Origin of the sequence: Streptomyces sp. NPDC050560 (assembly GCF_044457285.1) — a bacterium.
GTDB lineage: Bacteria > Actinomycetota > Actinomycetes > Streptomycetales > Streptomycetaceae > Streptomyces.
The window spans coordinates 337,877-393,702 of the sequence record NZ_JBITGT010000003.1; the positions used below are offsets into that span (position 1 = coordinate 337,877).

Here is a 55,826-nt window from a genome sequence, read left to right on the forward strand (position 1 = left end):
CAGGTGCCGCCCGCGTCCCCGGGAATCCACACGGGCCGTCCGGCGCGCGCGGAGACGGCGACCACGGCCGCGCTCAGCGACGCGCCGCCCGGCCCGCCGAAGATGCGGTTGACACAGGCCGGGTAGTAGACGGCGGCGGCGCCCTGCCTCCTGGTCCTCGGCGGCCGGGGCGCGGCACCCGGCAGGGACGGCAGCCACTCCGGTACGAGGTCGGGCCGCACCGCACGCCGCGCCGCCCGGGTGGCGGCGGCGACCGGCCGCCCGCCGAGACGCCCCGCCGCGGCGACGGCCAGCCGGGCCGACCTCTCCAGCGCGGCGAAGTGCCGTGCGGCGCCGGCCGCGGCGCGCTCCTCGCGCGGGGTGTGCCGACGGTGTCTGAAGTCCTTCATCATCGCCCCGGTGTCGATCCCGACCGGGCAGGCGAGGGAGCACAGCGAGTCACCCGCGCAGGTGTCCACGGCGTCGTAGCCGTAGGCGTCGAGGAGCCCGCGCTCCACCTCCGACCCGGCGGGCTGGCGCAGCATCTCGCGGCGCAGCACGATGCGCTGGCGCGGCGAGGTCGTCAGGTCGTGGCTGGGGCAGTCCGGTTCGCAGAAGCCGCACTCGATGCAGGGGTCGGCGACGGGCTCCACCCGGGGGATGGTCTTCAGGCCGCGCAGATGGGCGCGCGGGTCCCGGTCGAGGATCACCCGGGGGGCGAGGACGCCCTCGGGGTCGACGAGGCCCTTCACCCGCCACATCAGCTCGGTGGCGCGCGGGCCCCACTCCAGTTCGAGGAAGGGGGCGATATTGCGGCCGGTGGCGTGCTCGGCCTTGAGGGAGCCGTCGAAGCGCTCCACGGTCAGCCGGCAGAAGTCGTCCATGAACGCCGCGTACCGGCGCACGTCCTGCGGCCTCGCGGCGTCGAAGGCGAGGAGGAAGTGCAGGTTCCCGTGGGCGGCGTGGCCCGCCACCGCGGCGTCGAAACCGTGCCTGGTCTGGAGTTCCAGGAGCGCCCCGCACGCGTCGGCGAGCCGCGCGGGCGGCACCGCGAAGTCCTCGGTGATCAGGGTGGTGCCCGAGGGGCGGGAGCCGCCCACCGCGGACACGAACGCCTTGCGCGCCTTCCAGTAGCCCGCGATGGTGCCCGGGTCCCGGGTGAAGGCGTTGGTGACGGACGGGACGGGGGCGACCAGGTCGAGACCGGCCAGGACCGCGGCGGCGGCCGACTCCTGCTGCGCGCGCGCCGCCTCGTCAGGGGCGCGGAACTCGACCAGCAGCGCGGCCGTTGGCCCCGGCAGCTCGCCCCAGTCGGCCGGGACCCCCGCGACGCTGACGGAGGCGCGCAGGGTGTTGCCGTCCATCACCTCGACGGCGCGGGCGCCCGCCTCGTTGAACAGCGGGACGGCGGCCGCCGCGGCGGTGAGGGAGGGGAAGAAGAGCAGCGCGGTGGAGACGTGCCGGTCCAGCGGGAGGGTGTCGAAGACGACCTCGGAGAGGAACCCGAGGGTGCCCTCGGAGCCGACCATCAGACCGCGCAGGATCTCGACGGGGGTGGCGCCGTCGAGGAAGGCGTCGAGGCGGTAGCCGTTGGTGTTCTTGATCTCGTACTTGGCGCGGATGCGCGCGACCAGGTCGGGATCGGCCTCGATCTCCGCCTTGAGCGCCAGCAGCCCCTCGCACAGCGGCTTCTCGGCGGCGGCCAGGCGGGCGTCGGCGTCGGGCGCCGCGGTGTCGACGACGGTGCCGGACGGCAGCACGACGGTGGCGGAGGCGAGGGTGCGGTAGGAGTTGCGGGTGGTGCCCGCGGTCATGCCCGAGGCGTTGTTCGCGACGACGCCGCCGACCGTGCAGGCGATGGCGCTCGCCGGGTCGGGGCCGAGCACCCGGCCGTGGCGGGAGAGCGTCGCGTTGGCCCTGGCGACCGTGGTGCCGGGGGCGATACGCGCCCGCGCCCCGCCGTCGAGCACCCGCACACCGGTCCAGTGCCTGCGCACGTCGACGAGGATGTCCTCGCCCTGCGCCTGGCCGTTCAGCGAGGTGCCCGCGGCCCGGAAGACGACCTTGCGGCCCTCGGCGCGCGCGTAGGAGAGCACGGCCGCGACGTCCCGGGTGTCCTCGGCGAGGACGACGGCCCGGGGCAGGAAGCGGTAGGGGCTCGCGTCGGACGCGTAGCGGACCAGGTCGGAGATGCCGGTGAGGACCTTGTCCGCGCCGACGGCGGCCCGCAGGTCCCGCTCAGGCTCCGCGGCCGCGGTGTCCCTGGTGATCCGGTCGGGCGCGGGGTGCGCGGCACGGGTGCGGGGGCGCAGGGCTCGCGGATCGGGCTCCAGCAGCGGCATCGGACGCACTCCTCCATGGTCGGGGCCCGGGCGGCCGTGGTGCGGGGCCGTCCGGGGGCACCCGGGCATGGTGTCACCGGGCCGCGCGGGGAGCGAGCGCGGGAGGGGGTGTCACACCGGACGCGGCGCGTAGCACTCGGGCGGCAGGCTCGCGCCGTCGACCAGCGCGGTCAGCAGGTCGCCCAACTGCTCGCGCTGGGCGCCGTCGAGCGGCGCGAGGATCTCCTCGGCGGCGCTGCGGCGGGCGCCGCGCAGCTCCTTCAGCACCCGCCTGCCGTCCTCCGTCAGCTCGATCCTGATCACCCGGCGGTTGGTGGGGTCGGGGACGCGGCGGGCCGTGCCGGCCGCCTCAAGGCCGTCCACCAGCGTGGTCACGGCGCGGGGCACCACTTCCAGGCGGCGGGCGAGGTCCGCCATGCGCGGCGGCGAACCGTACTGCGCCAGCATGCGCAGCAGCCGGGACTGGGCGGGCGTGATCCCGAGCCCGCACTGTTCGAGGTGGCGCTTCTGGATGCGGTGCACCCTGCGGGTCAGTCGCAGCAGTTGCTCCGCGAGCAGGCCGTCGGCATCTGGAATGCTCATGACCGCCACCGTATCAGGACTCAGTTCATTGTGAGTATAGGTAACAATGAGCTAAGATCTCGATGCCCGGCCCCGCCGCCGCACCGACCACCCGTAGGAGCCCATGCGCAACGACATCTCCTGGGCGCCCCCCGCCCCCGGGGAGCACCAGCCGCGCCAGACCCGGCGCATCCTCCGTCTCTTCCGTCCCTACCGCGGCCGGCTGGCGTTCGTCGGCCTGCTGGTCGCCGCGTCCTCGCTGGTCTCGGTGGCCAGCCCGTTCCTCTTGCGCGAGATCATCGACGTCGCCCTGCCGCGGGGGCGCACCGGCCTGCTCAGCCTGCTCGCGCTCGGCATGATCCTCAGCGCCGTCGTCACCAGCGTCTTCGGCGTGCTCCAGACCCTGGTGTCCACCACGGTCGGACAGCGCGTGATGCACGACCTGCGCACCGCCGTCTACGGCCGCCTCCAGCGCATGTCCCTGGCGTTCTTCACCAGGACCCGCACCGGCGAGGTCCAGTCCCGTATCGCCAACGACATCGGCGGGATGCAGGCCACGGTGACGTCCACCGCCACCTCCCTGGTCTCCAACGCCACCAGCGTCGTGGCCACGACAGTGGCGATGGTCGCCCTCGACTGGCGGCTGACCCTGGTCTCGCTGCTGCTGATGCCGGTGTTCGTCTGGATCAGCCGCAAGGTCGGCAGGGAGCGCAAGAAGATCGCCACCGAGCGGCAGCAACAGATGGCGTCCATGGCCGCCACCGTCACCGAGTCCCTGTCCGTCAGTGGCATCCTCCTCGGCCGCACCATGGGCCGCTCCGACTCGCTCACCCGCTCCTTCGCGCAGGAGTCGGAGGGCCTCGTCGACCTGGAGGTCAGGTCGAACATGGCGGGGCGCTGGCGGATGGCCGTCATCACCGTCGTCATGGCCGCCATGCCCGCCTTCATCTACTGGGCCGCGGGCGTCGCCCTCCAACTCGGCGGCCCCGGCGTCTCCATCGGCACACTGGTGGCGTTCGTCTCCCTCCAGCAGGGCCTCTTCCGTCCCGCCGTCAGCCTGCTGGCCACCGGGGTGCAGATCCAGACGTCCTTCGCGCTCTTCCAGCGGATCTTCGAGTACCTCGACCTGCCGATAGACATCGAGGAGCCGGAGCGGCCCGTACGCCTCGACCAGGTCAAGGGCGAAGTCCGCTTCGAGGACGTCCGCTTCCGCTACGAGGGCGAAAAGGCGCCCACCCTCGACGCCATCGACATCACCGTGCCCGCGGGCACCAGCCTGGCCGTCGTCGGTGCCACCGGCTCCGGCAAGTCCACGCTCAGCTCCCTGGTGCCGCGCCTGTACGACGTGACCGGCGGCCGGGTCACCATCGACGGGGTGGACGTGCGCGAGCTGGACTTCGACACCCTCGCCCGTGCCGTCGGCGTCGTCGCCCAGGAGACCTACCTCTTCCATGCGTCGGTCGCGGAGAACCTCCGCTTCGCCAAGCCCGACGCCACCGACGAGGAGATGGTCGCCGCCGCCTCGGCCGCGCAGATCCACGAGCACATCGCCGCGCTGCCGAGCGGCTACGAGACCGTCGTCGGCGAGCGGGGATACCGCTTCTCCGGCGGTGAGAAGCAGCGGCTCGCCCTCGCCCGCACCATCCTGCGCGATCCGCCGGTCCTCATCCTCGACGAGGCCACGAGCGCCCTGGACACCCGTACCGAGCACGCCGTCCAGGAGGCCATCGACGCCCTCTCCGCCAATCGCACCACCCTCACCATCGCGCACCGCCTCTCCACCGTCCGCGACGCCGACCAGATCGTGGTCCTCGACGACGGGCGCACCGCGGAGCGCGGCACTCATGAAGAACTGCTGGCCAGGGGCGGGAAATACGCCGCTCTGGTGCAACGAGACGCCCAACTGGAGTCGACGAAATGAAAATATGCCCGGTATGTCCGTCTTATTGTCGTACGTGGCTTACGGTGCCTGCATGGACACCAAGAACCCACGACAGAGCAAGGTACGGCTGACCCGCCGCGGCCGGATCGTCATCATCGCGGCCTCTGCCGTGGCGGCGGCCGGTGCCCTCGCCGCGGTGGTGCCGCTGCTGATCCCCGACGGCCAGGACCAGCGCCCCCGCGCCCTCACCATCCCCGAGGGCTGGCGGGCCCGCCAGGTGTACGACGCCGTGGACAAGGCCCTGGACGCGCCGCCCGGGACCACCAGGCAGTCGCTGCCCCACGCCGGGCTCCGGCTGCCCCAGGCGGCCAGGGGCAATCCCGAGGGCTACCTCTTCCCCGCCACCTATCCCGTCCGCGAGGACGCGACGCCCCGCACCCTGCTCGCCGCGATGGTGGACCACGGCACGAAGAAGTTCGGCGGCAACACCGTGACGGCGGGCGCCGAGAGCAACGCCATGAACGTCTACCAGGCCGTCACGGTGGCCAGCCTGGTACAGGCCGAGGCGGCCACCCCCGGGGACATGGCGAAGGTGGCCCGCGTCATCTACAACCGCCTCGACCGCGGCATGCCCCTCCAGTTGGACGCGACCCTCAACTACGCGCTGAACCGCACCACCGTGCACACCAGCAAGAAGGACATCGCCCTCGACAACCCGTACAACACCTACAACCGCATGGGCCTGCCGCCCACCCCGATCGGCAACCCGGGGGACCAGGCGCTGCGGGCCGCGCTCGATCCGGCACCGGGGGACTGGCTCTACTTCGTGACGGTCAAGCCCGGCGACACCCGCTTCGCCTCCACCTACGCGGAGCAGATGAAGAACGTCGACGCGTTCAACAAGCACCACAGCGGCAGCGCGTCCGCCCACTGACCCCGTACGAGCCGACCCCCACGCAAAAGCCCGCGGCCGAAGCGGGGACGGGGCGGCCACCGCCGCCCGGGCGGGGGCGGCGGCCGTCCGGGAAGAACCCGGGCCCCCGCATGGTTGGGTGAAACGTGAACGAACTCGGGACGGAAGCGGCAGCACGCGAGCTTGACGTGGTCGTCGTGGGCGCCGGTCAGGCGGGGCTCTCGGCCGCCTACCACCTGCGGCGCACCGGCTTCGTGCCGACGCGTGACTTCGTCGTGCTCGACCACGCGGCAGGGCCGGGCGGCGCCTGGCAGTACCGCTGGCCCTCGCTGACGTACGGCAAGGTGCACGGGATGCACTCGCTGCCCGGGATGGAGCTGACCGGCGCCGACCCCGCGCACCCCTCGTCCCAGGTCGTCTCCGGGTACTTCGCCGATTACGAGGCCGCGTTCGGCCTGCCCGTGCTGCGCCCCGTGGACGTGCGCACGGTGCGCGAGGGCCCGGAGGGGCGGCTGCTCGTCGACACCACCGGGGGCACCTGGGCGCCGCGCGCCCTGATCAACGCGACCGGTACCTGGGACCGCCCCTTCTGGCCCCGCTACAAGGGCCAGGAGACGTTCCGCGGACGGCAGTTGCACACGGCCCAGTACCGCGGGCCCGAGGAGTTCGCGGGGCAGCGGGTGATCGTGGTGGGCGGCGGCGCCTCCGGGACCCAGCATCTGATGGAGATCGCCCCGTACGCCGCCTCGACGGCCTGGGTCACACGGCGTCCGCCGGTGTTCAGGGACGGCCCGTTCGACGAGGACTGGGGGCGGGCCGCGGTCGCCCTGGTGGAGGAGCGGGTGCGCCAGGGGCTGCCGCCGAGGAGCGTGGTGTCGGTGACCGGGCTGCCCGTGAACGACGCGATACGGCGGGCGCGCGAGGAGGGCGTCCTCGACCGCCTCCCCATGTTCGACCGGATCACCCCCACCGGGGTCGCCTGGGACGACGGGCGCACCCTGGACGCCGATGTGATTCTCTGGGCCACCGGTTTCCGGGCGGCGATCGACCACCTGGCACCCCTGAAGCTGCGGGAACCCGGCGGCGGCATACGCGTCGACGGCACCAGGGCGGTGGCCGACCCCCGTATCCACCTCGTGGGCTACGGCCCCTCCGCCAGCACCATCGGCGCCAACCGCGCGGGGCGGGCCGCCGTGCACGACATCCGCCGCCTCCTCGGGCACACCGCCCCCACCGCGCAACCCACCGCCGCCTGACCACGGCCGGGTCCGGCCGCACCCTCCGACCGCCGTGGCGCTCACGCTCCGTGCACCCACCCGGGTGCACACGGACACCGTGCGCTCCGGTAGAACCCCGCCCTCCGCTCCTCTCCGCCCCCCACCCGTCGCGGTGCGCCCGGGCGGGCACGGAGTGCGAAGGGGGACGGCGGGGGCAGGATGGAGACATGTCGGATGCCTTCACCACACGTGTTGTGAACTTCACCACGGGTCACGAGGAGACCGTCCTCGACCTCACCCACACCTGCGAGACGTTCCTCAACGATGCCGCCGCCGGGAGGGACGGCCTGCTCAACGTGTTCGTTCCCCATGCCACCGCGGGCGTCGCACTCATCGAGACAGGCGCGGGCAGCGACCCCGACCTGCTCGCCGCCCTCCACACCCTGCTGCCCGCCGACGACCGCTGGCAGCACCGCCACGGCAGCCCCGGCCACGGCAGGGACCATGTGCTGCCCGCCCTGGTGGCGCCGCACGCCACCCTCCCGGTGCTGGCGGGCCGCCTGGAACTGGGCACCTGGCAGTCGGTCTGCCTGGTGGACACCAACGGGGACAACACCGACCGGCAGGTGCGGCTGAGCTTCCTGGGCTGAGCACAGCGGACGCGGCCGACGACAGGGCCCACGGCACGGCCGCGCCGTGCGCCGCGGTGGTCACGGCGGCCACTTGCGGGGCACATCAAGGGGGTTCGCCCGGCGGGGCGGGCCCGCAACCCATCCTCACGGGGAGGGCTCACCAGGGCCCTCCCCCCGGCGCCCGCGGGCGCGTTACCGCGTGCCCCCGCCGTCCTGCGCACGCGAGACGGCGTCGCGCAGCCGACGGCGGGCCCGGCGCGGGGGAGCGGCCCGCACCAGGTGGTGGACGTCGGAGCAGTGAGGGCCGGGGCAGTGGTCGCGCACGGCGGCCGGGGTGGCGACCACACGCAGGGTCCTGTCGAGCCGGCAGGCACGGAAGACCCGGCGCACCATGGGCTGCCGCGCCACCACCCACAGCACGCGCCCACGCTCCAGCAGCAGCGCCCGCAGCCGCAGCAGGACCCGCAGGCCGTTGGAGGTCATCAGGGAGGAGTGCACATCCACGACCACCACGGGCGCGGTGCTGCCGACGACCCGGCGGAACAGGGCTGCGGCAATGGCCGACTCGTTGTCGAGATCGATGATGTCGTGCAACTCGCAGACCAACCGGCCGACGGGCTGGACACCTTCACGCATGGCCGACATGGCACACCCTCCGGGAAGCAGCACTCAGTGCCGAGCCACTTCCTGACTCGCCAGGATTCTTCCCCATGGCGGCCCACTCATGCCACCGCGGCGCACCGGGCACGCCCCCGCGCACCGCAGACACCGCCCTGACCTGCCCTTGTGCGAGTGGCAGTTGGCGGTGCCCCAGGGGCCGGGACGCATCCGGTCGCCGATGGCGGGTGCGCTGTCGTGAGGACGGTGCGCACCGACGTGCGGTGTGTGGGGGGCCCGGGAAAGGCGCCCGCGGGCCCCCGCCGCTAGCCCGCCTGTGCGGTCCCCGGCGCCAACAGCTCCTCGTGCAGGAACGCCTCCCCGCGGGCGAACCGGCCGATCTCGTCGACGACATGGGCGCCCATACGCTTGAGCTCGTTGCCGACGGAGCCCGCCATGTGCGGGGTGAGCAGCACGTTCTCCAGCGTGTAGAAGGGGTGTGAGGCGGGCAGCACCTCCGGATCCGTGACGTCGATGACCGCCCGCAGCCTCCCGGCGCGCAGTTCGGCGAGGAGCGCGTCCTGGTCGACGACGGCGCCGCGCGAGGTGTTGACGAGGGTGGCGCCGTCCGGGACGAGCGCCAGCAGTTCGGCGCTGATCAGGCCCCGGGTCTCGGCGTTGAGCGGGGGGTGCAGCGAGATCACGTCGCAGCGGGCCATCAGCTCGGGCAGGGGCACGAGCCCGGCCCCGAGCAGGTCGGCCCCGGCCGGTGTCAGATACGGGTCGGCGACGAGGACGTTCAGGTCGGATATCTTCCGCAGGCCCTCGACCACCAGGCGGCCGATCCGGGACGCGCCGACGATCCCGACGGTCCTGCGGTAGTTCCCCGCCAGCGGGAACGCGTCCTCGCGGTTGAGGTACGCGCGGCGCTCACGGTAGAGCTGCGCCGAGCGGAACACGCTCTTACCGGCCAGCAGGATCATCGCGATGCTGTACTCGGCGACCGGAACCGCGTTGGCGAGACCGGCGTTGGAGACGCGTAGCCGCTCCGCGGCGCCAGTCGCCGTCAGCAGCGGGGCCGCGGCGCCGGTGGCGCTGACCACCGCGGCGAGCCGGGGCGCCGCCGCGAGCGCGTCGTCGTCGAGCGGGGGGCAGCCCCAGCCGGTCAGGAGGACGTCGGTGTCCGCGAGCGCCTTGAGCGCGGTGGGGGAGGTGAACTCGGTGAGGACGCCCGGGGTGATGTCGGCATGGGCGGCGAGCCGGTTCCACACCGGGTCGGGCAGCAGCAGGCGGGCGAGGTCCGGCGGAGACATGGCGAGGGTGCAGCGCGGGCGCCGGTGACCTGGGGCGGACGAAGAGTTCATGTGCGGCGTTTTCTGCTCGATGGTCTGGGCGGTGCCGGAGGCGGAGTCAGGGGAGGGCGCGGGCGGTGCGCACGGCGCTGGGGCACCCCGGCGGTGGACGGGCAGGGCCGTGGCGCCCTGCGCGGCCTTTCGGCGGGGCGGGGGCTCAACTCCTCGGCCCGGCAGCGGACATGTCCTCGGCGGCGTACCGCTGGGCGCGGGGCGCCGAAGCAAGACTCTCTCCTCACCGGACAGGGGCGGCCGGGCTGGTGCCGCGCGGGAAGGGCTCGGGGTGGGCCGTGGGGGCCGCTGTGGGGATACGTATGAGGAAAACGTTTACCGATGACCAGGCGACCGTAAGACGCCGAAGGTGGCGTGCGCAAGGCCGGGGGGAGATCTTCCGGGTGATGGCCGTGGTCCCAGGGTGGGGCGGTCCGCCTTGGTCGGGTGTTCGTCTAGTAATCGCTTTCCGACCGTCATCACCGATGCGCCTCTCGCCTCCCCGCCCTCGCCCCCCACACCTGCGGCCGCGCGAGGCACACCCGCCCGCCTGCGTCCGCGTCCTCCGCTCCCGCCGGGCGGGACCGCGCCCTCGACGGGCCGCCGTGCCCTGCTGCTACCGTCGGCCGCGACGATCAACGGGCTCGCCCGCGTCGGCGCCGGTGAACCGGGTGGAACGGGGTAGGAGCCGACCGGAGACGGCGGCTGACGGGTCGTCGGCGAACCGGCTGGACGGCCGGCCTTCGAGGAGCAGTCGGCGGAGAGCGGGGCAGCAGTGGCACAGGGCGGCAGCCGGGCCTACATCGGATCGTTCACCGCGGCCGGGGGCCGCGGCATCCTCACCGCGGCGCGGGACACGGAGACCGGGGCGCTCGGCGTGCTCGGCGCGACCGGGGACAAGCTCCCCGACCCGTCGTTCCTCGCCGCCGGGCCCGGCGGCGACCTGGTGTACGCGGTCAGCGAGACCGCCGACGGCGCCGTCGCGGCGTTCCGCGCGGGGCCCGACGGGCTCAGGCCCCAGGGCGAGCCGGTGGCCGTCGGGGGCTCGGGCCCGACGCACCTGTGTGTGTTCGCCCGGCACCTGCTGACCGCCAACTACGGCTCGGGAAGCGTCTCCGCGGTGTCGCTGCGCCCCGACGGCACCCCGTTCGCGCGCGCTTCCGTGCTGCTGCACGAGGGCGCCGGACCCCACCCGCAGCGCCAGCAGGGCCCGCACGCACACCAGGTGGTCGCGGCCCCGGGCGGCCGGTTCGCCGTGAGCGTGGACCTCGGCACCGACTCGGTACGGGTCTGCACCCTCGGCCCCTCGGGGGAGTTGAAGCTGCACCGCGAGGTGGCGCTGCGGCCCGGTTCCGGGCCCCGGCACCTCGTGTTCCACCCGACGGGCTCGCACGCGTACGTCCTCAACGAGTTGGCGCCGACGCTGACCGTGTGCCGCTGGGACCGGGAGACGGGCGCGCTCCAGCCGGACCTCGAAGTGCCGGTGCTGCCGGGCGTCCCGGACGGGGAGGCAGCGGCCTCGGGGATCGTCGTCTCGCCCGACGGGCGCTTCCTGTGGACGGCGACGCGTGGCGAGGACGTGGTGTCGGTGTTCGCGCTCGACCCCGCGGGTGCCGCGCCCGCACTGGTGGGGGCGGTGGCGTGCGGTGGGCGCTGGCCGCGGGACCTCGCGCTCGCGCCGGGCGGCAGGCACCTCTATGTGGCGAACGAGCGCTCGGGCGATGTCACCTGGTTCACCCTCGACGCCGACACCGGGGTGCCGCGCCACGAGGGGGCGGTGAGCGCACCAGCGGCCTCATGTGTGATCTTCGTATGACGTGCTGGTGGGGCGCCGGGCGGTCGCCGGACCGGGGGTGTCCCGGCCCGGGTCACTGCGCGGGCGGGCCGGGCTGGAGGGAGATCCCGAGAGCGGACGCGTACTGCGCGAGCGCGAGCTTCCCGATCGCCGGGTAGGCGCCCAGCGGTTCGGCCGCCGCGCACCCGGCCACCTTGGTGGCGGACTCCAGGCGGGCGCCGTCGATCTCGGGGCCGATCAGGTACGGGGCCAGGGCGAGCTGGGTCGAGCCCGAGGCGCGCAACTCCTCCGCGGTGGCCGCGATGGCCCCTTCCTCGTCGAGCGCGGCGGCCATCACGGGCACCGCGAGCCTGGCCGCGAGCAGCATGCCCGTGATCCCGGCGGCCTGCACGGCGTCGGGGCCGCCCACCGAGGCGAGGATGATGCCGTCGGCTGCGGTCGCCACCGTGAACAGCCGGGCGCGGTCGGCCCTGGCGAGCCCCGCCTCCGAGAGCCGTACGTGCAGGGCCTCCGCGAGCAGCGGGTGCGGGCCGAGGACGTCGGAGACCTCGGCGGGCGCGCCGGAACGCGCCACGGCCTGGCTGACGCGGCTCTGTAGCGCCTCGTCGGGACCGGCGAGCAGCGGCACCACGACGGCCACGGGGCCCGTGGGCTCCGGCGCCTCGGAACCGGCCGCGACCGCCTGCTCGTAACGCGCGGTGCGCTCTTCGAGCGCCCGGCCGAGGACGGTGTCGAGCGTCGGGTACTCGTCGTCACCGCCTTCGAGGAAGGCGAGCCGCCCGTCCACGCCCGGCAGCTCGGAGCGGGCGATGCTGAGGATCTCCTCGGCGAGCGAGCGCGCGGACGCGCCGGGCGCTCCCGGGACGGCGAGCACAAGCGCGGGCGCACCCTCGGGGGCCGCCACGGGCTCGGGGCGGCGGTGCCGTCCGGACTGACGGGGACGCGGCATTCGTACGGGCAGGCCGGATGCGGGCCCAGAGGGGGTGCTCATGGCGCCGCATGCTACTTGTTTCTGCCGTGCGGCTGCTGGGGGAGGGGCGAGTGAGTGCCGTCCGTCCGTTTTTGTCCGATGAGTCCAGGTGAAGGCATTCCGCCCATGCCGGGGCGAGTCGGGCGAGGTGGGAAACAGCGGGCATGCCCGCCTTCGTCCCTTCGGCTTCCGGGCTCTGGACTCCTCGGTCCTCCCCACGGCCGTCGTGCGCCGCGGGCGTCCGCCGACGCCTCAGGCGCGGGCCGTCTCCGTGTCGGGCGTGACCCAGAGCATCGTCCCGTCGACGGGCAGGGCGAGGCGGCCGTGCGCCAGGGCGGCGGCGAGGTGTACGGCGCCGTCGGCGGGGCCGCCCGCCGCGGGCACCTGGCGGGCGCCTGGCAGCCGCTTCGCGAACTCGTCGCGCAGCGGACCGAGCAACGGCTCGCCGAGCTTGAACAGGCCGCCGGTCAGCGCCAGCTCGCCGTCGGGCGGGCAGACCGCGGCCGCCGTGCGCGCGATCTCCCACGCGGCCGACCGCATGATGCCGGCGGCCACCTCGTCCCGCGCCGCCGCGACCCTGGGCGCGAACGACGCCAGCACCGCGGGCCTGTCGGTGCGGGGGTACACCTGCCCCGGCAGGCTCCGGGCGGGCCCGAACATCTCCTCGGCCGCGGCCAGCAGTTCGGCCGAGCCGCCCGCCATGCCGTCGTGGGCGCACAGCGCGGCGTCGAGCCCGGCCCGCCCGATCCAGGCGCCGCCGCCGCGGTCGCCGAGCAGATGCCCCCAGCCGTCGGCGCGGCGCCAGCCGGTCAGGTCGGTGCCCAGCGCGATCAGCCCGGTGCCGCCCGCGACCACGCCGCCTGGGCGTTCGCCGAGTGCCCCCGCGTAGGCGATGACGGCGTCGGCGGCGAGGGCGATCCTGCGCACCCCGAACTCCGCGCGCAGCGCCCCGGGCAGCCGCGCCCGCAGCCCGTCGCCGAGCGTCACCATCCCGGCGGCGCCCACCACGGCCGAGGCGAGGCGCCCGGTGCCGGCCCGCGCCATCAGACGGCGGGCCATCGGTAGCAGCAGGTCGAGCATCTGCCCGGCGTCGATGCCCTCGGGCCCGGTGCGCACCGGGGTGCGGGAGGCGAGAGCCAGGGCGGGTCCTTCGGGCGCCATGAGCACGGCGCGCAGTCCCGAGCCGCCGGAGTCGACGCCGAGCACACCCGTGTCGGCGGGCAGACCGTCGAGGACGGCGCCGTCGGGCCCGGGGACCTCGGCGATGTCCGCGTCGCCCGCGCCATGCGCCGCCGTCACGGCCGGCACCCGCCCGCGTGCGCGGCGCACGAGCGCCCGGACGGGGCATCCCGCGGGCGCGCGGCGGGAGTTCGTCCTTCGGGGCGCGGGGCGGGGTGCCCGGCGCCCGTGGGACGGGCGGGCGTGCTGATCGCTTGGCGCACCGCGCTTGCCTCCTCGCTCCCGGTCCCGGCGGCCGGGCCGACCGTGTGCCGCGCGGCGCCCGAGTGGCCCGGCGGGCCGTCGGGCGAACGCGACGAGGACGAAGAGTAGCGCCCGCGCAGCGCCCCCGTCCCGTGGGGGCTTCCGCGTGCGTACGGGAGTGTCGCGTGTCGCTAGAGTCCTGCCATGGCAGCACGACCTTTGAGTGAACTGGTGGAAGCGGGCTGGGCGAAGGCCCTGGAACCGGTGGCCGACCGCGTCGCGGCGATGGGGGACTTCCTGCGCACGGAGATCGCCGCGGGGCGTACTTACCTCCCCGCGGGCTCCCACGTTCTCCGGGCGTTTCAGCAGCCCTTCGACGACGTACGGGTGCTGATCGTCGGTCAGGACCCCTATCCGACCCCGGGGATGGCGATCGGGCTGAGCTTCGCGGTGACGCCCGAAGTGCGCAGACTGCCGGGCAGTCTCATCAACATCTTCCGTGAGATGCAGGCCGACCTCGGGGTGCCCGCGCCCGCCAACGGGGACCTGACACCGTGGGCGGGCCAGGGGGTGCTGCTGCTCAACAGGGCGCTGACGACGGCGCCCGGCAAGCCGGGGGCGCACCGCGGCAAGGGCTGGGAGGAGGTCACCGAGCAGGCGATCCGGGCGCTGGCCGCGCGGGGCCGTCCCATGGTGTCGGTGCTGTGGGGCCGCGACGCCCGCAATCTGCGCCCGCTGCTCGGCTCGTACCCGGTCGTGGAGTCGGCGCACCCCTCGCCGATGTCGGCCGACCGCGGCTTCTTCGGCTCGCGCCCCTTCAGCCGCGTCAACGACCTCCTGGTCCAGCAGGGCGCGGAACCGGTGGACTGGCGGCTGCCCGCGGCCTCCTGAGGGACCTCATGCCCCCCGCACCCGGGCCGCGACGGAGCGTACCGCCGTCGGCCCCACCCGGCAGCAGCCGCCGATGAGACGGGCGCCCGCCCGCTGCCAGCCGGTGACCTGTGCGGGGGCGAAGAGGGCGGGGCCGTACCAGGCGCGGCGCTCGGCGTCCCAGAGTTCGCCGCTGTTGGGGTAGACCACCAGGGGCTTGGAGGTGACCGAGGCCGCGACCCGCAGCGCCTCGGCCGCCTCGCCGGGGGCGCAGCAGTTCACGCCGACGGCGGCCACCTCGTCGGCCGACGCGGCGAGCGCGAACGCGTCGGCCAGCGGCTGCCCGGCCCTGGTCGTTCCGCCCGCGACGTTGTACGTCAGCCAGGCCGGGACGCCCAGGCCCGCCACCGCCGTCAGCAGCGCCTCCGCCTCGTCGGTGTCGGGCACCGTCTCCAGCGCGAACACGTCGGGGCCCGCCTCCGCGAGCGTCTCCAGGCGCGGCCGGTGGAAGCGGACCAGCTCGGCGACGCTCAGGCCGTAGCGGCCCCGGTACTCGGAGCCGTCCGCCAGCATCGCGCCGTAGGGCCCGGCGGACGCGGCCACCCAGCGCCTGCGGCCGTCCGCCGTCTCCTCGGCCGCCGCCCTGGCCAGGGCCACGCTGCGGCGCAGCAGCCCGGCGGCGGCCTCCCGGTCGAGGCCGCGCCGGGCGAAGCCCTCGAACGTGGCCTGGTAACTGGCGGTGATGGCGACATCGGCGCCCGCCTCGTAGTAGGCGCGGTGGGCGGTGGTGACCGCCTGCGGGGTGTCGGCGAGGAGCCGGGCGGACCAGAGGGCGTCGCTCAGGTCGTGGCCCTGGTCCTGCAACTGGTTGGACAGGCCGCCGTCGAGGACGAGCGCTCCCGCGGCGAGGGCGTCGGCGAACGGGCTGGTGTGCTGCACACCGTCGAACGTAGCGCCTGCGCTCCCGGTGTGTCGGCGCGCGTCAGTGGGCGCGCGCGTACTGGTCGGGCACCGCTATCCGGACGCCCAGCTCGGACGCCGCGTGCTGCGGCCAGTACGGGTCCCTCAGCAGCGCACGGCCGAGCAGGACGGCGTCGGCCTCCCTGCCCGCGATGATCTTCTCGGCCTGTCCCGGCTCGGTGATCACACCGACGGCGGCGGTCGCGAGCCCGCCCTCCCGGCGCACCCGCTCCGCGAACCGCACCTGGTAGCCGGGTCCTGCGGGGATGCGGACCCGGGGGGCGTTGCCACCCGTGCTCGTGTCGACCAGGTCCACGCCGTGCTCCTTCAGCAGCGGGGCGAGGCGCACCGTGTCGTCGTCGCTCCAGCCCACCTCGTCGAGCCAGTCGGTGGCGGAGACCCGGAAGAACAGCGGCTTGTCCTCGGGCCACACCTCCCGCACCGCGTCGACCACCTGGAGGGCGAAGCGGACCCGGTTGCCGAAGGAGCCGCCGTACTCGTCCGCGCGCTTGTTGCTGAGCGGGGAGAGGAACTGGTGGATCAGGTAGCCGTGCGCGCCGTGCACCTCCGCCACCTCGAACCCGGCGTCCAGCGCGCGCCGCGCCGCCTCCCTGAACTGCCCGGCGACGGCCCCGATCTGCTCCACGGTCAGCTCGGCGGGCAGCGCGCGCCCGTCGTCGAAGGGCACCGCGCTCGGCGCCACCGGCTCCCAGCCGCCGTCGGCCGGGGACAGGGGGCCGCCGCCGAGCCAGGGCGCCGAGGTGGACGCCTTGCGGCCCGCGTGGGCGAGCTGCACGCCCGGCACACCGCCCCGCTGCTTCACGAACGAGGCGATCGGACGCAGCGCATCGGCCTGGGTGTCGTTCCAGATGCCCAGGTCGGCAGGGGAGATACGGCCCTCGGGGCTGACCGCGGTGGCCTCGGTCATGACGAGCCCGGCGCCGCCCACCGCGCGGGCCCCGTAGTGCGCGTGGTGCCACTCGTTCGCAGCGCCCGTGAGCGGACCCGACGTGTCCGCCGAGTACTGGCACATCGGTGACATCCAGACCCGGTTGGGGAAGGTGACGGATCGCAGGGTGTACGGCTCGAACAAGGCGCTCACGGCGGAGGTCCTTTCCTCGCTGACGGTGCCGGGCGGGTCACGGGGCGGCCCGCTGCTACGATAGCCGCCGTAGTACGGCAAATGTCAAACTACGAAAGATCTCGTACCTGGACGGCGCCCGGCGGTGTCCGCCCGCCCGCTCGGACGCCCCGCGCGCCCTGGCGGGCCGGGGGCCCGTTCGCCGCCGTCGGAGACCGGGCGTGCGGCGAAGAACCGCTCCCCGGCCGCAAGCGTCCCTACCCACGCGAAGAACTCCTACCGAGGGGAGCCACCGTGACCGCCACCACCCCCGGCGCCCGTGACCTCGCCCACCCCACGCGCGGCGAGATCCGTCTCGAAGCGGTGCTGCACGCCCTGTCGGACCCCATGCGGCTGCGCCTCGTGTGCGAACTCGCGGCCACGGGGGAGGAGCTGCCCTGCTCCGCCGTCGAGCTGCCGATCACCAAGTCCACCACCACGCACCACTACCGGGTGCTGCGGGAGAGCGGCGTGGTCAGGCAGTGCTACCGCGGCACCGCCAAGATGACGAGCCTGCGCCGCGACGACCTGGAGACCCTCTTCCCCGGCCTGCTGGCGAGCGTCCTCGGCGCGGCGCACAGGCAGGAAGAGCGCGCCGGGGACGGCCGCGCGCAGCTCTGAGCGGCCGCGGCGGCCTCAGGGCGGCGGCGCACCCGTACCGCCCCGGCCCCCGCCCTCCGCGGGGCGCGGGTCGGGCAGCTCCGACGCGGGCCGCGAGTCGAAGAACTCGGACAGCTCCGCCAGGGGTGCGGCCGCCTCGCCCGCACCCGGCCGCGGCGCGCCCATCTCGGGGTCGAGCCGGTAGCGCCTGAACAGCTCGGCGCGCAGCGTCGCGATCGCCATCGGCGCGCCCGGCACCAGCATCGCGTAGACCGCGCCCATCAGCAGCGCCCTGAGCATCGGATAGTCCGCGTCCACCGAGTCCGAGCCGTAGCGCTCCACGGTGTCCCGCAGCAGCTCCTCCAGGCGCCGCTGCTCCGGGCACTGCACAAAGCCCTCGGCTTGCAGGATGCCCGCCATGTGCGTCCGCATCAGCACGGGCCGGTCCCGGGCGAGGCCCAGGATCGCGTCGATGGCGCGCGCGAGGCGCTCGCCGCCGTCGTCGGTCCGCGGCCCGCGTTCGAGACCGGCCTCCAGGCTGCGGTGCATCAGCCGGTGCACCGCGGACTGGACGAGCTGGCGCTTCCCGGGGAAGTAGTACGAGACGAGACCCCGCGCCGAGCCCGCGCGATCCGCGATGTCCGCGAGCGTCGTGGCGTCGTAACCCTGCTGGTTGACCAGCTCCACGGCGGCCTGGAGGAGCCGCTCTCTGGAACGTCGGCGCAACTCTTCATTGACCGATGCGCTTCGAGGGGACATCCTGTAACTCCTGCGTTGACTGGCCCACAGTCAATATACTCAGTGCGTCCGCGCACAAGAGTCCGCACCGGACTCTGTACGCGGCTGCCGTCCGCATGGGCGACGCGGGGGATCGTCCATGCGGACGGCCGGGCGCGAGGGCCCCGGGTGCTCAGGACCCGGGGCTCCTCCCGCCGCTGTCTTCGGCCCCTCGGCGGGCGAGGCGCCCGGGAGGTCATCTCGCGCCGCGCCCGCCGACGGGGCCGAACCACACGGCGTACGCGAACGGCCGGGACCGAAGGCGGAGAACACCTCCCCGGGGATGTTGAGGACGGGCTTCCGCTTCTCTGCCGGACACAGCACAGCACACGGCCTCCGCGCGGCGGACGCCGCCCCCCGAAGCACCGACGGCCACCGTGGCAGCTCGGGGGAACTCCTGTGCCCGCCCGGCCGTCGGCCGGCTCGCGCTCAGCGCGATCCCAGGCGCCACCTGTGCCCGACCGCCGCCGCGAGCGACACGACCAGCGCCCCCAGCAGCCAGCCGCCCACCACGTCCGACGCCCAGTGCACCCCGAGCCACACCCGGGTGAACCCGACCCCCGCGACGCTCACCGCCGCAGCCCCCACCGCCACGGCCCACACGGGCCCCCGTACGCCACGGCGCCGCAGCAGCCAGAGCAGCAGACCGCACGCCACCACGGCCGTCACCGCGTGCCCCGAGGGGAAGGCGGCGTAGCCCGCCGAGTCGACCGGGTGCCGCCACACCGGCCGGGGCCTGTCCACCGCCGCCTTCAGCCCCTGCTGCGCCAGCGCGCCGAGCCCGCCCGCGGCCGGCAGCCACAGCGCGGTGCGCGACGCCCCCCGCCACAGCAGCCACAGCGCCACCAGGACCTCGACGGCGCGCCAGGTCCACGGGTCCCAGACCCAGTCGCTGAAGATCCGGTTCACGTGGGTCGCGGCGGGGTGCGCCAGCGCCGCCCGGTGCGCGGCGCGGGCGAGGGAGCCGTCCAGGGAGAGCAGCGGCGGCCAGCGCGCCGCGACCAGCCCCAGCAGCACGCCGAGGGCCGCCGCCGAGGCCGCCGCGAGCACCCACGCCCCGCGGGACGTCCCGGGATCGGGCGGCGCGGGCTGCCGGGCGGATCGCATGCGGTGATCCTCGCCCGGAAGGAGGGCCCTGACCAGCCTGACGCGGCGCGCGGCGGCGAAGCCTTCGCCGCCGCGCCGCGGCGGTTCCGGGGGCTTCGGCGGCTTCGGGATGCGCTAGGCCGTGTCGTTTGGATCTTCGCGGGGGTGCGACGCCAGCTACGGCACCTCGCCGCGTTGTCGGACCGTCCACGTACGCCCAGTACGAGGACGATCCTCCGCCTTGCGATGCTCCCCCACAGCCCGAAGGGCGTGGGAGGTACCCCCAGCATCTGACGCCGCACCCTGGTCCACGAAGATCCAAACGACACGACCTAGCCCCACGCCCGCAGTGCCGGTACGAACGTGATGAGCAGCGGGACCACCGGGATCAGCGCCGCGGCGGCCGTCAGCCGCAGCCTGCGCACCGGGGCCAGCCGTCCTGGACCCGAGAGGAGCCGGTCGACACGCTGCGGCACATACGCGTCCGGGGCCACGGCGGGGGTGAAGACGCCCCGCTCCTCGTTCAGTTCGACGAGCGCGAGCGCCGTGGTGAGGCGGCCGAACCGCTTGGACGCCATGTCGTCGGCCGCAAGCTCCACCAGGCGGTGCATCTCGCGGCGGAACGCCTCGAACACCGGCACCCGGGGAAAGCCCGAGGCGAGCGCCCCCGAGCAGTACAGCAGCCAGTCGTGCCGTGCCTGCGCGTGGCCCTGCTCGTGCGCGAGCACCGCGTCGAGCTGGCGGCCCTTGAGGCGGCGCAGCGCCGCGGTGGTGATGACGAGGCGGGGCGCGGCGCCCGGCAGCCACCAGGCGTCGGGGCGCTCGCCCTCCAGCACCACGAGCCGGTCGCCCTTCGGCTCCTCGCCGGGCAGCAGGGGAGCCCTGACCAGCAGCTCGGCGCGGCGTCCGCGGCGGCGGGCACGGGCCCCGAAGACCTCCCGGGTCAGCATCGCCCCCGTCCACAGCCCGCCGCAGGCCAGCACCGCAGCGGTGAACGGGGCCCAGGCGCCCCCGGCGCCGAGCGCGTACGCCTCGACGACCGCGGGCGGCGCGGGCGCGAAGACGTTGCCGCGCACGGCGAGCCAGGCGGCGGAGGCGCTGAGCGCGAGGGCGAGCGCGCAGCACAACAGGACGGCGGCCACGACGCACTGCCAGACCCACAGCGCGACGATGGGCTCCCGCTCGGTCCAGTCCGCCCGCGCCAGCAGTCTCGGTGCGACGACAGCCGTCAGTGCGCCGAGCAGCAACAGCGCCACGGGGACCATCATGCGGACCAGCCTAGGGGGTGTTGCGAAAGTGGCGTCGTTCGCCCGGAGGGCGGGCCGGGCGGCGTTCGGTGCTGGGGGTACCTCCCACGCCTTTCGTGCAGTGGGGGAGATCGCAAGGCGGTGGGGGTACCCCCGGGCCCTCAGGGCCCAGGGGGAGGTCGTCCTCGTACTGGGCGTACGAGGGCGTGCCCGACAACGCGGCGAGCGTGCGTGCCGGGCGTCGCCCGGCAGACGGGACTTTCGCAACACCCCCTAGAAGCGCGGCGGTGCGCTCCGGTACGGCGTTCGACGGCAAGTGACGTACGCCACGTCCTGCGCGGCCTGCGGTTGGCCGCCCGCCGGGTTCCCCACCCGGCGCGGCCCCGTGGTCAGAGAGCGCCCAGCATCGCCACCATCCCGAGGCTCATGGTGAGCCCGCAGACCCTGGCCAGCTCGGGCCTGTCGCCCCAGGCGACGTGGACGGGCGGGCCGCCCGCCGTCGCCACCGGTATCAGCCGGGCGCCCGCGAGCAGCGCGTGCCCCGCGAAGTACAGCAGCAGCGCCCCGGTCAGCAGCGGCGGCCCGCCGCCATGGGCCATGTGCCCTGCGTGGCCCGCGGGCATGGCGGCCATCAGCGCCGCCATGTAGGCCATGGCGCCCGCGCCCACCAGGTGGTGGAGGTGACGCGGCGCGCTGTGCGGCGGCCAGAGCGTGCGCAGCGCCGCCGCCGCGAACACCGCCGCCATCGCGATCCACACCCCGCGCGGGGCCGCCAGGGCCGCGGCGGGCACCGCCATCGCGGCCATGCCGAAGGCCATCAGCGTGTCGAGGCCCGCGGCGCGCCGCTGCTCCTCGACCCCGCTGCGCAGCCGGAGCAGACAGTAGCCACCGCTCGCCGCGCACAGCGCCACGAGCAGCCACGCCACCGGCGCAGGTCCCAGCACCGCGTCCCCCTCTCCGCCGGTACTCCCCGGCCCCTCTGCCCCCGGTCTCCCCGGACCCCGGGCAGGGAGTACGGAGAGTGCCGCCCCGTCGATCCCCTGTCCAGACAGCGATGCCCGGGGCGGACGGCGCGCAACCGAGCGCACGGGTGTGCGGGAGGAGCGGACGGGGCGACCCCCGTGCCCGTCGCGGGCCCCGTCTCAGGGCCGGTAGCGGATCGGATGGTCCGCCGGGACCTCCACGAGGGCGATCCTGACCCCGTCGGGGTCCGCGATCCACATCTCGACCAGGCCCCAGGGCTCCTTGCGCGGCTCCCGCAGCACCTCCACACCGCGCGCCGCCAGCTCCTCGTGCGCCGCCCGCGCGTCGGGCACCTGCATCCAGAGCTGGAGGCCGGGCGCGGGCGGCTCGGGCGAGCTGCCCGAGACCTCCAGATAGCCGCCGCCGAGGAAGAACACGGTCCCGCGCGCGGGACCCGTGCCGAACTCGCGGTAGATCTCAAGGCCCAGCTTCTCGGCGTAGAACGCGCGCGACCGTTCGAGATCCGTCGGCCGCAGCAGGGTCCTGCCGCTCAGTACGTGCACCATGGGGGGACCTTACGGGCTTCACGGCCGCCGGGTTAGGCTCGGCCGGGCCGTTTCGCGCCCTCCCCCACGCGGGCGCACCCCACGCGCGCGGCGGCCATCGCGCGCGCCGTGGCACACGGGCACCATGCGCAGACCGACCGGAGGAACACCGTGGACACCAGGGAAGCCGCCGACGCGGGCCCCGGCGAGCTGGTCTTCAGGGACGCCGCCGCCGAGGACACGGCGGCCGTCATCGACCTGGTGCACGCCGCGTACCGGGGCACGGGGGCGCCCGGCGGCTGGACCACCGAGGCCGACATCCTCGGCGGCCAGCGCACCGACCCCCAGGAGATCCGCGACCTGCTCGCCGACACCGGCGGCAGGCTGCTGCTCGTCGAGCGCGACGGCGTCCTGACCGCCTGCTGCCGCGTCGAACACCGCGGCACCCGCGGCTACTTCGGTCTCTTCGCGGTCCGCCCCGACCTCCAGGGCGGCGGCGTCGGCAGGGCCGTGCTCGCCGAGGCCGAGCGGATAGCGGCCGGCTGGGGGGCGCGCGAGATGGAGATGACCGTCATCGTGCAGCGCGAGGACCTCATCGCCTGGTACGAGCGCCGCGGCTATCGCCGTACGGGCCGGACGATCCCCTTCCCGTACGGCGACGCGCGCTTCGGCCTTCCGCGCCGTGACGACCTGCGGTTCGCCGAGCTGGTCAAGCCGCTGGCACCGCCCTCCTGACCACGGCACCACCCCTGGACCCGGACCCGGACCACCGCGCCGTGCCCGGCCGCGGCCCCGTCCCGGGCCCCCGCCGCCCGCGCGGCGGCGCGTGTCACGCCGTGAAACGGGCGGTGCGCTTGATCTCCGGGTGGTCCGTGGTCACCGCGTCCAGTTGGAAGGCGCGGGCGAGCCGCAACTGGTCCTGGGTGTTGACCACCCAGCCGATGATCCGCAACTGCGCCGCCTTGGCGCGCTCCACGGTCTCCAGCGTCAGCCTGCGGATGTTGAGCGCCACCGTGCCCGCGCCCACGGCGGTGGCGCGGTCCACGATGTCGTTGCCGTAGCGGCTGGCGATCAGCACCGTGCGGACCCCCGGCACCAGGCGCGCGACCTCGGCGACCGCCTCGTCGTGGAAGGAGCTGACCTCCACCCGGGACACCAGGTTCCGCTCGTGCATCACGCCCGCCAGGGCGCGGGCCGCCGCCGTGTCCTTGATCTCGGCCTGGAGGGGCGTGGCCACCGCCTCCAGGACCTCCTCGAAGACCGGCACCCGCTCTCCGAGGCCGGCGTCGAGCGCGCGCAGCTCGGCCAGTGTCTTGTCCGCGATCGGGCCCCTGCCGTCGGTGGTGCGGTCCACGTCGGCATCGTGCATGACGACCAGCGAGCCGTCCTTGCTCAGATGGAGATCGAGTTCGATCAGATCGAGACCGGCGTGCTCGGCGGCGATGAAGGAGCGGAGGGTGTTCTCGGGCTCCACACCCATGATTCCGCGATGACCGATGGTGAGGAAGTTCAAGGTTCACTCGCTTCCGTCGACTGCGGCTCGGCTGCCGCGCGGTGGGGAACGTGCCCACACGGCAAGCCCGCAGCCTAACGGCCACAGAGCGTCAGGGAACCGGTGCGACGCGAGTGGCCGGAGTCGTTCGCTCCGGCCTTGACGCCGGGCCCCGCGGTACACCCGCCCGCCGGATGTCCGCGGCCCGGCGGCGAATCACCCCGGGGTGGGCGTTTCCCCCATGCCTTGACCCCGCCGGGCGCCGGGCGTGCGCCCCGGTCCCGGGAGGTGCGCCGGAGATCAACCAGAACAGGCGTTATGACCCTTTCCTTAGCTTTCCATCCGGCCGTTCCCACCCCTACTTGTGGCCGATGACCTTGCGTGGATACCGTGGAGTGACAAGAAGTTATCCCGTGGAGGAGGGGTCATGACGAAAATTCTTGCTCAGGTGGGCGCCCGTGAGCAGATTCCTCCCTCGGGTTCTCCCGTCGACACCGCCGCATGGGCGCGGTTGAAGGCGGCCGTCGAGGAGATCAGGGACTGGCAGTCCAAGGACGGCTCGGTCGACTTCGAGGCCGAGGGAGCGCCCGCCCCCGAGACGGCGCGCGCTGCCGTGGACCGCGTGGTGTCGGCCGTCGAGGAGCTGTCCCCGCTGCTGCCGCACGACGCCGCGTACCACCGCGCGGCCGTGGACGACCTGCGCCGCTGGGCCGAGGACGGCTTCGGGGTGCCCGACTTCCTCGACTCGCTGCTCGCCTTCCAGCCCGCCGCCCGGCGCGAGGACGGCCTCAGGCATCTGATCGTCTTCCCCATGTACACGCAGAACGGCAACCCCGACCGCAACCTCGAAGCGGTCGTCTTCCGCATGGTCTGGCCGGACTGGCTCGCCGCACTGGAGCGCGACCGGTACGACAACCCGCTCTTCTGCGGCATCACCTTCGAGGACTTCACCCCGGGCTACGACACCAACTCCGCCGTCCTCTTCCCCGAGACGGTCGCCGTGCGCGAGGCCCCCGAGCGCTTCGGCTGGGGCGCCATCTTCTGCGACCGCGAGGCGGCACGCTTCCGCCGCGTCACCGACGCCGCGGTACGGATACTCGGCGTACGGCTGCCCGACGACGTGCGCGCCCTCGTCGACGACCACGCGCGCTGCCAGGACGCCTTCGTGCTCTGGGACATGATCCACGACCGCACCCACAGCCACGGCGACCTGCCCTTCGACCCCTTCATGATCAAGCAGCGCCAGCCGTTCTGGATGTACGGCCTTGAGGAACTGCGCTGCGACCTCACCGCCTTCCGGGAGGCCGTACGGCTCGCGGGCGAGGGCGTCCCGCAGGCCCGCGACGTCCAGTACGCGATCCTCTTCGACCGCCTCTTCCGCTTCCCCGTCACCGGCGAGCGGGTCCGCAACTACGACGGACTCGGCGGCCAGCTCCTCTTCGCCTACCTGCACCAGAACGACGTCGTGCGCTGGACCGACAACACCCTCCACATCGACTGGGAGCGCGCGCCCGAGGTCACCGAGCGGCTCTGCGCCGAGATCGAGAAGCTCTACCGCGACGGCATCGACCGCCCCAAGGTCGTCCACTGGTTCGCCGGGTACGAACTGGTCTCCCGGCACCTCTCCCCGCACCCCGGCTCCCGCTGGGCCAAGGGCCCCGACGCCCTCGACCTGACCCTGCCCCCGCGCAAACTCGTCGACGACGTGCTTCCCGACGAGTTTCCGCTCAGCATGTTCTATGAGGCCCTGGGCAAGAAGCTCCGCAAGGTGATCGCGGCGACCCGGGGCATCACGGCCCGGGACGAGGCCCCCGAGGCCGCCTGAGCCGCCCCGGCCCGCACGGGCACGCGCGCGGCATGACGAGAACACGAGCGGGATCGCAGGAAAACGAGCGGGATCGCAGGAAGAGGGGAACCCACATGGACGGCAACGGCGGGGCACTCGACGGCGCGGTGGTGGCGGTCGCGGGCGCCGCGGGCCCCGCGGGCCGGGCGGCGCTCCTCAGGCTGGCCGAGGCGGGCGCGACGGTGGCCGCGGCCGACGCCGACCCCGGCAGGCTCGCGGAGGCGGTGGACGCGGCCCGCTACGCACACGGCGGCGCCACCGTCACGGGCGACACCGTCGACCTGCTCGACCCCGCCGCCACCCGGGAGTGGGCCGAGCGCGTCGAGAAGGACTTCGGGCACGTCGACGGCCTCGTCCACCTGGTCGGCGGCTGGCGCGGCAGCGCCTCCTTCGCGCAGACCGACCTCGCCGACTGGGACCTGCTGGAGAAGCTGCTGATCCGCACCGCCCAGAACACCTCCCTCGCCTTCCACGGCGGCCTCGGCCGCTCCCCCCGCGGCCGCTACGTGCTGGTCAGCGCCGCGGGCGCGGGCAAGCCCACCGCGGGCAACGCCGCCTACGCCGCCGCGAAGGCCGCGGCGGAGGCGTGGACGCTGGCGCTCGCCGACGACTTCCGCAAGGCGGGGGGTGAGGCAGGACCCCGCGCGGCGGCTGCGATCCTGGTGGTGAAGGCGCTCGTGCACGACGCGATGCGTGCCGAGCGCCCGAAAGCCAAGTTCGCGGGCTTCACCGACGTCCACGACCTCGCCGAGGCCATCGCGGGCGTCTGGGAGCGGCCCGCCCGGGAAGTGAACGGACACCGCCTGTGGCTGACCGAGAAGCCGTGAACCCGCCGAAGACCGACGCGCGCCGCCGCCACGACCCCGAGAGCAGGGGCTTCGCGAGCGACAACTACGCGGGCGTCCACCCCGAGGTGCTGGCCGCCCTCGCGCTCGCCAACGGCGGCCACCAGGTCTCCTACGGCGAGGACGCGTACACCGAGCACCTCCAGCAGGTGATACGCAGCCACTTCGGCGCCACCGCCGAGGCGTTCCCCGTCTTCAACGGCACCGGCGCCAACGTGGTCGCGCTCCAGGCGCTCACCGACCGCTGGGGCGCCGTCATCTGCGCCGAGAGCGCCCATATCCACACCGACGAGTGCGGCGCCCCTGAACATGTCGCGGGGCTCAAGCTCCTCACCGTCCCCACCCCCGACGGCAAGCTCACCCCCGAGCTGATCGACCGCCAGGCGTTCGGCTTCGAGGACGAGCACCGCGCGATGCCGCAGGCCGTCTCGATCACCCAGAACACCGAACTCGGCACCGTCTACAGCCCCGACGAGATACGCGCCCTGTGCGACCACGCCCACCGGCTCGGCATGAAGGTCCACCTCGACGGCGCCCGCATCGCCAACGCCGCGGCCGCCCTCGACGTCCCCATGCGCGCCTTCACCAACGCCGCCGGCGTCGACATCCTGTCCTTCGGCGGCACCAAGAACGGCGCCCTGCTCGGCGAGGCCGTCGTGGTCCTCACCCCCGACGGGGTGCCCCGCATGAAGCACCTGCGCAAGCTGTCCATGCAGCTCGCCTCGAAGATGCGCTTCGTCGCCGTCCAGCTCGAAGCCCTGCTCGCCAGGGACCTCTGGCTGCGCAACGCCCGGCACGCCAACGCCATGGCCGCCCGGCTCGCCGAGGGCGCGGCGCAGGTGCCAGGCGTCGAGATCCTCCACCCCGTCCAGGCCAACGCGGTCTTCGCGCGCCTCCCGCACGCCGCCGCCGAGCGGCTGCAACAGCGCCACCGCTTCTACTTCTGGGACGAGGCCGCGGGCGACGTGCGCTGGATGTGCGCCTTCGACACCACCGAGGGCGACGTCGACGCGTTCCTCGTCGCGCTGAAGGAAGAAATGGCCCGCTGAACGGCGTTGCCCCCGGGAAAGGCGGCGCCCCGCACACTCGGGAGCGCCGCGGCACGACCCGGAGGAGGCGGCGAGCGCGGTGACCCCAGCAGACCCGGCGAACACGGTGGCGGAGGCGGCGGAGGCGGCGGACTCCCCGCGGGGAGCGAGCACTTGGCGCCGCGCCGCCCGGCTCGGCGCGGCCGAACTCGGCCGGGAGCCGGGGGAGCGCGCCACCCTCGTCCAGTTCTCCACCGCCTTCTGCCGCCCCTGCCGCGCCACCCGCGCCGTGCTCGCGCACGCCGCGGGCCTCGTGCCGGGGGTGGCGCACGTGGAGATCGACGCAGAGGCGCACCTCGCGCTGGTCCGCGCACTCGGCGTCGAGCGCACCCCCACCGTGCTCGTCCTCGACGCCGGGGGCCACGAGGTGCGCCGCGCCGCAGGACAGCCGCGGGTCGCCGACGTCATCGCCGCCCTCGGCGAGGCCATGGCCGCCCCGCGGGGCCTTGACCCCGGCCGGGGGACCTCGCCAGGCTGAGTCCGCCGCGCTCGCCCCCGCCGCCCCGGCCGCTGACCGGACGGCGGGTACGCCCCCTCAGCACCGCAGAACGGAAGGAGCCCCATGACGGCCCCGTCGGAGGCTGGCACGTCCCCGCTCGCCCCGCCCGACCTCCTGCGCCGCGTCTTCCGCCAGCAGGCGTCCACCGTCGCCGTCATCACCCTCCCGGGACCCGTCGGTTTTACCGCCACTTCACTGACGTCTGCCTCGGCGGAGCCGCCGGTCGTCTCCTTCGGTGTCGCGGAGACCTCCTCCTGCTGGCCCGCGCTCGCCGAGGCGCCGTACGCGGGCGTGCACCTGCTCGCCGAGGACCAGCGCGAGCTGGCCGAGACCTTCGCACGTCACGGCGCCGACCGCTTCGCGCCGCCGACCCGCTGGCGGCCCGGCCCCCAGGGCGTGCCGCTGCTCGACGGGGCGCTCGCCTGGCTGGTCTGCCGGATCACCGCGAGGGTGCCCGCGGGCAACCACCGGGTCGTCCTCGCCGAACCCGTCGCGGGCGACCCCACCAGCCCCGGGCGTCCACTCCTGTACCACCAGGGCCGTTACCGGGCCCTCGACGCCTGACGCGCGGGCACCTCGCGCGACTACGCAGCGTTGCACAGGTCACAGTTACCGGCCTTGAGGAACGGGCAGGTTACGCGTGTACTGGCGAGTAATATCGAGTCGGGAGCCCGGACCGCTGACCGGTGTACGCCCCTGATGACGCCCTATGCTGCCGACAACAAGGCAGTACGCAACGACGACGCGTAGGAGACCGGCGTGAGCTTGAGGATCGTTGTCCCTGTGAAGTACGTGCCCGATGCCGCGGGCGAGCGGGGTTTCGCTGAGGATCTGACCGTGGACCGCGAGGGCGTGGACGGCCTCCTGTCGGAGCTGGACGAGTACGCGGTGGAGCAGGCGCTGCGCATGTCGGAGGCGTACGAGGGCGACGGCGACGCCGAGGTGTGCGTGCTGACCGTCGGCGGCGAGGACGCGAAGGACGCGGTGCGCAAGGCGCTGTCCATGGGCGCGGACCGCGGCGTCCACGTCGAGGACGACGCCGTGCACGGCAGTGACGCGATGGCGACCTCGCTGATCCTCGCCGAGGCCGTGAAGAAGGCCGGTTTCGACCTGGTGGTCTGCGGCATGGCGTCCACCGACGGCACCATGGGCGTGCTGCCCGCCATGCTGGCCGAACGCCTGGGCGTCGCGCAGGTGACGCTGCTGTCTGAGGTGTCGACGGCGGACGGGAAGGTCCGCGGGCGGCGCGACGGCGACGGGGCGTCCGAGGAGCTGGAGGCGGACCTGCCCGCGGTCGTGTCGGTCACCGACCAGTCGGGCGAGGCGCGTTACCCCTCCTTCAAGGGGATCATGGCCGCGAAGAAGAAGCCGGTCACCTCCTGGGACCTGTCCGACCTGGACATCGACGAGGACGCCGTCGGCCTCGCCGGCTCCTGGACGGCGGTGGACTCCGCCGCCGAGCGTCCGGCCCGCACCGCGGGCACGGTCGTCAAGGACGAGGGCGAGGGCGGCAGGCAGTTGGCCGAGTACCTGGCCGCGCAGAAGTTCATCTAGGCCGCAACCGGCCGACCGCGTCGGTTGGCGCGTTCCTCGTCGTCTTTCCCGCTGTCCGGGTGGTGGCCCGGAGTTCGTGTCTGGAGTACAGGTTCATGGCTGAAGTGCTTGTGTATGTCGATCACGCGGACGGGGCCGTCCGCAAGCCCACGCTGGAGCTGCTGACGCTGGCCAGGCGGCTCGGCGACCCGGTGGCCGTCGCCCTGGGCCCCGGCGCCGCCGACACCGCCGGAGCGCTCGCGGAGCACGGCGCGGTACGCGTGCTGACCGCGGACGCGCCGCGGTTCGGCGAGGTGCTCGTCACCCCGAAGGTGGACGCGCTGAAGGCGGCCCTCGACGCGGTCTCCCCGGTGGCCGTGCTGGTCCCGTCCTCCGCGGAGGGCAAGGAGATCGCCGCGCGGCTCGCGGTGCGTGCGGACTCCGGCGTCATCACCGACGCCGTGGACGTGACGGCGGGCGACGAGGGCCCGGTCGCGGTGCAGTCGGCGTTCGCGGCCTCGTACACCACCAAGTCCCGTATCACCCGCGGTGTTCCGGTGATCACCGTGAAGCCGAACTCGGCGCCGGTCGAGCCCGCGCCCGCCGCGGGCGCCGTGGCGGACCTGGAGGTCGCCTTCGGCGACGCGCCCGCGGCCCGGGTGGTGGAGCGCAGCGAGCGCGCCTCCTCCGGCCGCCCCGACCTGGCAGAGGCGGCCATCGTCGTCTCCGGCGGGCGCGGCGTGGGCAGCGCGGAGAACTTCTCTGTGATCGAGACCCTGGCGGACTCGCTCGGCGCCGCCGTCGGCGCCTCCCGCGCCGCCGTGGACGCGGGCTGGTACCCGCACGCCCACCAGGTCGGGCAGACCGGCACCACCGTCTCCCCGCAGCTCTACGTGGCCTCCGGGATCTCCGGCGCGATCCAGCACCGTGCGGGCATGCAGACGTCCAAGACCATCGTCGCGATCAACAAGGACGCCGAGGCGCCGATCTTCGACCTGGTCGACTACGGCGTCGTGGGCGACCTCTTCGACGTCGTGCCGCAGCTCACCGAGGAGATCAACACCCGCAAGGGCTGAGGGCGATCCGCCACGGCGGTCCGGGGCCGCGCGACACACCCGTCGCGCGGCCCCGCCGCGTCCCGGCCGCCGCCCGCGCGTCCCGGCGGTCATTGACGCGGTCCGCTCACGACGCTTAACTTCACTATACGGATAATAGATTCCGCATTACGAAACATTGGGAGTGGAGGCGGCGCATGGGGCAACAGGAGAGCGTGGCGAGGACCCTCACGGGCCCGACGGGACAGCGGGTCGCCGGGGAGATCGACACGCTGCTCGCCCCCGTCGACGCCGAACTCGCCCGCGCCTACCCGGGCGACCCGGGCACCCGCCAGCCCGTGCACACCGTGTACGTACCCGCGGGTGACCTCGCCCCCGACACCCCCCGCGCCTGGGGCGACGAAGCGCTCGCCGCGCTCGACGCCCACGCCCCCGACGCCGCCTCCTTCGCCGCCGTCCTCGGCCTCGCCCCCGGCCTCGCCGACGAGGTGCACCACCGGGTCCGCGCCAAGCTGCGCCGTGAACCGGTCGAGGACCTGCGCATCGACTTCGAGGACGGCTACGGGCCGCACACCCCCGCAGCGGAGGACCACGACGCCGCACGCGCCGCCCGCATCGTCGCCGAGGGCCACCGCTCCGGCACCGGCGCGGCCTACACGGGCGTACGCGTCAAGTGCCTTGAGGCGGGCGTGCGGGAGCGCTCCGTGCGCACCCTCGACATCTTCCTCACCGGCCTGGTGGCCGCGGGCGGGCCGCCCGCGGGTCTTGTGCTGACCCTGCCCAAGGTCACCCACCCCGCGCAGGTCACCGCCATGGTCCGGCTCCTGGACGCCTTCGAGCGCGCTCTCGGCCTGCCGCAGGGGCGCCTCGGCTTCGAGATTCAGATCGAGACCAGCCAGGCCGTCGTGGGCGCCGACGGCGCCGCCACCGTCGCCCGGCTGATCCACGCCGCCGAGGGCCGCGCCACCGGACTGCACTACGGCACCTACGACTACAGCGCCTGCCTCGGCGTCAGCGCCGCCCACCAGGCGAGCGACCACCCCGCCGCCGACCACGCCAAGGCCGTCATGCAGGTCGCCGCCGCCGGAACCGGCGTCCGGGTCTGCGACGGCTCCACCAACGTGCTCCCCGTGGGCCCCACCGAGCGCGTCCACGACGCCTGGCGGCTGCACTACCGCCTCACCAGGCGCGCCCTGGCCCGCGCCTACTACCAGGGCTGGGACATGCACCCGGGCCAGCTCCCCACGCGCTACGCCGCCGTGTTCGCCTTCTACCGCGAGAGCTTTGCCGCCACGGCCGCCCGCCTCGCCGCCTACACCGGCGCGGCAGCGGCGGGCGACGGCGCCACCATGGATGAGCCCGCCACCGCCAAGGCGCTCGCGGGACACCTGCTGCGCGGCCTCGACTGCGGCGCCCTCGACCCCGACGAGACCACGGCCGCCACCGGCCTCGCCCGCGCCGACCTGGAGGGCATCACCGCGCCCCGCCAGGCCGCCCCCGCCGGACCCGGCCGCTGACCGGTCCGTTCCTGGCGCCGCGGAAAGCCCTCTAGTCTGTAGCCACCACAGGCGTCACAGGGATGAGGCACACGTGTCTACGGGGGAGTACGGACAGCAGCCCGACGGCACCGGTCGGCTGCTCGCCGGGCGGTACCGGGTCACGGCCCGGCTCGGACGCGGCGGCATGGGGGTCGTCTGGCGGGCGTACGACGAGGTCCTGGGGCGCGAGGTCGCCGTCAAGGAGCTGCGCACCTACACCGACGCGGCCGCGCCGGAACTCGACGACCTGCGGGTGCGGATGCAGCGCGAGGCGCGCGCCGCGGCCCGGGTGCGGCACCGGGGCGTCATCGCCGTCCACGACGTCACCGAGGTCGAGGGCCGCCCCCTGATCGTCATGGAACTCGTCGACGGGCCCTCGCTCGACGACACGTTGCGCGACGAGGGCCCGCTCGACCCGCGGGCCGCCGCGGCCGTCGGCGCCGAGGTCATGGACGCGCTCGCCGCGGCGCACCGCGCGGGCGTGCTGCACCGCGACGTGAAGCCGGGCAACATCCTGCTGGAGCGCTCGGGCCGGGTCGTCCTCACCGACTTCGGCATCGCCGCCATCGACGACCCCGCCGACGGCTCCGCCACCCACCTCACCCGCAGCGGCGAACTCGTCGGCTCCCTCGACTACCTGGCCCCCGAGCGCGCCCAGGGCCGGCAGCCGGGGCCCGCGTCCGACGTGTGGGCGCTCGGCGCCACCCTCTACGCGGCCGTCGAGGGCAACTCGCCGTTCCGGCGCACCTCGACCTGGTCCACGCTCACCGCGATCGTCGTCGACCCGCTGCCCGAGCCGCGGCGCGCGGGCGCGCTCGGCGGTGTGCTCCAGCGGCTGATGGCGAAGCAGCCCGAGGACAGGCCCGACGCCGAGCGGGCCGCCGACCTGCTGCGGCAGGTCGCCGAGGCGCCGGTCACCCGCACCGGCATCACCCCGCTGCCCACCGAGGCGCCCCCGGGCGCCCGCGACACCACCGAGCGCAACGTCCCGCTCGCCCCGCCCCCCGGCTTCGGCCCCCCGCAGCAGCCCTATCCCCAGGAGCCCCACGCCCCACAGGCCCCGTACCCCCAGCAGCCCCAGCAGCCCCAGCAGCCCCAGCAGCCCCAGCAGCCCCAGCAGCCCGCGGCCGCGCAGGCGCCGGGGCCGGGCGAGGTGGAGCCGCCGGTGGCGTCGACGGCCGAGCACGGCGGCGGGAGCGGGGGCAGGCGCAGGGCGGCGCCGCGCAGGCGCGGCAAGGCGATGCTCGCCGCGGGCGCCGTGGTGGTGGTGCTCGCCGCCGCCGGGGCCGGCGTCACGCTGCTCACCGGCGGCCCCGACGACACCGACGACACCGCGCACGACGGCGCGCTCACCGCGACGCCGACCGGCCGTCCCGGCCCCCACCGCAGCAGGGGCGCCATCGACGACCCCGGCGCCGCCAAGTCCCCGCACCACAAGAAGCCGTCGTCCCCGGACAGCAAGAAGGACAAGCCCGGCCATTCCCCGGACGGCAAGCCGTCGAAGAAGGCGCCGCCGAAGCCCGGCACACCGCAGAAGCCCTCCTCGGGCGGCGGCTCCGGCGGCTCGGGGGGCTCCGGCGGGGGCGAGCAGCCGGCCCCGGCCTGCCAGGGCATCGGCGGCGGCAAGTACAACTGCGCGGTGTGGCGCACCGCGTCGTCCGTCAACGCCTCCGGCGCCCAGGTCGGCACGCTCAACTCCGGGACCAACTACTTCTACTGCCAGCAGAACCTGGGCCGCAGGGAGACCTACGGGCAGTGGACCAACGTCTGGTGGGCGAAGACGGACGACGACAGCGGCAACACGAACGTCTTCGTGAGCGACGTCTACCTCCAGGGCGGCGACAACGACCAGCCCATCCCCGGCCTCCCCGTCTGCTGACGAGGGGCACCGGCCCCGGCCGCCGACCGGGCACTGGCACCGTCGCATCGGGTCAGGCCGGTGTCACCGCGCCCCCGCCGAGGTGGCGCGCGAAGAAGCGCACCGCGCTGTCCGCCTCGAACCTGGGCAGCTCCTTGTGCCTGCCCGTGTTCGCGTGCAGCGACTTCTCGCGCGAGCCGAAGGCGTCGAACAGCGCGAGGCCCGAGGGCCGCGGGATGTGCTCGTCGTCCCACTGGATCACGAACTCGACCGGGATCGTGACGCGCCTGGCGGTCTCCGCCAGCGGATCGTGCCAGAAGAGGCCGAAGACGGCGGCGGTGATACGGGAGTCGACGGCCGCGAGGGGCACGCCGATCGCGGTGCCCATGTTCAGGCCGAGATAGCCGACCGGGCCGTCGGCGCCGATCTCGGGCAGCTCCTGGAGGGCGTCGAGGACCGCCCGCCACTCGGGCACGGCGCGCTCGGCGAGATGGGCGTTGTAGCGGACGACGATCGGGCCGACCGGCTCCCCCGCCGCCATCGCCGCCTGGAGCGCGGCGATCTCGCGCTCGTCGACGTCGGTACGCGGCCTGCCGCCGTGGCCCGGCGCGTCGATGGAGACGACGTGGAAACCGGAGTGGGCGATGATGCGCTCGGCCCTGCCCCTCATCGCCGGGGCCTTCCTGTGGGTGCCGCCGCCGTGGCCGAGCAGCACGAGCGGGGCGCGCCGCCCGCCCGTCCCGGGGGACCAGAGGACGCCGGTGACGTCCCCCACGGTGAAGTCCCGCTCCAGGATGCCGTCCGCCGTCGAACGGTCGGTGAATCGCAGTGTGTGCATGGGGTGTTGCCTTTCGGGAGTGCCTTCTCGGGCGCTCCCGGCGACACCTATGCCACTTGTCCCGCCGCGACGTTGAGGGGGAGCACCCACACAGCTACAGCCTTCACGGGTCTCACCTCCTCGCGCGATGTCACGGTGCCGAGCACGCTATCCGGGCCCCGCGGCCCGCTCAACCGCTTTAACGCCTTACCGGGCACGCGGAAAACACCCTCATCACCGGAGAACGCCCCACCCGGAAAACATCCCCGACCGGAAACGCCCACCCGGGAGAAAGCCCCCGTCCGGGACACGCACCTGCCCCCGGAGCGCCGCCCCCGGCGAAACGTCTCATCTCCATCAACGGCCCGCGGCCCGTGCGGCGTTCCCGGTTCCGCTGTGAGATTCGCGAAGCCCCGACCGTCTTCTGGACACGGGCCCGGCCTGGGCATACTGCACGCCTGCCGCGTCCCGACGGGACGGGGAGCGGGGAGCAGGCACGAGGAGTTGGGGGAGGACGATGGCATCGGAGAGGGTCTTCGCGGGGGCCGCGGGCACGTGGCGGCTCGGCGACCTCACGGTCAACCGCCTGGGCCTGGGCGCGATGCGCCTGACCGGCAGCGCCGCCTTCCACGGGGGCGTGCCCCGGGCGCGCGGCACGTCGGTCGAGGTGCTGCGGCGCGCGGTGGACCTCGGCGTCAACCACATCGACACCGCGGCGTTCTACTTCTCCTCGCTGCGCTCCGCCAACGAACTCATCAACACGGCGCTCGCGCCCTACCCGGACGACCTGGTCATCGCGACCAAGGTCGGCCCCGCGCGCGACGCGGCGGGGGAGTGGGCCCCCTCCGCCCGCCCCGACCAGCTACGCGGCCAGGTCGAGGAGAACCTGCGCCAGCTCGGCCGCGACCATCTCGACGTGGTCAATCTGCGCCTCATGGGCCGGGACTCCCTCGCCGACCACTTCGGCGCCCTCGCCGAGCTGCGCGAGGCCGGACTCGTACGCCATCTGGGCATCTCCAACGCCACCGTGGACCACCTGGCGGAGGCGGAGGCCATCGCCCCGGTGGTGTGCGTCCAGAACCGCTACGGCGTCGACGCACGCGGCGGCGAGCGGATGCTGCGCGCGTGCGCCGAGCGCGGCATCGCGTTCGTCCCGTTCTTCGCCCTCGCCGGGGACGGCCGGGAGGCGGGGGCCGTACGCACCGAGGCGGCCCCCGTCCTCGCCGTGGCCGCGGCCCACGCCGTGTCGCCCTCCCAGGTGCGCCTGGCCTGGACCCTGCACCAGGGCCCCCACACCCTGGCCATCCCCGGCACCGGCGACCCCGGCCACCTCGTGGACAACGTGGCGGCCGGGGCACTGCGGCTGACCGAGGAGGACCTGCGGCTGCTCGACATGGTGGGGGCCGGGGCGGGGTGAGCGTGCCGCCGGGGCCGGGGCGGGGCGCGCTACAGCGCGTTGTGTTCCAGCCAGTGCGCGAAGAGGGCGTGGTCGCCCTCGACCGTCGCGTCGTGCGGGGGCAGCCGGTGCATCAGTACCAGGATGAGGGTCTCGGCCGTGGCCGTCACGGTGACGTCCGCGGGGGCCGTGCCGTGCCGCCAGGAGACGCCGTCCGCCCGGCGGGTGACGACCCAGCCGTCGACCGGCCCGTCGGTGGGCCGCAGGGCGATCGTGCCCGTGCCCCGCAGCGCGGTCAGCGCGGGCCTCGATGCCACGATAGCGGGGGAGGACAGCAGCTCCAGGTTCAGGGACACCGCGTCGGCGGCCAGGTCGCGTTCGATGCCGTACGGTGCGCCGGTCATCAGGGCGGCGTCGACGGAGTGCACCGCGGTGTCGTGTGCGGCCTGCCGCAGCAAGGACGACGCGGGCCCTGGCCCGGTGGGCGTCCACACGCGCGCCTCGGCACCGGCCTCCCGTACGGTGTCGGCGAGCGCGGTGGCGCCCGCGAGCAGCCAGGCCCGCCAGTCGGGCGGCACCACCGCCGCACGCGGATCGGGCACGCCGTCGGGCGGGGCGCCGCGCACGACGCCCGCCGCCCAGTGCCGCCCCTGCCCGACATGCCCGACCAGGACCCGCAGGGGCCACCGAGGACAGGTGGGCACCCGCCTCTCCCAGTCGGCGCCCGCCACCGCGTCGGCGAACGCGGCCGTGTGCCGCAGCAGGCCGTCGGCCAGCCGCTCGATATGGAGGTGTGTCATGCCGCGTACCGTAGGAACTCCACCCGGGTGGAGGTTCAAGTGCGCGAGGACACCCTGTCCATCGGGGAACTCTCCCACCGCACCGGCGTGCCCGTGCGGACGGTCCGCTACTACTGCGACGAGGGTCTTGTCGAGGCCGTACGCAGCACCGGCGGGCACCGCCGCTTCGGCACGGACGCGGTCGAGCGGCTGACACTGCTGCGGCGGCTGCGGACCCTCGGCCTCGGCCTCGCGGCGATCCGCACGGTGCTCGCGGGGAAGTGCTCCCTCGCCGACGCCGCCGCGGCGGAACGGGCCCGCGTGGACGTCGAGTTGGCGGCGCTCGCCTGGCGCCGCGCCTCGCTGGGCGCGGTGGAGCTGGCGGCGCCCGAGGAGCGCGCCGCGCGGCTCGAACTGCTCGCCGCCGCAGCCGAGGGCGGGGCGGCACGGCGCACGCTCGAAACGTTCTGGCGCCGCCTCGCCCTGCCCGCCCTGCCCGAGGACGGCGCCGCCATGGTCGTCGCCGCCACCGTCCCCGAGCCGCCCGGCGACCCCACGCCCGAGCAGGTGGTCGCCTACGCGGCGCTCGTCGCCGTCGTCGGGGACCCGCGGCTGCGGCAGGAGCTGGGGCCGCGCCTCCGGGCGTCCGCCGAGACCGCCGCCTACCAGCACGCCCTGCTCACCGGCGGCTTCACCGAGGCGTGCGAGGACGCGCTGGCGCGGATACGGGCGGGGGAGCGGCCGGGGCCAGGACCGCGGGCCGACGCCTTCGCCGCCGTGCACGCGGCGGCCCGCGGCACCTCCGACACCCCCGCCTTCCGGCGCGCCCTGCTGCGCACCGCGCGCGCCGACCTGCATCCCGCCATGCGCCGCTACTGGTCCCTCGTCGGCGACCTCACCGGCGAGGACGTCACGGTCGGCGAGGCCCACTCCTGGCTGCTGGACTCGCTCGCCCGCTCGGTGGCGTGACCCGCGGCGCCCCTCGCCCGCGCAACCGCGCCCACGCCCTCCGGGGCCGTACACCCGATGTCCGTACGGAGGCGGGACTTGCCCGTACGAGGCGGGAACTGACGCCCGCTACCGCGCGGGCCCCAGCTCCCCCGAGCCCCGCGTGATGAGCCGGGTCGGGAGGACGATGCGCTCCGCGGGCAGCGGGGCACCGTCGAGCCGCCTGAAGAGGCGCTCCGCGGCCGTGCGGCCGAGCTGGGCCGCGTCCTGCGCCACCACCGTGACACCGGGGTCCAGCAGGTCGGCAAGCTCGAAGTCGTCGAAGCCGACCAGACCCACCCGGGCGCGGCGCTCGGCGATGACCCTGACCACCGTCACCGTCACGCGGTTGTTCCCCGCGAAGACCGCCGTGACCGCGCCGGGGCCCGACAGCATCTCCTCGGCCGCAGCGCGCACCCGCTCCGGATCGGTCACCCCCAGCGAGACCCACTCGGGGCGCTCCTCGATGCCCGCGTCCTCCAGCGCGGCCCGATAGCCCCGCAGCCGCTCCGCCGCCGTGTGGATACGCGGCTGGTCGCCGAGGAAGCCGATCCTGCGGTGCCCGTGCGCGACGAGGTGCGCGACCCCGTCGCGCGCGCCCCCGAAGCTGTCCGACATCACCACGTCCGCGTCGATACGCGCCGCCGGCCTGTCCACGAAGACCGTCGCCACGCCCGCCTTGATCTCCGGCTCCAGATAGCGGTGGTCGTCGCCCGCGGGGATCACCACCAGGCCGTCCACCCGGCGCGCGCACAGCGCGAGCGCCAGCTCCTGCTCCCGCTCCGGGTCCTCCGCGCTCGACCCGTTGATCAGCAGCGCGCCGTGCGCCCTGGCCACCTCCTCCACGGCCCGGCTCAGCGGCCCGTAGAACGGGTCGGCCAGATCCTCCAGCACCAGGCCGATACTGGCGGTACGGCCCTTGCGCAGCACTCTGGCGCTGTCGTTGCGCCGGAAGCCCAGGGCCTCGATGGCCTCCTGGACCCTGCGCTCGGTGTCGGGCGTGACCCCCGGCTCGCCGTTCACGACACGCGAGACCGTCTTCAGGCCCACGCCGGCACGTGCGGCGACGTCCTTCATGGTCGGACGGCTGCCGTAACGGTTCCCGGCCCTGCGGGCAATCTCGGCCACGGTGTTCCTGTTCTGTCGTCCAAGAGTGTATGAGGATGTGGCGTCGAGCATAGAACCTGGACAACGTTGTCAGTTGCGGGGAGACTGGGATGCCCATTCTCCGGCCTGCTCTTTCACCAGGAGACCTCACACTGATGCGAACGGACCTCGTCGCCGCGCTGGACATCGGCGGTACCAAGATCGCCGGAGCCCTGGTGGACGGAGGCGGCCGGATACTGGTGCGGGCGCAGCGTCCCACCCCAGCCCAGGAGGACGGCGACACGGTGATGGCCGCCGTGGCGGAGGTGCTGAAGGAGCTGGCCGGTTCGCCGCTGTGGCACGAGGCGGGCGTCATCGGCATCGGCAGCGCGGGCCCGGTGGACGCCTCCACCGGCACCGTCAGCCCGGTCAATGTGCCGGGGTGGCGCGAGTACCCGCTGGTTGACCGGGTACGGAAGGCGACCGGCGGGCTCCAGGTGGTGCTCGTCGGCGACGGCGTGGCGATCACCGCGGCCGAGCACTGGCAGGGCGCGGCCCGCGGCCATGACAACGCGCTGTGCATGGTCGTCTCCACCGGGGTCGGCGGCGGCCTGGTACTCGGCGGAAAGCTCTGGCCGGGGCCGACGGGCAACTCGGGGCACATCGGCCACATCAGCGTCGACCTCGACGGCGACCCCTGCCCGTGCGGCAGCCGCGGCTGTGTCGAGCGGATCGCGAGCGGCCCCAACATCGCCCGCCGCGCGGCGGCGAACGGCTGGCGCCCCGGCCCCGACAGCGACACCTCCGCCGCCGCCGTCGCCCGCGCCGCCGCCGCGGGCGACCCGGTGGCGCTGGCCTCCTTCGAGCGGGCGGGGCAGGCGCTGGCCGCCGGGATCGCCGCCACCGCCACCCTGGTGGAGGTCGACATCGCGGTGATCGGCGGCGGGGTGGCCAGGGCGGGCGAGGTGCTCTTCGAGCCGCTGCGCCGCGGCCTGCGCGACTACGCCACGCTCTCCTTCGTCCAGCGGCTCACCGTGGCCCCGGCGCTGATGGGCACCGACGCGGGCCTCGTCGGCGCCGCCGCCGCGGTGCGCCACGCCCTGCGGGACGCGCCCCCGCGGCCGCCCGCGGCAGCGCGGAGCGCGGGGGCCTGAGTCCCAGGTGTCGTGGCCGGGCACGTTGGCCGGGAAGCTCGCGGCTCCCGGTGCCGGCGGCACCTCTTCACGCCCTTCGGGCCGTGGGGGAGTACCGCAAGGCGGTGGGGGTACCCCCCGGGCTCGCAGGGCCCAGGGGGAGATCGCCCTCGTGCTGGGCGGACATGGTGATGCGACAACGCGGTGTGGGCGGGGTCCCTCCCGGCCAGAGGCCGGGGGAGCGCCGTGCCGGGCGTCGCGAGCCGGCGGCCTTTCCTGTCACAGCCCGGGGCACCACCGACCGCTCCCCGGCAGGCGGCAGCGGCACCCGGCTGCCGCCCCGCGCCGGGGACCGGTCGCGCCCGGACCGGTGCGCCAGGAGTGCGCCGGGCGCGCTGGGATGCGCTCCCCCTGCTCCCGGGTGCCGGTCCTGGCGACCTGATCAGCGTCTGGTTTCCGTGGCAGGGTTGAACGGGCAAGCCTACGGGGGCCAACAGAAGAGGGGGAACCGTGATCGTCTGGATCAACGGTGCGTCCGGCGCGGGGAAGAGGGCCGCCGCACGAGAGCTTGTCGAACTGCTCCCGCACAGCACGCTCTTCGACCCCGGGGCAGTCGGCGAGAGTCTGGCACTGCTGCTTCCGCCCCAGCGGCTCGCCGCCGTGGGCGACGTTCAGGAGCTGCCGATCTGGCGCAGACTCATGGTGGACGCCGCCGCGGCCGTCCTCGCCGAAATGGGCGGGGACCTGGTGGTTCCCATGACCCTGCTGCGCCAGGAGTACCGCGACGAGATATTCGGCGGCCTCGCGGCGCGCAGGATTCCCGTACGCCACATCGCGCTCACCCCGGCCGAAACGATCCTGCGCGCACGGATCGCCGGTCGGGGCGCACACCCCGGCGCCACCGGTATCGCCGCGAGCGCCGGGGCGCGCGCTCATGGTGAGGGCGGTGCGGGCGGGGCCACCCGGGTGCGTGGGGACGGCAGTGTCCGCACCCGGCGCGGCAGCAGGCTCCGGGTGCAGCGCGGTGGCGAGGAGCGGCACCTCGAAGCGGTGCCACGGGGGCCGATCGAGCCGTTCCGCGCCGCGCTCGCCGACTGGCTCGCCGCGGACGCGCACCTGCTCGACACCAGCGAGCTGACGCCGTACGAGACGGCGGAGCGGATCGCGGAGGCGGTGCGCACCGAGGCGGCGGCGGTCTGCGACATCGTGCAGTCGCCCGAGCCGACGGCGGAGACGCTGGCCTCGGGGGTGCTGCTCTTCGACGACGAGGACCGGGTGCTGCTGGTCGACCCGACGTACAAGGCGGGCTGGGAGTTCCCGGGGGGCGTCGTCGAGCCCGGCGAGGCCCCCGCCAGGGCGGGCATCCGCGAGGTCGCGGAGGAGACCGGCATCCGTCTCGACCGGGTGCCCAGGCTGCTCGTGGTCGACTGGGAGGCCCCTGCGCCGCCCAGCTTCGGCGGTCTGCGGCTGCTGTTCGACGGCGGCAGACTCGCGGGCCGCGCCGCCGACGAGGTCCTGCTCCCCGGCTCGGAGCTGCGTGACTGGCGCTTCGTCACGGAGCGGGAGGCGGCGGACATGCTGCCGCCGGTCCGCTACGAGCGGCTGCGGTGGGCGCTGCGCGCCAGGGAGCGCGGGGAGCCGATCTACCTGGAGGCGGGAGAGCCGGTCTAGTCCGCTCCTTCCCTCCCCACGGGCACGGACCCGTTCCCGTCCCCGGTCACGCGGAGGGCCGCCGACCGGAGGCGCGGCCGACAGTGGCGCGGTCACCGCGGAAGGACGGACCGACGACACCACCACGCCGCGGCCACGACGTGGGAACGCGCTCGCCCACATCACCCGAGACGCCTGGCCGTTGAGGTGTGTCACCGCGGCGTCCGACAACCCTCCCCGGGAGGGCGGGCGTTGGCCGACACGGGCGGGACTCCCCTGCCGCCGCCGGGGTGTTGGCGTGGCGGACGGCCGGTTCCGCGCATGGGGCGCGGCGACCTCTACCCCGGTGGCTCACAGCGGTGCTAACTTGACGCGACGTCACGCCGACGGGGGCCCGCTTCGGGGGCCGGGGGCCCGGCGTCAGCGTCCGCGGGGGAGGGGCTCGTTGGACAGCGAAGAGTGGGTCGCGCGTCAGAGACGGTACTGGGACTCCCTCTCGACCGCCTATGACCGGATGTACGACTCCGCCTGGTCGGCCAGGGAGAACGGCCTCGTGGCCGGCCGCCTGGCTCCGCTGCTGCCGCCCGGCACGGCCTGCCACGTGCTCGAACTCGGCTGCGGCACCGGGCTGGGATACGACCTGCTCGCCCGGCACACCACCGCCGGGATCAGATACACCGGCATCGACGTCTCACCGGGAATGCTGGCCGCCTTCGCACGCAAGCACCGGGCCGGGGAAGTCACCCTGGTGAACGCGCCCGTCGAGGAGGTGCCGGCCGACAGGTTCGCGGACGTCGACCTGGTCATGGCCCTCTTCACCTCGGCCTCCTACGTGCGATTACCCCTGGAGGCCCTGCTGCGGAAGATCCTCGGGTGGATGAGGCCGAAGGGCGGCCGCCTCTACCTCAGCTTCCTCAACAGGACGTCGCTGAGGCTCGCCCCGGCGTGGGGCTTCCGCCCGGAGATCCAGTACTCCTCCCGCCGCACCCGCGGCGCCGCCGCCCCCGCACTCCGGTACTCACGCGCCGACCTGCTCAGGGCGGCCCGTGCGCACGGCCTCGCGGCCCGCATCGTCTCGCTCGGGCCCCTGACGGGGATGCTCGAAATGCCGCTCGCCTGGTCCCTCAACCGCCTGCTGGCCGACTTCACACCAGGAACGCACACGATCGAGATGATCGCATGAACGGGGGGACGCGGGCATGGCCGCCGAAGTGATCCCGGAACTGCCCTTTCTGTCTCTGGTGGACGTCTCCGCGCTGCTGCCACGGGACTGGCGCGCGGACGTGGAACGCTGTGTCGAGCGGGCGTCCGTGGCGTCCGCCCTGCGCGGCGGGGAACCCGGCAGCCTCGAACCCCCCGGCACCGAGATCGCCTACCGGCTCGTGGACGGCGAGGCGGTCGCGCGCGAACTGCCCTGGCTCCGCGCGCGCTACGACGACACCTTCCTGCGCCTCGCCGAGGCGGCGAGCGGCCGCTCCCTGGTCGTCGACAGCTCACCCCGGTCCGCCGTCAACGTCAACGTCCTGCCCGCACACGGCGGCGGATACGAGTGGCACCGCGACACCAACCCCGTCACCGGCGTCCTCTTCCTGTCGAGCCACCCGGAGGGGCGCGGCGGAGCCCTCGAACTGACCGGACGCGGCGGCCATGTCTGGCGGGTGCAGCCCCTGGAGGGCTACGCCGTCTTCTTCGACGCGCGCAATTCCCCCCATCGAGTGGCTTCGGCCACGGAGACCCGGATATCGGCGCCCATGAACTTCTATGTCCGGGGTGAGGAACGCATCCGCCCCGCCGCCCTCGACGACCGCCTGTACCAGTAGAACGCCACGGAGGACATGAACATGAGCATCAACGGCAAGCGGGTCCTGGTGACCGGGGTCTCCCGCGGCATCGGCAGGGCCGTCGCGCTGACGCTGGCCGCACGCGGCGCCGTCGTCGTGGGGACGTACAACACCGGGGAGAGCGAGGCCCGCGAGCTGCTCGGCCAGGGCGTCGCCGAGGTGGTCCACCTGAACTTCCTCGACCGCGAGGCGGCCACGGAGACCCTGCGGGGCCTCGCCTCCGGCGCCCCCTTCGACGGACTGGTCAACAACGCGGGCGCGATCGAGTTCGAGAAGTGGGACGACTTCACCCTCGAAGCCTGGGACAGCGTGCTGGAGGTCAACCTCCGCGGCCCCCTGCTCGCCACCCTCGAACTCAGCAAGGGCATGGCGCCCGGCTCCGCCGTGGTGAACATCGCGAGCACCGACGGCCTCATCGGCTCCTTCTCCTCGATCTCCTACTCCGCGAGCAAGGCCGCGCTCGTCAACCTCACCAAGAGCCTCGCCAACGTGCTTGGCGGCGCGGGCGTCCGCGTCAACGCCGTCTCGCCCGGCTGGATCGACACCGGCATGTCGACCGAGGAGTCCTACGAGGCCGCGCAGCTCACCCCGCTCGGCCGCAACGGCACCCCCGAGGAGGTCGCCGGGCTCGTCGCCTTCCTCCTGTCCGACGAGGCGCGCTTCGTCACCGGCGCCAACGTGGTCGTGGACGGCGGCTACACGGGCGTCGACGCGATCATGAAACGGGAGAACGATGCCCTCTGACCGCAGAGGGCCCACCGTGCCCGGCGGCGGCGCCCACGAACTGCGGCTGCTCACCGAGATCGTCTCGAAGGTGTCCGCGTCCGTGTGGGCGGCGGCAGGACCCGAGGACGACTACGCGATCCGGCTGTGGAACCGGGGCGCGGAACGGCTGTACGGCATCCCCCGCGAACGGGCCGTCGGAGAGAACTACCTCGACCTCTTCGTGAACGAACTCGAACGCGACCAGGCCGCCGCCGACCACGCGGACATCGTCGCCACCGGCCGGGAGTTCAGGAACCTGGCCAACGACGTGCTGGCCGACGGCACCGAGCGCATGCTGCTCACCGTCGGCTTCCCGCTGTGGGACGAGGCACGCGGGCAGCACCTCCTCGCCGAGCTGGGCGTCGACGTCACGGACGTGCCGCTGGCGGACGAGGCACGCCTGCGGCAGGCCCGCGAGGAGGCGATACGCGCGAGCGAGGCCGCGGCCCGCGAGGTGCTGACCGACCAGCTACGGCGGCTGGTCGGCGCGCTCACCCTGTCCGGCCAGGGCGAGGACGAGCGCTCCGTGCTCGCCCTGGGCGCCGCCCTGCTGCGCGGCGCCATCCACCCCGAACTGGAGTCGAGCACCTGGCTCGCCGGGCGCGACGGGCGGCTGCGCGAGGCGTTCCGCACCGAGGGCTGGGAGACACCCCGGGGCCTCGACACCAAGGGCACCCTGAAGTGGTTCGCCGGCCACTCCAAGCCCCTCATGCTGGACTCCCAGAACCGCCCTCACCGCTTCGCCAGGTTCATCGGACCCGACGTCTGGCCGGCCAACTCGGTCGCGCTCATCCCCCTGCACGCCGCGGACTCCCTCCTCGGGGTGCAGCTCATCACCATCCCCGGCGGACACCTCTTCACCCCGCCCCAGCGTGAGGTCGTGCCCGTCCTCGCCTCGGTCGTGCTGGCGAGCGCACGACTCGTCGCGGAGCTGCGGCGGCGCCGCGAGGAGGTCGCCAGGTCCGAGGCCGAGACCACCAGGCTCGGCCTGAACCGGGACTTCGCCCACCGCATCCGCAAGGCGGTCGACCCCATCCTGCGCGACATCCACTCCATCAGGGGCGAGCTGCGGGCGCGCGACGTCGAGATCGAGGGCGAGCTGAAGCAGTGCCTCGACGACATCGAGGACGGCTGCACCGAACTCGCCCTCGCCCCCTCGGAGATCCGGCGCGCCCAGAAGATCGACGACGTCAACCTCGCCGCGGTGCTGACCGCGCTCCGCAACCGGCTCTCCCTCGAATTCCCCGACGTCCGTATCGAACTGCGGGTGCCCGCCGGTGACGACATCCTGATCCGGGGCGTGCGCGGCGAGGTCACCGCGGTCTTCGAGAACCTGCTCTACAACGCCATCGAGGCCACCCACGACGCGGGCACCGTACGCGTCCAGGTCGAACCTGCCGATCCCATGGTCCGGGTGGCGGTCTCCGACGACGGCCCCGGTATCCCGCCCGGCCAGGTGGAGGACATCTTCATGCTGGGCTTCAGCTCCCGGGGCGAGGGCAGGGGCCTCGGACTCGCCCGCGCCCGGGACATAGTGACGAAGCACCAGGGCAGCATCGCGGTGGCGGGCTCCCAACTGGGCGGTGCCACCTTTCTCGTGTCCATGCGCTCGGAGGGGAGCTGACATGGCCGACGTCCTCCTCCTCGAAGACAACGGACACTTCGCACGGGCGGTACGGCGCGCCCTCACCGGCCACCGGGTCACCCACGTCCGTACGGTCCAGGACGCCATGACGCGCCTGGAGGCGGGCGGCTTCGACTGCGCCCTGATCGACCTCAACCTCACCGACCAGGACGACTACTCCGGCTACGAGGTGCTGTCCTTCCTCATGCGCACCCGGCCCGAGCTGCCGCGCGCGGTGGTGACGGGCTCGCGGCTCAAGGGCTCCATCTACAAGAACATCCTGCTGCGCTACGGCGTCGCCGACGTCGTCATCAAGGGGGACGTGGAGCGCCGCGGCTACGGGACCACCGACATCGTGGAGACCGTCGAGGCGCTGCTCGCGGGCGCCGAGACCAAGCGGCGCGACGCGGCACGGTCGGAGATACGCGAGGCCCGCGACACGGCCAGGGCGCTGCTCGACGAACGGCTCGTCTCGCTCCAGCAGTTCGCCGAGCAGGTCGGCGGGCGGCGGCCGAGGCGTGACGCGACGGCCAGGCGGAGGTCGGCGGTCCTCGCCGACATCGAGGCGATCGACGGCCTCGCCGAGACCGCGCTGGCCGCGTGCCGGGACGCACCCGTCGCCGACCTCGTGGACCACATCCGTGCCTTCAGGCGCCAGGTGAAGGAGATGATCGGCGATGCGTAGGCTGGCCACGGCCCTCACCCTCGTCAACCCGGCGGCGCTGTACCTCGCGGGCGCCGTCGTCCTGTCCCTCGCCGTCAACACCTTCACCTCCGCCTACGGGACCGTGCCCACGCCCGCCAACCAGGCCGCGCTCGGCTGGTGCACGCTCGCCGCCTTCGTGTCGGCCGTCGCGCTGTCCTCCCTGGCCTGGCGGGTCGAGGCGATCAGACGCCTCGCGGAACAGCAGGCCCTCAGCGCCGGGGCGACCCCGCAGGCGCTCATGGAGGACGTGGCGGCGGCGTACTGGACCGGCATCCTGGCCAGGTTCTTCAGCGGTGTGGTCGGCTTCGCCCTGTCCGTCCTCTTCCTGTTCGTGCTCCCCTAGCCGTGGACGCGCGCAGGGTTCCCGGCGAGTGGGAGGAGCATGCCGCGACACTCGTCGCCTGGCCCACGCGCGAGGCGGTGTGGTCGCCGTGGCAGGAGCGCGCGGTCGCCGAGTACACCGCGCTCGTCCACACCCTCGCCCGGGACGAGCCGGTGGTGGTGGTCTGCCATCCACGTGACGAGCCGCGGGTACGGGGCCTGCTGCCGGAGGGCGGGCGGCTGCTCGTCCACCCCATCGACGACGGGTGGGTCCGCGACAACGGGCCCTTCCTGGTGACCGGGGCGGGCGGGGCGCGGGTCGTCGACTTCCGCTTCAACTCCTGGGGCGGCCGGTTCCTCCCGTACACGGGCGACGACTCGCTCGGCGCCGCGATCGCCGCGCACTTCGAACTCCCCCTCCACCGCGAGCCGTTCGTACTGGAGGGCGGGGCCATCTCCGTCAACGGAGCGGGCAGCGCCGTCGTGGTCGAGGAGTGCGTGCTGCACCCCAGCAGGAACGGGCCGGTGACACGCGGGCGGTTCGAGGACGCGGTCCTGCGGGGGCTCGGGGTGCGGCACGTCATCTGGCTCCCGTACGGCCTCGTCGAGGACCTGGCGAACACGGACGGCCATGTCGACAACGTGGCCGTGTTCACCGGCACGCGCGAACTCCTCGTCCAGACGGCGCCCGGCGGCAACCCGAACCACGCCCGGCTGGCCGCCAACCTGGAGGTGCTGGCGCGCTCCCGGCTCGCCGACGGGGAGCCGCTGACCGTGCGCCGGATGGAGCACCTGCCCTACGCGGTCATGCCGGACGGCAGCGCCCAGCCCGCACCGTACGTCAACTTCGCGCTGACCAACCGCGGTGTGATCCTGCCGTCCGTCGGCGCCCCCACCGACGGCGAGGCGGCCCGGCAGTTGGGGCGGGTCTTCCCGGGGCGGAAGGTGCGGTTCACCCCCGCGGTGGCCCTGACCCACGGCGGCGGCGGACCGCACTGCGTCACCCTGCAGTGGCCCGCTCCCGGGGCGGGCACGGCGGCCCGTCGCAAGGCCCCGTGACGGCGTGTCGTGTCGGCGACGGGCCCGCCCCGACGGCGTGTCGGGGCGGGGAACCGCCTGCTTCCGGGGGAGGACCCGTCGTTACCGCTTCCCGTACCCGCGCAGGAAGTGGGCCTCCGCGACGGCGAGACGGCGCAGTTCGTCGGGGGAGACGCTCTCGTTCGCCGCGTGGATCTGGGCCTCCGGCTCGCTCAGCCCGATCAGCAGGAACTCCGCGTCCGGGTAGAGCCCGGCGAGCGTGTTGCACAGCGGGATGGAGCCGCCGTGGCCCGCGTACTGCATCTCCTGCCCCGGGTAGGCGATCCGCATGGCCTCGGCCATGGCCGCGTACGCGGGACTCGTGGCGTCGGCGCGGAACGGCTGGCCGCTGCCGCCCTCCTTCATGCCGACCTGGACGCCCCACGGCGCGTGCGCGGCCAGATGGGCCTTGAGCAGCCCGGTGGCCTCCTCCGCGTCCATGCCCGGCGGCACCCGCAGGCTGACCAGGGCACGCGCCGAGGACTGCACGGACGGTGTGGCGCCGACGACCGGCGGGCAGTCGATACCGAGGACGGAGACCGCGGGCCGCGCCCAGATGCGGTCCGCGACCGTGCCCGAGCCGATCAGACCCACGCCCTCCAGCACCTTCGCGTCCGCGCGGAAGTCCTCGTCCGGGTACTGGAGCCCGTCCCAGGCGGCGTCGGCCGCGAGTCCGTCGACGCTGGTGGAACCGTCCGCCGCGCGCAGCGAGTCGAGCATCCTGATCAGCGCCGCGAGGGCGTCGGGCGCGGCGCCGCCGAACTGACCCGAGTGCACATTGCCCGCCAGCGTGTCCACCCGCACCCTGACCATGGTCATCCCGCGCAGCGTGGTGGTGACGGTGGGCAGGCCCACCCGGAAGTTGCCCGCGTCGCCGATGACGACGGTGTCGGCGCGCAGCACCTCCGGGTTGGCCTCCGCGTACCGTTCGAGGCCGCCGGTGCCCTGTTCCTCCGAGCCCTCGGCGACCAGCTTCACCGTCACCGGCACCCCGCCGTTCGCCTTGAGGGCGCGCAGCGCGAGCAGGTGCATGATGATGCCGCCCTTGCAGTCGGCGGCGCCGCGCCCGTACCAGCGCCCGTCGCGCTCGGTCAGCTCGAACGGGGGCGAGAGCCACGCCGCCTCGTCCAGCGGGGGCTGCACGTCGTAGTGCGCGTACAGCAGCACGGTGGGCGCGCCCTCGGGGCCCGGCAGCACACCGTGCACCGACTGGGTGCCGTCGGGGGTGTCGGCGACGGTCACGTCCTCGAAGCCCTCGGCGCGCAGCGCGCGGGCCACCCAGCGCGCGGCGTCCTCGCTGCCGCTCCTGGGGAACTGGGTGAAGTCCGCGACCGAGGGGAACGCCACCAACTCCGCAAGCTCGGCGCGGGCGGCCGGCATCAGGGAGTCGACGGTCTCGGCGATCGGATTCGGCGGCATACGTGGAACTCCTGGGGGTCGCGGGCCGGAAGTCTCCCGTTCTCGGCCGTTGTGTCCGGTGCCCGTGGGCACCTGTCGGGTTCTGGTGATCCTCCCACAGTGGCCGCGCGGGCGGGTGATCGTAGGATGCCGGTGGCAGAAGTCGCAGGCGCAGGATCGGGAGCGGTTGACCAACGTGAGCAGCGAGAACTCTTCGGACGACGTGCGACAGGTGTGGGACGTCGTCGTGGTGGGTGCCGGTCCCGCGGGAGCCGGCGCCGCGTACGCGGCGGCGGTCACGGGACGCAGGGTGCTGCTGCTGGAGAAGGCCGATCTGCCGCGCTACAAGACATGTGGCGGCGGCATCATCGGACCGACCCGCGACAGCCTGCCGCCCGGCTTCGAACTGCCCCTGCGGGACCGGGTGAACGCGGTCACCTTCACCCTCGACGGCCGCTACGGCCGCACCAGGCGCTCCAAGCACATGCTGTTCGGACTCGTCAACCGCCCCGAGTTCGACCAGCGGTTGGTCGAGCACGCGCAGAAGGCGGGCGCCGAACTGCGCACCGGGGCCACGGTGTCCCGGGTGGAGCAGCACGGGCCCGCGGTCCCCGACCGGCGCACCGCCGCGGTGGTGCTGAGCAGCGGCGAGACGCTGCTCGCGCGCACCGTGGTCGGCGCGGACGGCAGCGCCAGCCGGATAGGCGCGCACGTCGGTGTGAAGATGGACCAGGTCGACCTGGGTCTTGAGGCGGAGATCCCGGTGCCGTCGACGGTGGCGGAGGACTGGGCGGGGCGGGTGCTCATCGACTGGGGCCCGCTGCCCGGCAGTTACGGCTGGGTGTTCCCGAAGGGCGACACCCTGACGGTCGGTGTGATCTCGGCGCGCGGCGAGGGCGCTGCCACCAAGCGCTATCTGGAGGACTTCGTGGCGCGGCTCGGCCTCTCGGGGTTCGAGCCGAGTGTGTCGTCCGGGCATCTGACCCGCTGCCGCGCCGACGACTCGCCGCTGTCGCGCGGCCGGGTGCTGGTGTGCGGGGACGCGGCGGGGCTGCTGGAGCCCTGGACCAGGGAGGGCATCTCGTTCGCGCTGCGCTCGGGGCGGCTCGCGGGGGAGTGGGCGGTGCGGATCGCGGAGGCCACCGACGCCGTGGACGCCCGCAGGCAGGCCCTGAACTACGCCTTCGCGGTCAAGGCAGGGCTCGGTGTCGAGATGGCGGTGGGGCGGCGTCTGTACGGGGTCTTCTCGCGCAGGCCGGGCGTCTTCCATGCCGCGCTGACCGGCTTCCGTCCGGCGTGGAAGGCGTTCGCCCAGATCACCAGGGGCTCGACCTCGCTCGGGGAGATCGTGCGCAGCCATCCGGTGGCCAAGCGCGCCCTGAACGCGATGGAGCGCTGAAGGGCCTGGCGCCGGGGCCCCGGGGGTGTGCGCCCCGGGTCAGTCTTCGACGGTGATACGGAAGACGGGGTGCTTGGGGGCGGCGGCCAGCAGCTCCTCGTCGGTGGAGTCGGCGGTGATGTCGCCGAAGAAGCGGCCGACCTCCCAGCCCCACTTCTTCAGGTACGTGCGCATGATGACGGGCTTCTCCGCGTCGGGCAGCTCGACCGCGGTGAACTGCCGCACCTTGCGGCCGACGCGGAGCCGCCCGCCGCCCGCCGCCCGCATGTTGCGCACCCACTCCGAGTGGCCGCGGGCCGAGATCAGGTAGGGGCCGCCCTCGTAGGGAAGGGGGTTGACCGGCACGGCGCGCCACTCGCCGCTCTTGCGGCCGAGCACCGACAGCTCGGCGGTGCCGGCGAGGCTCACTCCGTGCCGGGCGAGCCAGCCGACGAAGGGGTTCATCACACGGTCGAAGCCCTTGGGCTTCATGTAGTGCCGGGCGTCGGTCCCGTGCTGCTGGGTGCCGGTCCCGGTGGTGTGCTGCTCGTTCATGACTGCCTCCGTGGCTGATCGGTGGGCCCTCGTCGGACCCCGGGGTTCGAGCGGCGCTTTGGAGAGCGCTGCTCTCGTCTGAGATCAGTGTGCACGATTGCGTGCCGCTAAAGCAAGAGCATCGCTCTCTTTTTTGTTCGCCGCTCTCTGATTCTCGCTCTCGGACGCTCTGAACTGGTCTTATGTGGTGACCGTCGATCCCCGGCAGGGAGGGCGTGAGGGTGGTGGGCGACGGGGCGGGGTGGACATGGGGGCGCGCGAGGCGTGTTCTGGGAGGGCGCTCGTCGCCCGGGCGCCCCCTTCGGGCCGTGTCGCCTCCCTTCTCAGGAGAACCCCACGCGTCCGTGGGCGCGCGACGGAGCCCGTCCGGTGCCCGTCTTCGTGTGCACCGATCCGAAAACGGATCATCGCACCAATCCAAGTGCATCGCTCCGATATGTGTGCAGCGCTCCCTTTCCGTGGCACACTTCGACCATGAGTGCGACGAGTGGAGCCCGTGCCCGTGCCCGGCTCGAGGTCACGGCGGCCATCAAGGATGAGGCGCGCAGGCAGCTTGAGCAGGAGGGCGCGGCGCGGCTCTCGCTGCGCTCCGTCGCCCGTGAGCTGGGCATGGTCTCGTCGGCGCTCTACCGCTACTTCGCGAGCCGGGACGACCTGCTCACCGCCCTCATCATCGACGCCTACGACGCGCTCGGGGCCGCCGCCGAGAGCGCGCACGCCGAGGTCGCCGACGAGGACCCACGGGAGCGGTGGCACACCGTGTGCACGGCCGTCCGTGCCTGGGCCCTCGCGAAGCCGCACGAGTACGCGCTGATCTACGGCTCGCCGGTGCCTGGCTACCGCGCGCCCCAGGTCACCGTGGACTCCGCGGCCCGGGTCGGCGAACTGCTCCTCTCGGTCCTGCGGGACGCCCACGAGCGAGGCGCGCCGGGCGCCCCGCCGCTGCCGCCGCCGCTGAAGCCCGAGGGCGAGCGCATGGTGGAGACGTTCGCACCGGGTCTGCCGCCCGAGACCGCGGTGGCCTTCACGATGGCGTGGGCGGAACTGTTCGGGCTGATCAGCTTTGAGCTCTTCGGCCAGTTCGAGGGCGTCGTCCTCGGCCGCGACGCCTTCTTCGGCCACGCCGTCGACCGCCTCGCCGACTCCGTGGGACTCCCCGCCGCTGGGCGCCCGGCGGGGGAGCGGGCGGACCGCACCGCCCGCTGAGGCGCAGGCTCGCGAGGCAGCCCCGCGGAGTCACCTGCGCCCCGGGACCCGTACTTCCCGGGGAGTACGCGCGCCCACCACGCCCGTCGGACGCCGCGGGCGGCCCCCGGCGTTTAGCGTGTGCGGCATGGCACAGCAGCGCACCCCGCCCGGCGGCGAGGGCCACGCGGAGCGCGGCGCCGGTCCCCGGCGTTGGCGGCCTGGACCGCCGCCCTGGATGGCCCACACGGCCGACGACGACGCGCCCTTCGGCCGGCTGCCCTGGGCCTCCACGCTGCTCGTGACCGCGTTCGTCCTCGTCGGCACCGGCTTCGCCGCACGCGGGCAGGCCGACAGGGCCGACCTCGACGTCCTCGCGCGCGTGCTGCTGGGCTGCGGCGGCCTCGTGCTGCTGGCCCGCCGCCACCACCCCGTGGCCACCGTCTACGCCACCTGCGCCCTCACCCTCGTCTACCTCGGCGGCGGCTACCCGTACGGGCCCGTCTTCCTGTCCGTGGCCGTCGGCTGCTACGCCGCCGTGACCAGCGGGCACCGCAGGGCCGCCTGGGGCGCGCTCGGCATGCTCTGGGGCGGGCACCTGCTCGTCGGGCACTGGCTCTACCGGTATCTGCCGCCGGGCGGCGACGGGCCGAGCCCCTGGGCACCCGAAGTCGCCGTCGCGGCCTGGGTCCTCGCGGTCCTCGCGGTCAGCGAGCTGATCAGGGTGCGCCGCGAGCAGTGGGCCGGGGAACGGGCGGAACGCGCCCAGGCGGCCCGGCGCAGGGCCGACGAGGAGCGACTGCGGATCGCCCGCGAACTCCACGACGTCCTGGCCCACAGCATCTCCGTGATCAACGTCCAGGCCGGGGTGGGGCTCGCGCTGCTCGACTCCGACCCGCAGCAGGCCCGCGCCGCGCTCACCACCATCAAGGCGGCGAGCAAGGAGGCCCTGGGCGAGGTGCGCACCGTCCTCGACACCCTGCGCACCCCGGGCGAGGCGCCACGCGCCCCCGCGCCCGGGCTCGACCGGCTCCCCGAACTCGTCGAGCAGGCCGCCGGGGCGGGACTCACCGTCACGGTCACCACCGACACCGACACCGACACCGCCGACACCACGGCCCGACCGCGGGGAACCCGCCCCGCCGCGCTGCCGCCCGGGCTCGACCTCGCCGCCTTCCGTATCGTGCAGGAGGCGCTGACCAACGTCGTACGGCACTCCGGGTCGCGCGAGGCGCGCGTCGAGGTGCGCCGCACACCGGGCGCGCTGCGGCTGCGCGTCGACGACGACGGGCCCGCGACCGGCGCGGAGGCCGGGGGCAGCGGCAACGGACTCGCCGGAATGCGCGAGCGCGCCGCCGCCCTCGGTGGCACGATCGAGGCGGGCCCCCGCGACGACGGCGGCTTCCGGGTCCTGGCCGTACTGCCACTCAAGGAGGCGCCGTGATCCGGGTCCTGCTCGCCGACGACCAGTCGCTCGTCAGAGCGGGGTTCAAGGCACTGCTCGACGCCCAGCCCGACATCGAGGTCGCGGGGGAGGCGGCCGACGGCGAGGAGGCCCTGCGGCTCGTCGGCGAACTGGGCCCCGACGTCGTGCTGATGGACATCCGCATGCCGGTCCTCGACGGCCTCGCCGCCACCCGCCGTATCACCGCCGACCAGGCGCTCGACGGCGTCCGGGTGGTCATGCTCACCACCTTCGAACTCGACGAGTACGTCTTCGAGGCCATCAGGTCGGGAGCCTCCGGATTCCTCGTCAAGGACACAGAACCCGAGGAACTGCTGCGCGCCGTACGGGCCGTCGTCGACGGCGACGCACTGCTCTCACCCGGCGTGACCCGCAGGCTCATCGCCGAGTTCGCCGCACGCTCCAAGGCCCCCGCGGCCGCCGACTCCCTCGGCGGGCTCACCGAGCGGGAGCGCGAGGTGATGGCCCTCGTCGGCATCGGCATGTCCAACGAGGAGATCGCACGGCGGCTCGTCGTCAGCCCCCTCACCGCCAAGACCCACGTCAGCCGCACCATGGTGAAGCTCGGCGCCCGCGACCGCGCCCAACTCGTCGTCCTCGCCTACGAGTCGGGTCTTGTACGGCCCGGCTGGCTCGGCTGACACCGCACTCGGCGGCGCGCCTGTGGCACGCTCAGGCGGCCGACGTCGCCCGCCGGGTCACGAAGCCGATCGCCGCCGCCACCGCCGCGAGCAGCGCCACGCTCGTCAGCGCCGAGGGCAGCGACCACCAGTCGGTCATGAAGCCGATGGCGGGCGGCCCCAGCAGCATCCCGCCGTAACCGAGCGTCGACGCAGCGGCGACACCGCCAGGACCCGTCAGCGCGCCCGCCCTGTCGACCGCCACCGGGAAGATGTTGGACAGCCCGACACCGGTGACCGCGAACCCGAGCAGCGCCACCCACACCGAAGGCGCAAGCGAGCCGAGCAGCATCCCGCACGCGGCGGTGAGGCCGCCCCCCACCAGGATCGCGGTGCGCCCGAGCCGTTCGAGCAGCGTCGTGCCGCTGAGCCGCCCGAGCGTCATGGCGAACGCGAAGCAGGAGTAGCCGACGGCCGCCACCCCCGGGTGCGCGTGCAGGTCGTCCTCCAGGTGCAGGGCGCTCCAGTCCGCGAGGGCACCCTCGCCGTACGAACTGCACAGCGCGATCACACCGAACACGAACACCAGGCCGCGCACAGAACCGGAGCGCGGCCGCGCGCCCGCCGCTGCCGCCTTCCTCGGCCCGGGTACCGCCTCGGGGCGCGCGGGCGCCTCGTACCGCAGCAGGGTGCGGCCCGCCGCGGCGGTGACGAGCACACCGATCACCGCTATCCCGACCAGGTGCCTGGTCGGCGACAGATGCCCCGCCACCAGGCCCCCGAGCCCGGAGCCGACCATCCCGCCGAGGCTGAACGCGGCGTGGAAACTCGGCATGACCGGCCGCCGCAGCGCCGCTATCAGATCCACCGCCGCGCTGTTCATCGCCACGTTGAGACCCCCGTACGCGGCGCCGAACACCAGCAGCGCGAGCCCGAGCACCCACACCGAGTGCGTCAGCGGCGGCAGCGCCACCGAGAGCGGCGTCAGCACCCCGCAGACCACGGTCATCCCATGGTTGCCGAAGCGCCGGCAGAGCCGTCCCGTGAACATCATCGTCACCACGGCCCCCGCCGACACCCCGAGCAGCGCGAGCCCCAGCGCGCTCGGCGAGGCGTGGGTCTGCGACTTCACCGCGGGGATACGGACCACCCACCCCGCGAAGACGAAGCCGTCGAGGGCGAAGAAGACGGTGACCGCGACCCGGAGCCTGCGCAGCACCAGGGCGGTCCTGTCGGCGGGGTCCTTCGGCGGAACGAGTTTGTTTACGGTCGGCACAAACTGAGGCTAGAGGCGGGGACCACTCCCGGCAAGGGATGTGACCGGGGGCACCGGAGCCCCGGAGAGGGCCTGCCATGATGCCCCGATGACCGACGAGCTGTTCCCCCTGGCCCCGGCGGAGATCGCCCCGGGCGCCGTCCACCTGCCGGGCCTGCTCTCCTTCGAGGAGCAGCGCGGCCTCCTCGCCGA

General features: G+C 74.2%; 53 protein-coding genes (2 of these 53 running past the window's edge). 33 read left to right on the plus strand and 20 right to left on the minus strand.

Translation table 11 applies throughout. The annotated features are described in order from the left end of the window. Together ACIBIW_RS08930 and ACIBIW_RS08935 are read right to left on the minus strand one after the other, a co-directional pair. Positions 1-2,321, minus strand: the 5' portion of a protein-coding gene (locus tag ACIBIW_RS08930) for an FAD-binding and (Fe-S)-binding domain-containing protein (protein ID WP_399333555.1). Its footprint begins 586 nt before the window's first position; only the first 2,321 of its 2,907 coding nucleotides appear in the window; its start codon is at positions 2,319-2,321; its stop codon lies beyond the left edge, outside the window. A gap of 111 nt (positions 2,322-2,432) precedes the next feature. Then, on the minus strand, positions 2,433-2,903 hold the full coding sequence (locus ACIBIW_RS08935) for a MarR family winged helix-turn-helix transcriptional regulator (RefSeq protein WP_399333557.1): 471 nt from the start codon (positions 2,901-2,903) through the stop codon (positions 2,433-2,435). 103 nt (positions 2,904-3,006) lie between these two features. Here ACIBIW_RS08935 and ACIBIW_RS08940 point away from each other — a divergent pair, with 103 nt between their 5' ends. The 4 genes from ACIBIW_RS08940 (at position 3,007) to ACIBIW_RS08955 (ending at position 7,544) form a co-directional block, all read left to right on the plus strand. Further along, a complete protein-coding gene (locus ACIBIW_RS08940) occupies positions 3,007-4,803 on the plus strand; it encodes an ABC transporter ATP-binding protein (protein ID WP_399333559.1) in 1,797 nt (598 codons plus the stop codon). 52 nt (positions 4,804-4,855) lie between these two features. Next, the gene (gene mltG / locus ACIBIW_RS08945; protein WP_399333561.1) at positions 4,856-5,698 is read left to right on the plus strand and encodes an endolytic transglycosylase MltG; all 843 of its coding nucleotides are present in this window, start codon (positions 4,856-4,858) and stop codon (positions 5,696-5,698) included. Positions 5,699-5,823: 125 nt separating this feature from the next. Next, positions 5,824-6,933 carry an NAD(P)-binding domain-containing protein gene (locus ACIBIW_RS08950; protein WP_399333563.1) on the plus strand — a complete coding sequence of 370 codons (1,110 nt, stop codon included), beginning with the start codon at positions 5,824-5,826 and terminating at the stop codon, positions 6,931-6,933. 188 nt (positions 6,934-7,121) lie between these two features. After that, the gene (locus ACIBIW_RS08955) at positions 7,122-7,544 is read left to right on the plus strand and encodes a YjbQ family protein (RefSeq protein WP_399333565.1); all 423 of its coding nucleotides are present in this window, start codon (positions 7,122-7,124) and stop codon (positions 7,542-7,544) included. A gap of 174 nt (positions 7,545-7,718) precedes the next feature. Here ACIBIW_RS08955 and ACIBIW_RS08960 read toward each other — a convergent pair whose 3' ends face one another. Both ACIBIW_RS08960 and ACIBIW_RS08965 read right to left on the minus strand, forming a co-directional pair. Continuing rightward, positions 7,719-8,162 carry an STAS domain-containing protein gene (locus ACIBIW_RS08960; protein WP_399333566.1) on the minus strand — a complete coding sequence of 148 codons (444 nt, stop codon included), beginning with the start codon at positions 8,160-8,162 and terminating at the stop codon, positions 7,719-7,721. Between the two features lie 287 nt (positions 8,163-8,449). After that, on the minus strand, positions 8,450-9,487 hold the full coding sequence (locus ACIBIW_RS08965; RefSeq protein WP_399333568.1) for a hydroxyacid dehydrogenase: 1,038 nt from the start codon (positions 9,485-9,487) through the stop codon (positions 8,450-8,452). A gap of 754 nt (positions 9,488-10,241) precedes the next feature. On the opposite strand from ACIBIW_RS08965, the gene ACIBIW_RS08970 reads away from it, so the two are divergent. After that, a complete protein-coding gene (locus tag ACIBIW_RS08970) occupies positions 10,242-11,282 on the plus strand; it encodes a lactonase family protein (protein WP_399333570.1) in 1,041 nt (346 codons plus the stop codon). A gap of 52 nt (positions 11,283-11,334) precedes the next feature. Here the strand turns inward: ACIBIW_RS08970 and ACIBIW_RS08975 are convergent, their stop codons facing one another. Both ACIBIW_RS08975 and ACIBIW_RS08980 read right to left on the minus strand, forming a co-directional pair. Beyond that, positions 11,335-12,252 (minus strand): sirohydrochlorin chelatase, encoded by a 918-nt coding sequence (locus ACIBIW_RS08975; RefSeq protein WP_399333571.1) that lies wholly within the window; start codon positions 12,250-12,252, stop codon positions 11,335-11,337. A gap of 231 nt (positions 12,253-12,483) precedes the next feature. Then, positions 12,484-13,497: an N-acetylglucosamine kinase gene (locus ACIBIW_RS08980; protein ID WP_399334009.1), complete on the minus strand. Its 1,014-nt coding sequence runs from the start codon at positions 13,495-13,497 to the stop codon at positions 12,484-12,486. A 360-nt stretch (positions 13,498-13,857) separates the two neighbouring features. On the opposite strand from ACIBIW_RS08980, the gene ACIBIW_RS08985 reads away from it, so the two are divergent. Then, on the plus strand, positions 13,858-14,544 hold the full coding sequence (locus ACIBIW_RS08985) for a uracil-DNA glycosylase (RefSeq protein ID WP_399333573.1): 687 nt from the start codon (positions 13,858-13,860) through the stop codon (positions 14,542-14,544). Between the two features lie 6 nt (positions 14,545-14,550). On the opposite strand, the gene mmuM is transcribed toward ACIBIW_RS08985, so the two are convergent. Beyond that, positions 14,551-15,462, minus strand: coding sequence for a homocysteine S-methyltransferase (gene mmuM / locus ACIBIW_RS08990; protein WP_399333575.1), 912 nt, complete (start codon positions 15,460-15,462; stop codon positions 14,551-14,553). A 43-nt stretch (positions 15,463-15,505) separates the two neighbouring features. Continuing rightward, positions 15,506-16,585, minus strand: coding sequence for an NADH:flavin oxidoreductase/NADH oxidase (locus tag ACIBIW_RS08995; protein WP_399333578.1), 1,080 nt, complete (start codon positions 16,583-16,585; stop codon positions 15,506-15,508). 273 nt (positions 16,586-16,858) lie between these two features. On the opposite strand from ACIBIW_RS08995, the gene ACIBIW_RS09000 reads away from it, so the two are divergent. Beyond that, positions 16,859-17,224 carry an ArsR/SmtB family transcription factor gene (locus ACIBIW_RS09000; protein ID WP_399333580.1) on the plus strand — a complete coding sequence of 122 codons (366 nt, stop codon included), beginning with the start codon at positions 16,859-16,861 and terminating at the stop codon, positions 17,222-17,224. A 15-nt stretch (positions 17,225-17,239) separates the two neighbouring features. Here the strand turns inward: ACIBIW_RS09000 and ACIBIW_RS09005 are convergent, their stop codons facing one another. The 5 genes from ACIBIW_RS09005 to ACIBIW_RS09025 form a co-directional block, all read right to left on the minus strand. Continuing rightward, the gene (locus tag ACIBIW_RS09005; RefSeq protein ID WP_399333582.1) at positions 17,240-17,962 is read right to left on the minus strand and encodes a TetR/AcrR family transcriptional regulator; all 723 of its coding nucleotides are present in this window, start codon (positions 17,960-17,962) and stop codon (positions 17,240-17,242) included. A 447-nt stretch (positions 17,963-18,409) separates the two neighbouring features. Beyond that, on the minus strand, positions 18,410-19,087 hold the full coding sequence (locus ACIBIW_RS09010) for a phosphatase PAP2 family protein (RefSeq protein WP_399333584.1): 678 nt from the start codon (positions 19,085-19,087) through the stop codon (positions 18,410-18,412). A gap of 311 nt (positions 19,088-19,398) precedes the next feature. Further along, on the minus strand, positions 19,399-20,334 hold the full coding sequence (locus tag ACIBIW_RS09015) for a M56 family metallopeptidase (protein ID WP_399333586.1): 936 nt from the start codon (positions 20,332-20,334) through the stop codon (positions 19,399-19,401). Between the two features lie 368 nt (positions 20,335-20,702). Continuing rightward, positions 20,703-21,257, minus strand: a complete 555-nt coding sequence (locus tag ACIBIW_RS09020; protein WP_399333588.1) for a DUF5134 domain-containing protein — start codon at positions 21,255-21,257, stop codon at positions 20,703-20,705. A 198-nt stretch (positions 21,258-21,455) separates the two neighbouring features. Continuing rightward, the gene (locus tag ACIBIW_RS09025) at positions 21,456-21,842 is read right to left on the minus strand and encodes a VOC family protein (protein WP_399333590.1); all 387 of its coding nucleotides are present in this window, start codon (positions 21,840-21,842) and stop codon (positions 21,456-21,458) included. Positions 21,843-21,992: 150 nt separating this feature from the next. Here ACIBIW_RS09025 and ACIBIW_RS09030 point away from each other — a divergent pair, with 150 nt between their 5' ends. Then, positions 21,993-22,556 carry a GNAT family N-acetyltransferase gene (locus ACIBIW_RS09030; RefSeq protein WP_399333592.1) on the plus strand — a complete coding sequence of 188 codons (564 nt, stop codon included), beginning with the start codon at positions 21,993-21,995 and terminating at the stop codon, positions 22,554-22,556. A gap of 94 nt (positions 22,557-22,650) precedes the next feature. Here the strand turns inward: ACIBIW_RS09030 and ACIBIW_RS09035 are convergent, their stop codons facing one another. After that, on the minus strand, positions 22,651-23,334 hold the full coding sequence (locus tag ACIBIW_RS09035; RefSeq protein ID WP_399333594.1) for a glycerophosphodiester phosphodiesterase: 684 nt from the start codon (positions 23,332-23,334) through the stop codon (positions 22,651-22,653). A gap of 406 nt (positions 23,335-23,740) precedes the next feature. On the opposite strand from ACIBIW_RS09035, the gene ACIBIW_RS09040 reads away from it, so the two are divergent. The 9 genes from ACIBIW_RS09040 (at position 23,741) to ACIBIW_RS09080 (ending at position 33,596) form a co-directional block, all read left to right on the plus strand. After that, positions 23,741-25,138: a DUF6421 family protein gene (locus tag ACIBIW_RS09040; protein ID WP_399333596.1), complete on the plus strand. Its 1,398-nt coding sequence runs from the start codon at positions 23,741-23,743 to the stop codon at positions 25,136-25,138. A 95-nt stretch (positions 25,139-25,233) separates the two neighbouring features. Then, the gene (locus ACIBIW_RS09045) at positions 25,234-25,986 is read left to right on the plus strand and encodes an SDR family NAD(P)-dependent oxidoreductase (RefSeq protein WP_399333598.1); all 753 of its coding nucleotides are present in this window, start codon (positions 25,234-25,236) and stop codon (positions 25,984-25,986) included. Next, positions 25,983-27,053, plus strand: coding sequence for a threonine aldolase family protein (locus ACIBIW_RS09050; RefSeq protein WP_399334011.1), 1,071 nt, complete (start codon positions 25,983-25,985; stop codon positions 27,051-27,053). The genes ACIBIW_RS09045 and ACIBIW_RS09050 overlap by 4 nt, the downstream gene beginning before the upstream one ends. Positions 27,054-27,159: 106 nt before the next feature. Beyond that, entirely contained in the window at positions 27,160-27,570 is a 411-nt protein-coding gene (locus ACIBIW_RS09055) for a thioredoxin family protein (RefSeq protein WP_399334013.1), read from the plus strand. Positions 27,571-27,654: 84 nt separating this feature from the next. Continuing rightward, positions 27,655-28,155 carry a flavin reductase family protein gene (locus tag ACIBIW_RS09060; protein ID WP_399333600.1) on the plus strand — a complete coding sequence of 167 codons (501 nt, stop codon included), beginning with the start codon at positions 27,655-27,657 and terminating at the stop codon, positions 28,153-28,155. A gap of 195 nt (positions 28,156-28,350) precedes the next feature. Further along, positions 28,351-29,145, plus strand: a complete 795-nt coding sequence (locus tag ACIBIW_RS09065) for an electron transfer flavoprotein subunit beta/FixA family protein (protein WP_399333602.1) — start codon at positions 28,351-28,353, stop codon at positions 29,143-29,145. A 95-nt stretch (positions 29,146-29,240) separates the two neighbouring features. After that, positions 29,241-30,200: an electron transfer flavoprotein subunit alpha/FixB family protein gene (locus ACIBIW_RS09070; protein WP_399333604.1), complete on the plus strand. Its 960-nt coding sequence runs from the start codon at positions 29,241-29,243 to the stop codon at positions 30,198-30,200. 176 nt (positions 30,201-30,376) lie between these two features. Then, positions 30,377-31,696 (plus strand): DUF6986 family protein, encoded by a 1,320-nt coding sequence (locus ACIBIW_RS09075; protein ID WP_399333606.1) that lies wholly within the window; start codon positions 30,377-30,379, stop codon positions 31,694-31,696. A 73-nt stretch (positions 31,697-31,769) separates the two neighbouring features. Beyond that, positions 31,770-33,596, plus strand: coding sequence for a serine/threonine-protein kinase (locus tag ACIBIW_RS09080; protein ID WP_399333608.1), 1,827 nt, complete (start codon positions 31,770-31,772; stop codon positions 33,594-33,596). Between the two features lie 52 nt (positions 33,597-33,648). Here the strand turns inward: ACIBIW_RS09080 and ACIBIW_RS09085 are convergent, their stop codons facing one another. Next, on the minus strand, positions 33,649-34,413 hold the full coding sequence (locus ACIBIW_RS09085) for a dienelactone hydrolase family protein (protein ID WP_399333610.1): 765 nt from the start codon (positions 34,411-34,413) through the stop codon (positions 33,649-33,651). A 496-nt stretch (positions 34,414-34,909) separates the two neighbouring features. On the opposite strand from ACIBIW_RS09085, the gene ACIBIW_RS09090 reads away from it, so the two are divergent. Next, entirely contained in the window at positions 34,910-35,809 is a 900-nt protein-coding gene (locus ACIBIW_RS09090) for an aldo/keto reductase (RefSeq protein WP_399333612.1), read from the plus strand. Between the two features lie 29 nt (positions 35,810-35,838). Here the strand turns inward: ACIBIW_RS09090 and ACIBIW_RS09095 are convergent, their stop codons facing one another. Next, a complete protein-coding gene (locus tag ACIBIW_RS09095) occupies positions 35,839-36,588 on the minus strand; it encodes a maleylpyruvate isomerase family mycothiol-dependent enzyme (RefSeq protein WP_399333614.1) in 750 nt (249 codons plus the stop codon). A 39-nt stretch (positions 36,589-36,627) separates the two neighbouring features. Here ACIBIW_RS09095 and ACIBIW_RS09100 point away from each other — a divergent pair, with 39 nt between their 5' ends. Beyond that, positions 36,628-37,536 (plus strand): MerR family transcriptional regulator, encoded by a 909-nt coding sequence (locus ACIBIW_RS09100; protein WP_399333616.1) that lies wholly within the window; start codon positions 36,628-36,630, stop codon positions 37,534-37,536. A gap of 108 nt (positions 37,537-37,644) precedes the next feature. Here ACIBIW_RS09100 and ACIBIW_RS09105 read toward each other — a convergent pair whose 3' ends face one another. Beyond that, positions 37,645-38,682, minus strand: a complete 1,038-nt coding sequence (locus ACIBIW_RS09105; RefSeq protein ID WP_399333618.1) for a LacI family DNA-binding transcriptional regulator — start codon at positions 38,680-38,682, stop codon at positions 37,645-37,647. Between the two features lie 134 nt (positions 38,683-38,816). Here ACIBIW_RS09105 and ACIBIW_RS09110 point away from each other — a divergent pair, with 134 nt between their 5' ends. The 9 genes from ACIBIW_RS09110 to ACIBIW_RS09150 all read left to right on the plus strand — a co-directional run bounded on the left by ACIBIW_RS09110 (position 38,817) and on the right by ACIBIW_RS09150 (position 47,739). Beyond that, a complete protein-coding gene (locus tag ACIBIW_RS09110; RefSeq protein ID WP_399333620.1) occupies positions 38,817-39,794 on the plus strand; it encodes an ROK family protein in 978 nt (325 codons plus the stop codon). A gap of 489 nt (positions 39,795-40,283) precedes the next feature. Then, positions 40,284-41,444, plus strand: a complete 1,161-nt coding sequence (locus ACIBIW_RS09115) for an NUDIX domain-containing protein (RefSeq protein ID WP_399333622.1) — start codon at positions 40,284-40,286, stop codon at positions 41,442-41,444. A gap of 424 nt (positions 41,445-41,868) precedes the next feature. Beyond that, complete coding sequence (locus tag ACIBIW_RS09120) at positions 41,869-42,606, plus strand: class I SAM-dependent methyltransferase (protein WP_399333624.1); 738 nt, start codon at positions 41,869-41,871, stop codon at positions 42,604-42,606. Between the two features lie 16 nt (positions 42,607-42,622). Beyond that, positions 42,623-43,243, plus strand: a complete 621-nt coding sequence (locus ACIBIW_RS09125) for a 2OG-Fe(II) oxygenase (protein ID WP_399333626.1) — start codon at positions 42,623-42,625, stop codon at positions 43,241-43,243. Between the two features lie 21 nt (positions 43,244-43,264). Continuing rightward, positions 43,265-44,008 (plus strand): SDR family NAD(P)-dependent oxidoreductase, encoded by a 744-nt coding sequence (locus ACIBIW_RS09130; RefSeq protein WP_399333629.1) that lies wholly within the window; start codon positions 43,265-43,267, stop codon positions 44,006-44,008. After that, on the plus strand, positions 43,998-45,653 hold the full coding sequence (locus ACIBIW_RS09135) for an ATP-binding protein (protein WP_399333631.1): 1,656 nt from the start codon (positions 43,998-44,000) through the stop codon (positions 45,651-45,653). Before ACIBIW_RS09130 ends, ACIBIW_RS09135 begins: the two co-directional genes overlap by 11 nt. Position 45,654: 1 nt before the next feature. Then, on the plus strand, positions 45,655-46,338 hold the full coding sequence (locus ACIBIW_RS09140; RefSeq protein WP_399333633.1) for a response regulator: 684 nt from the start codon (positions 45,655-45,657) through the stop codon (positions 46,336-46,338). Further along, the gene (locus ACIBIW_RS09145; RefSeq protein ID WP_399333636.1) at positions 46,331-46,702 is read left to right on the plus strand and encodes a hypothetical protein; all 372 of its coding nucleotides are present in this window, start codon (positions 46,331-46,333) and stop codon (positions 46,700-46,702) included. The genes ACIBIW_RS09140 and ACIBIW_RS09145 overlap by 8 nt, the downstream gene beginning before the upstream one ends. 2 nt (positions 46,703-46,704) lie before the next feature. Further along, a complete protein-coding gene (locus ACIBIW_RS09150; protein WP_399333638.1) occupies positions 46,705-47,739 on the plus strand; it encodes an agmatine/peptidylarginine deiminase in 1,035 nt (344 codons plus the stop codon). A gap of 81 nt (positions 47,740-47,820) precedes the next feature. On the opposite strand, the gene ACIBIW_RS09155 is transcribed toward ACIBIW_RS09150, so the two are convergent. Continuing rightward, a complete protein-coding gene (locus tag ACIBIW_RS09155) occupies positions 47,821-49,176 on the minus strand; it encodes a dipeptidase (RefSeq protein ID WP_399333640.1) in 1,356 nt (451 codons plus the stop codon). 175 nt (positions 49,177-49,351) lie between these two features. Between ACIBIW_RS09155 and ACIBIW_RS09160 the strand changes: the two genes are divergently transcribed. Further along, positions 49,352-50,554 carry a geranylgeranyl reductase family protein gene (locus tag ACIBIW_RS09160; RefSeq protein WP_399333642.1) on the plus strand — a complete coding sequence of 401 codons (1,203 nt, stop codon included), beginning with the start codon at positions 49,352-49,354 and terminating at the stop codon, positions 50,552-50,554. A 39-nt stretch (positions 50,555-50,593) separates the two neighbouring features. Here ACIBIW_RS09160 and ACIBIW_RS09165 read toward each other — a convergent pair whose 3' ends face one another. Continuing rightward, positions 50,594-51,025: a nitroreductase family deazaflavin-dependent oxidoreductase gene (locus ACIBIW_RS09165; RefSeq protein ID WP_399334015.1), complete on the minus strand. Its 432-nt coding sequence runs from the start codon at positions 51,023-51,025 to the stop codon at positions 50,594-50,596. A 537-nt stretch (positions 51,026-51,562) separates the two neighbouring features. Here ACIBIW_RS09165 and ACIBIW_RS09170 point away from each other — a divergent pair. The 3 genes from ACIBIW_RS09170 to ACIBIW_RS09180 all read left to right on the plus strand — a co-directional run bounded on the left by ACIBIW_RS09170 (position 51,563) and on the right by ACIBIW_RS09180 (position 54,379). After that, the gene (locus tag ACIBIW_RS09170; RefSeq protein WP_399333644.1) at positions 51,563-52,294 is read left to right on the plus strand and encodes a TetR/AcrR family transcriptional regulator; all 732 of its coding nucleotides are present in this window, start codon (positions 51,563-51,565) and stop codon (positions 52,292-52,294) included. Positions 52,295-52,421: 127 nt separating this feature from the next. Next, the gene (locus ACIBIW_RS09175; protein ID WP_399333646.1) at positions 52,422-53,717 is read left to right on the plus strand and encodes a sensor histidine kinase; all 1,296 of its coding nucleotides are present in this window, start codon (positions 52,422-52,424) and stop codon (positions 53,715-53,717) included. Further along, complete coding sequence (locus ACIBIW_RS09180; RefSeq protein WP_399333649.1) at positions 53,714-54,379, plus strand: response regulator; 666 nt, start codon at positions 53,714-53,716, stop codon at positions 54,377-54,379. Before ACIBIW_RS09175 ends, ACIBIW_RS09180 begins: the two co-directional genes overlap by 4 nt. Before the next feature lie 31 nt (positions 54,380-54,410). On the opposite strand, the gene ACIBIW_RS09185 is transcribed toward ACIBIW_RS09180, so the two are convergent. Beyond that, a complete protein-coding gene (locus tag ACIBIW_RS09185; protein ID WP_399333651.1) occupies positions 54,411-55,634 on the minus strand; it encodes an MFS transporter in 1,224 nt (407 codons plus the stop codon). Positions 55,635-55,722: 88 nt separating this feature from the next. On the opposite strand from ACIBIW_RS09185, the gene ACIBIW_RS09190 reads away from it, so the two are divergent. After that, positions 55,723-55,826, plus strand: the 5' portion of a protein-coding gene (locus ACIBIW_RS09190; protein ID WP_399333653.1) for an alpha-ketoglutarate-dependent dioxygenase AlkB. Its footprint extends 547 nt past the window's final position; only the first 104 of its 651 coding nucleotides appear in the window; it begins with the start codon at positions 55,723-55,725; the stop codon falls past the right edge of the window.

What these genes read in the sequence shown, in the direction of transcription:
- ACIBIW_RS09175 (WP_399333646.1), top strand. Translation starts at nt 52,422, where the DNA reads ATGGCACAGCAGCGCACCCCGCCCGGCGGCGAGGGCCACGCGGAGCGC.
- ACIBIW_RS09095 (WP_399333614.1), bottom strand. Translation starts at nt 36,588, where the DNA reads ATGACACACCTCCATATCGAGCGGCTGGCCGACGGCCTGCTGCGGCAC.
- ACIBIW_RS09155 (WP_399333640.1), bottom strand. Translation starts at nt 49,176, where the DNA reads ATGCCGCCGAATCCGATCGCCGAGACCGTCGACTCCCTGATGCCGGCC.
- ACIBIW_RS09045 (WP_399333598.1), top strand. Translation starts at nt 25,234, where the DNA reads ATGGACGGCAACGGCGGGGCACTCGACGGCGCGGTGGTGGCGGTCGCG.
- ACIBIW_RS09010 (WP_399333584.1), bottom strand. Translation starts at nt 19,087, where the DNA reads ATGCGATCCGCCCGGCAGCCCGCGCCGCCCGATCCCGGGACGTCCCGC.
- ACIBIW_RS08960 (WP_399333566.1), bottom strand. Translation starts at nt 8,162, where the DNA reads ATGCGTGAAGGTGTCCAGCCCGTCGGCCGGTTGGTCTGCGAGTTGCAC.
- ACIBIW_RS09170 (WP_399333644.1), top strand. Translation starts at nt 51,563, where the DNA reads ATGAGTGCGACGAGTGGAGCCCGTGCCCGTGCCCGGCTCGAGGTCACG.
- ACIBIW_RS08955 (WP_399333565.1), top strand. Translation starts at nt 7,122, where the DNA reads ATGTCGGATGCCTTCACCACACGTGTTGTGAACTTCACCACGGGTCAC.
- ACIBIW_RS08935 (WP_399333557.1), bottom strand. Translation starts at nt 2,903, where the DNA reads ATGAGCATTCCAGATGCCGACGGCCTGCTCGCGGAGCAACTGCTGCGA.
- ACIBIW_RS09005 (WP_399333582.1), bottom strand. Translation starts at nt 17,962, where the DNA reads ATGTCCCCTCGAAGCGCATCGGTCAATGAAGAGTTGCGCCGACGTTCC.
- ACIBIW_RS09130 (WP_399333629.1), top strand. Translation starts at nt 43,265, where the DNA reads ATGAGCATCAACGGCAAGCGGGTCCTGGTGACCGGGGTCTCCCGCGGC.
- ACIBIW_RS09165 (WP_399334015.1), bottom strand. Translation starts at nt 51,025, where the DNA reads ATGAAGCCCAAGGGCTTCGACCGTGTGATGAACCCCTTCGTCGGCTGG.
- ACIBIW_RS09015 (WP_399333586.1), bottom strand. Translation starts at nt 20,334, where the DNA reads ATGATGGTCCCCGTGGCGCTGTTGCTGCTCGGCGCACTGACGGCTGTC.
- ACIBIW_RS08940 (WP_399333559.1), top strand. Translation starts at nt 3,007, where the DNA reads ATGCGCAACGACATCTCCTGGGCGCCCCCCGCCCCCGGGGAGCACCAG.
- ACIBIW_RS09135 (WP_399333631.1), top strand. Translation starts at nt 43,998, where the DNA reads ATGCCCTCTGACCGCAGAGGGCCCACCGTGCCCGGCGGCGGCGCCCAC.
- ACIBIW_RS09125 (WP_399333626.1), top strand. Translation starts at nt 42,623, where the DNA reads ATGGCCGCCGAAGTGATCCCGGAACTGCCCTTTCTGTCTCTGGTGGAC.
- mltG (WP_399333561.1), top strand. Translation starts at nt 4,856, where the DNA reads ATGGACACCAAGAACCCACGACAGAGCAAGGTACGGCTGACCCGCCGC.
- ACIBIW_RS09060 (WP_399333600.1), top strand. Translation starts at nt 27,655, where the DNA reads ATGACGGCCCCGTCGGAGGCTGGCACGTCCCCGCTCGCCCCGCCCGAC.
- ACIBIW_RS09070 (WP_399333604.1), top strand. Translation starts at nt 29,241, where the DNA reads ATGGCTGAAGTGCTTGTGTATGTCGATCACGCGGACGGGGCCGTCCGC.
- ACIBIW_RS08975 (WP_399333571.1), bottom strand. Translation starts at nt 12,252, where the DNA reads ATGAGCACCCCCTCTGGGCCCGCATCCGGCCTGCCCGTACGAATGCCG.
- ACIBIW_RS09085 (WP_399333610.1), bottom strand. Translation starts at nt 34,413, where the DNA reads ATGCACACACTGCGATTCACCGACCGTTCGACGGCGGACGGCATCCTG.
- ACIBIW_RS08985 (WP_399333573.1), top strand. Translation starts at nt 13,858, where the DNA reads ATGGCAGCACGACCTTTGAGTGAACTGGTGGAAGCGGGCTGGGCGAAG.
- ACIBIW_RS09090 (WP_399333612.1), top strand. Translation starts at nt 34,910, where the DNA reads ATGGCATCGGAGAGGGTCTTCGCGGGGGCCGCGGGCACGTGGCGGCTC.
- ACIBIW_RS09075 (WP_399333606.1), top strand. Translation starts at nt 30,377, where the DNA reads ATGGGGCAACAGGAGAGCGTGGCGAGGACCCTCACGGGCCCGACGGGA.
- ACIBIW_RS09025 (WP_399333590.1), bottom strand. Translation starts at nt 21,842, where the DNA reads ATGGTGCACGTACTGAGCGGCAGGACCCTGCTGCGGCCGACGGATCTC.
- ACIBIW_RS09140 (WP_399333633.1), top strand. Translation starts at nt 45,655, where the DNA reads ATGGCCGACGTCCTCCTCCTCGAAGACAACGGACACTTCGCACGGGCG.
- ACIBIW_RS09040 (WP_399333596.1), top strand. Translation starts at nt 23,741, where the DNA reads ATGACGAAAATTCTTGCTCAGGTGGGCGCCCGTGAGCAGATTCCTCCC.
- ACIBIW_RS08965 (WP_399333568.1), bottom strand. Translation starts at nt 9,487, where the DNA reads ATGAACTCTTCGTCCGCCCCAGGTCACCGGCGCCCGCGCTGCACCCTC.
- ACIBIW_RS09145 (WP_399333636.1), top strand. Translation starts at nt 46,331, where the DNA reads ATGCGTAGGCTGGCCACGGCCCTCACCCTCGTCAACCCGGCGGCGCTG.
- ACIBIW_RS09110 (WP_399333620.1), top strand. Translation starts at nt 38,817, where the DNA reads ATGCGAACGGACCTCGTCGCCGCGCTGGACATCGGCGGTACCAAGATC.